The organism is Halocynthiibacter sp. SDUM655004, from assembly GCF_026015885.1.
Lineage (GTDB): Bacteria > Pseudomonadota > Alphaproteobacteria > Rhodobacterales > Rhodobacteraceae > Falsihalocynthiibacter > Falsihalocynthiibacter halioticoli.
Window position 1 is genome coordinate 1012342 of sequence record NZ_JAPDUG010000001.1, and the last position, 56460, is coordinate 1068801.

General features: G+C 54.8%; 54 protein-coding genes and 1 tRNA gene (2 of these 55 cut by a window edge). 34 read left to right on the plus strand and 21 right to left on the minus strand.

Going from position 1 to position 56460, the window contains the following annotated elements:
- The 5 genes from N9C89_RS05010 to N9C89_RS05030 all read left to right on the plus strand — a co-directional run.
- On the plus strand, positions 1-1086 hold the 3' portion of the coding sequence (locus N9C89_RS05010) for an ABC transporter substrate-binding protein (RefSeq protein WP_263952738.1). It extends 270 nt beyond the left edge of the window; only the last 1086 of its 1356 coding nucleotides appear in the window; its start codon lies beyond the left edge, outside the window; the stop codon is at positions 1084-1086.
- An 80-nt stretch (positions 1087-1166) separates the two neighbouring features.
- Positions 1167-2426, plus strand: a complete 1260-nt coding sequence (locus N9C89_RS05015) for a sugar ABC transporter permease (protein WP_263952739.1) — start codon at positions 1167-1169, stop codon at positions 2424-2426.
- Between the two features lie 52 nt (positions 2427-2478).
- Positions 2479-3690 carry a carbohydrate ABC transporter permease gene (locus N9C89_RS05020; RefSeq protein WP_263952740.1) on the plus strand — a complete coding sequence of 404 codons (1212 nt, stop codon included), beginning with the start codon at positions 2479-2481 and terminating at the stop codon, positions 3688-3690.
- Between the two features lie 4 nt (positions 3691-3694).
- Complete coding sequence (locus N9C89_RS05025; RefSeq protein WP_263952741.1) at positions 3695-4948, plus strand: MGH1-like glycoside hydrolase domain-containing protein; 1254 nt, start codon at positions 3695-3697, stop codon at positions 4946-4948.
- Positions 4948-5994, plus strand: a complete 1047-nt coding sequence (locus N9C89_RS05030) for an ABC transporter ATP-binding protein (RefSeq protein WP_263952742.1) — start codon at positions 4948-4950, stop codon at positions 5992-5994. Before N9C89_RS05025 ends, N9C89_RS05030 begins: the two co-directional genes overlap by 1 nt.
- Here the strand turns inward: N9C89_RS05030 and N9C89_RS05035 are convergent.
- Positions 5991-6539 (minus strand): rRNA large subunit pseudouridine synthase E, encoded by a 549-nt coding sequence (locus N9C89_RS05035; RefSeq protein WP_263952743.1) that lies wholly within the window; start codon positions 6537-6539, stop codon positions 5991-5993. The genes N9C89_RS05030 and N9C89_RS05035 overlap by 4 nt on opposite strands.
- 232 nt (positions 6540-6771) lie before the next feature.
- Between N9C89_RS05035 and N9C89_RS05040 the strand changes: the two genes are divergently transcribed.
- From N9C89_RS05040 to N9C89_RS05060, 5 genes are all read left to right on the plus strand, one after another.
- On the plus strand, positions 6772-7395 hold the full coding sequence (locus tag N9C89_RS05040) for an ATP-dependent Clp protease proteolytic subunit (RefSeq protein ID WP_263952744.1): 624 nt from the start codon (positions 6772-6774) through the stop codon (positions 7393-7395).
- Positions 7396-7538: 143 nt separating this feature from the next.
- Positions 7539-8804 (plus strand): ATP-dependent Clp protease ATP-binding subunit ClpX, encoded by a 1266-nt coding sequence (clpX, locus tag N9C89_RS05045; protein ID WP_263952745.1) that lies wholly within the window; start codon positions 7539-7541, stop codon positions 8802-8804.
- Positions 8805-8979: 175 nt separating this feature from the next.
- A complete protein-coding gene (locus tag N9C89_RS05050) occupies positions 8980-9354 on the plus strand; it encodes an NADH:ubiquinone oxidoreductase subunit NDUFA12 (RefSeq protein ID WP_263952746.1) in 375 nt (124 codons plus the stop codon).
- Between the two features lie 2 nt (positions 9355-9356).
- The gene (gene mlaD, locus N9C89_RS05055; protein ID WP_263952747.1) at positions 9357-9806 is read left to right on the plus strand and encodes an outer membrane lipid asymmetry maintenance protein MlaD; all 450 of its coding nucleotides are present in this window, start codon (positions 9357-9359) and stop codon (positions 9804-9806) included.
- Positions 9803-10378 carry a DUF2155 domain-containing protein gene (locus N9C89_RS05060; protein ID WP_263952748.1) on the plus strand — a complete coding sequence of 192 codons (576 nt, stop codon included), beginning with the start codon at positions 9803-9805 and terminating at the stop codon, positions 10376-10378. The genes mlaD and N9C89_RS05060 overlap by 4 nt, the downstream gene beginning before the upstream one ends.
- Here N9C89_RS05060 and aat read toward each other — a convergent pair.
- The 3 genes from aat to accB are packed head-to-tail and all read right to left on the minus strand — an operon-like array spanning position 10315 to position 12864.
- Positions 10315-10956, minus strand: a complete 642-nt coding sequence (aat, locus tag N9C89_RS05065; RefSeq protein ID WP_263952749.1) for a leucyl/phenylalanyl-tRNA--protein transferase — start codon at positions 10954-10956, stop codon at positions 10315-10317. The two genes, N9C89_RS05060 and aat, sit on opposite strands and share 64 nt — an antisense overlap.
- 52 nt (positions 10957-11008) lie before the next feature.
- Positions 11009-12358: an acetyl-CoA carboxylase biotin carboxylase subunit gene (gene accC / locus N9C89_RS05070; protein WP_263952750.1), complete on the minus strand. Its 1350-nt coding sequence runs from the start codon at positions 12356-12358 to the stop codon at positions 11009-11011.
- Between the two features lie 11 nt (positions 12359-12369).
- Positions 12370-12864 carry an acetyl-CoA carboxylase biotin carboxyl carrier protein gene (accB, locus tag N9C89_RS05075; RefSeq protein ID WP_263952751.1) on the minus strand — a complete coding sequence of 165 codons (495 nt, stop codon included), beginning with the start codon at positions 12862-12864 and terminating at the stop codon, positions 12370-12372.
- 292 nt (positions 12865-13156) lie between these two features.
- Between accB and N9C89_RS05080 the strand changes: the two genes are divergently transcribed.
- Together N9C89_RS05080 and preA are read left to right on the plus strand one after the other, a co-directional pair.
- Positions 13157-14497, plus strand: a complete 1341-nt coding sequence (locus N9C89_RS05080) for an NAD(P)-dependent oxidoreductase (protein ID WP_263952752.1) — start codon at positions 13157-13159, stop codon at positions 14495-14497.
- 3 nt (positions 14498-14500) lie between these two features.
- Complete coding sequence (preA, locus tag N9C89_RS05085) at positions 14501-15802, plus strand: NAD-dependent dihydropyrimidine dehydrogenase subunit PreA (protein WP_263952753.1); 1302 nt, start codon at positions 14501-14503, stop codon at positions 15800-15802.
- Between the two features lie 55 nt (positions 15803-15857).
- Here preA and N9C89_RS05090 read toward each other — a convergent pair whose 3' ends face one another.
- Positions 15858-16481: a TetR family transcriptional regulator C-terminal domain-containing protein gene (locus N9C89_RS05090; RefSeq protein WP_263952754.1), complete on the minus strand. Its 624-nt coding sequence runs from the start codon at positions 16479-16481 to the stop codon at positions 15858-15860.
- Positions 16482-16730: 249 nt separating this feature from the next.
- Between N9C89_RS05090 and N9C89_RS05095 the strand changes: the two genes are divergently transcribed.
- The 8 genes from N9C89_RS05095 (at position 16731) to N9C89_RS05130 (ending at position 25083) form a co-directional block, all read left to right on the plus strand.
- The gene (locus N9C89_RS05095) at positions 16731-18059 is read left to right on the plus strand and encodes an aspartate aminotransferase family protein (protein WP_263952755.1); all 1329 of its coding nucleotides are present in this window, start codon (positions 16731-16733) and stop codon (positions 18057-18059) included.
- A 34-nt stretch (positions 18060-18093) separates the two neighbouring features.
- Positions 18094-19344, plus strand: coding sequence for a Zn-dependent hydrolase (locus N9C89_RS05100; protein WP_263952756.1), 1251 nt, complete (start codon positions 18094-18096; stop codon positions 19342-19344).
- A 79-nt stretch (positions 19345-19423) separates the two neighbouring features.
- Complete coding sequence (gene hydA / locus N9C89_RS05105; RefSeq protein ID WP_263952757.1) at positions 19424-20884, plus strand: dihydropyrimidinase; 1461 nt, start codon at positions 19424-19426, stop codon at positions 20882-20884.
- Positions 20885-20964: 80 nt separating this feature from the next.
- Positions 20965-21750, plus strand: coding sequence for an ABC transporter ATP-binding protein (locus tag N9C89_RS05110; RefSeq protein ID WP_394358472.1), 786 nt, complete (start codon positions 20965-20967; stop codon positions 21748-21750).
- Positions 21751-21809: 59 nt separating this feature from the next.
- A complete protein-coding gene (locus tag N9C89_RS05115; protein ID WP_263952758.1) occupies positions 21810-22685 on the plus strand; it encodes an ABC transporter permease in 876 nt (291 codons plus the stop codon).
- Entirely contained in the window at positions 22682-23527 is an 846-nt protein-coding gene (locus tag N9C89_RS05120) for an ABC transporter permease (RefSeq protein ID WP_263952759.1), read from the plus strand. The genes N9C89_RS05115 and N9C89_RS05120 overlap by 4 nt, the downstream gene beginning before the upstream one ends.
- Positions 23528-23564: 37 nt before the next feature.
- A complete protein-coding gene (locus N9C89_RS05125; protein WP_263952760.1) occupies positions 23565-24548 on the plus strand; it encodes an ABC transporter substrate-binding protein in 984 nt (327 codons plus the stop codon).
- A gap of 154 nt (positions 24549-24702) precedes the next feature.
- Positions 24703-25083 carry a DUF6768 family protein gene (locus tag N9C89_RS05130; protein WP_263952761.1) on the plus strand — a complete coding sequence of 127 codons (381 nt, stop codon included), beginning with the start codon at positions 24703-24705 and terminating at the stop codon, positions 25081-25083.
- 60 nt (positions 25084-25143) lie between these two features.
- Here N9C89_RS05130 and acs read toward each other — a convergent pair whose 3' ends face one another.
- From acs to N9C89_RS05160, 6 genes are all read right to left on the minus strand, one after another.
- Complete coding sequence (acs, locus tag N9C89_RS05135; RefSeq protein WP_263952762.1) at positions 25144-27096, minus strand: acetate--CoA ligase; 1953 nt, start codon at positions 27094-27096, stop codon at positions 25144-25146.
- Positions 27097-27231: 135 nt separating this feature from the next.
- Complete coding sequence (locus N9C89_RS05140) at positions 27232-27990, minus strand: ABC transporter ATP-binding protein (RefSeq protein WP_263952763.1); 759 nt, start codon at positions 27988-27990, stop codon at positions 27232-27234.
- Between the two features lie 9 nt (positions 27991-27999).
- Positions 28000-28758 (minus strand): ABC transporter ATP-binding protein, encoded by a 759-nt coding sequence (locus N9C89_RS05145; protein WP_263952764.1) that lies wholly within the window; start codon positions 28756-28758, stop codon positions 28000-28002.
- Between the two features lie 15 nt (positions 28759-28773).
- Positions 28774-30000, minus strand: a complete 1227-nt coding sequence (locus tag N9C89_RS05150) for a branched-chain amino acid ABC transporter permease (protein WP_263952765.1) — start codon at positions 29998-30000, stop codon at positions 28774-28776.
- 2 nt (positions 30001-30002) lie between these two features.
- Entirely contained in the window at positions 30003-31034 is a 1032-nt protein-coding gene (locus tag N9C89_RS05155; RefSeq protein ID WP_263952766.1) for a branched-chain amino acid ABC transporter permease, read from the minus strand.
- A gap of 114 nt (positions 31035-31148) precedes the next feature.
- Complete coding sequence (locus N9C89_RS05160) at positions 31149-32495, minus strand: substrate-binding protein (RefSeq protein WP_263952767.1); 1347 nt, start codon at positions 32493-32495, stop codon at positions 31149-31151.
- A gap of 218 nt (positions 32496-32713) precedes the next feature.
- Here N9C89_RS05160 and N9C89_RS05165 point away from each other — a divergent pair, with 218 nt between their 5' ends.
- The 5 genes from N9C89_RS05165 (at position 32714) to N9C89_RS05185 (ending at position 38846) form a co-directional block, all read left to right on the plus strand.
- Positions 32714-33991 carry a helix-turn-helix domain-containing protein gene (locus N9C89_RS05165; protein ID WP_263952768.1) on the plus strand — a complete coding sequence of 426 codons (1278 nt, stop codon included), beginning with the start codon at positions 32714-32716 and terminating at the stop codon, positions 33989-33991.
- Positions 33992-34131: 140 nt separating this feature from the next.
- Complete coding sequence (locus N9C89_RS05170; RefSeq protein WP_263952769.1) at positions 34132-34500, plus strand: response regulator transcription factor; 369 nt, start codon at positions 34132-34134, stop codon at positions 34498-34500.
- Complete coding sequence (locus N9C89_RS05175) at positions 34497-34814, plus strand: hypothetical protein (protein ID WP_263952770.1); 318 nt, start codon at positions 34497-34499, stop codon at positions 34812-34814. The genes N9C89_RS05170 and N9C89_RS05175 overlap by 4 nt, the downstream gene beginning before the upstream one ends.
- 3 nt (positions 34815-34817) lie before the next feature.
- Positions 34818-37550, plus strand: coding sequence for an ATP-binding protein (locus N9C89_RS05180; protein WP_263952771.1), 2733 nt, complete (start codon positions 34818-34820; stop codon positions 37548-37550).
- Positions 37551-37640: 90 nt separating this feature from the next.
- A complete protein-coding gene (locus N9C89_RS05185; protein ID WP_263952772.1) occupies positions 37641-38846 on the plus strand; it encodes a FliM/FliN family flagellar motor switch protein in 1206 nt (401 codons plus the stop codon).
- 34 nt (positions 38847-38880) lie between these two features.
- On the opposite strand, the gene N9C89_RS05190 is transcribed toward N9C89_RS05185, so the two are convergent.
- The 3 genes from N9C89_RS05190 to N9C89_RS05200 are packed head-to-tail and all read right to left on the minus strand — an operon-like array spanning position 38881 to position 40172.
- A complete protein-coding gene (locus N9C89_RS05190; RefSeq protein ID WP_263952773.1) occupies positions 38881-39306 on the minus strand; it encodes a TIGR01244 family sulfur transferase in 426 nt (141 codons plus the stop codon).
- Between the two features lie 21 nt (positions 39307-39327).
- Positions 39328-39747, minus strand: coding sequence for a DUF6691 family protein (locus tag N9C89_RS05195; protein ID WP_263952774.1), 420 nt, complete (start codon positions 39745-39747; stop codon positions 39328-39330).
- On the minus strand, positions 39747-40172 hold the full coding sequence (locus tag N9C89_RS05200; RefSeq protein ID WP_263952775.1) for a YeeE/YedE family protein: 426 nt from the start codon (positions 40170-40172) through the stop codon (positions 39747-39749). Before N9C89_RS05200 ends, N9C89_RS05195 begins: the two co-directional genes overlap by 1 nt.
- Before the next feature lie 204 nt (positions 40173-40376).
- Between N9C89_RS05200 and N9C89_RS05205 the strand changes: the two genes are divergently transcribed.
- Positions 40377-40589 (plus strand): hypothetical protein, encoded by a 213-nt coding sequence (locus N9C89_RS05205; protein ID WP_263952776.1) that lies wholly within the window; start codon positions 40377-40379, stop codon positions 40587-40589.
- 8 nt (positions 40590-40597) lie between these two features.
- Here N9C89_RS05205 and N9C89_RS05210 read toward each other — a convergent pair whose 3' ends face one another.
- A complete protein-coding gene (locus N9C89_RS05210) occupies positions 40598-40813 on the minus strand; it encodes a hypothetical protein (RefSeq protein WP_263952777.1) in 216 nt (71 codons plus the stop codon).
- A gap of 120 nt (positions 40814-40933) precedes the next feature.
- Here N9C89_RS05210 and N9C89_RS05215 point away from each other — a divergent pair, with 120 nt between their 5' ends.
- On the plus strand, positions 40934-41191 hold the full coding sequence (locus tag N9C89_RS05215; protein ID WP_263952778.1) for a DUF2312 domain-containing protein: 258 nt from the start codon (positions 40934-40936) through the stop codon (positions 41189-41191).
- Between the two features lie 27 nt (positions 41192-41218).
- Here the strand turns inward: N9C89_RS05215 and N9C89_RS05220 are convergent, their stop codons facing one another.
- Positions 41219-42094 (minus strand): hypothetical protein, encoded by an 876-nt coding sequence (locus tag N9C89_RS05220; protein WP_263952779.1) that lies wholly within the window; start codon positions 42092-42094, stop codon positions 41219-41221.
- Positions 42095-42176: 82 nt separating this feature from the next.
- Between N9C89_RS05220 and N9C89_RS05225 the strand changes: the two genes are divergently transcribed.
- From N9C89_RS05225 to N9C89_RS05255, 7 genes are all read left to right on the plus strand, one after another.
- The gene (locus N9C89_RS05225) at positions 42177-43844 is read left to right on the plus strand and encodes an ABC transporter permease (RefSeq protein WP_263952780.1); all 1668 of its coding nucleotides are present in this window, start codon (positions 42177-42179) and stop codon (positions 43842-43844) included.
- Positions 43845-43989: 145 nt separating this feature from the next.
- Positions 43990-44065: transfer RNA gene (locus N9C89_RS05230), tRNA-Thr, on the plus strand.
- Positions 44066-44461: 396 nt separating this feature from the next.
- Entirely contained in the window at positions 44462-44962 is a 501-nt protein-coding gene (locus N9C89_RS05235) for a HEPN domain-containing protein (protein WP_263952781.1), read from the plus strand.
- 346 nt (positions 44963-45308) lie between these two features.
- Positions 45309-46460 carry a lytic murein transglycosylase gene (locus N9C89_RS05240; protein WP_263952782.1) on the plus strand — a complete coding sequence of 384 codons (1152 nt, stop codon included), beginning with the start codon at positions 45309-45311 and terminating at the stop codon, positions 46458-46460.
- Positions 46461-46783: 323 nt separating this feature from the next.
- Complete coding sequence (locus tag N9C89_RS05245) at positions 46784-47749, plus strand: MBL fold metallo-hydrolase (protein ID WP_263952783.1); 966 nt, start codon at positions 46784-46786, stop codon at positions 47747-47749.
- A gap of 101 nt (positions 47750-47850) precedes the next feature.
- Positions 47851-48831, plus strand: a complete 981-nt coding sequence (locus N9C89_RS05250) for a TAXI family TRAP transporter solute-binding subunit (RefSeq protein ID WP_263952784.1) — start codon at positions 47851-47853, stop codon at positions 48829-48831.
- A gap of 96 nt (positions 48832-48927) precedes the next feature.
- A complete protein-coding gene (locus N9C89_RS05255) occupies positions 48928-51168 on the plus strand; it encodes a TRAP transporter permease (RefSeq protein ID WP_263952785.1) in 2241 nt (746 codons plus the stop codon).
- 120 nt (positions 51169-51288) lie between these two features.
- Here N9C89_RS05255 and N9C89_RS05260 read toward each other — a convergent pair whose 3' ends face one another.
- From N9C89_RS05260 to N9C89_RS05280, 5 genes are all read right to left on the minus strand, one after another.
- Entirely contained in the window at positions 51289-52755 is a 1467-nt protein-coding gene (locus N9C89_RS05260; RefSeq protein ID WP_263952786.1) for a mannitol dehydrogenase family protein, read from the minus strand.
- Positions 52756-52838: 83 nt separating this feature from the next.
- The gene (locus N9C89_RS05265; protein WP_263952787.1) at positions 52839-53843 is read right to left on the minus strand and encodes an ABC transporter ATP-binding protein; all 1005 of its coding nucleotides are present in this window, start codon (positions 53841-53843) and stop codon (positions 52839-52841) included.
- Between the two features lie 11 nt (positions 53844-53854).
- Positions 53855-54688 carry a carbohydrate ABC transporter permease gene (locus N9C89_RS05270; protein WP_263952788.1) on the minus strand — a complete coding sequence of 278 codons (834 nt, stop codon included), beginning with the start codon at positions 54686-54688 and terminating at the stop codon, positions 53855-53857.
- Between the two features lie 5 nt (positions 54689-54693).
- Positions 54694-55632, minus strand: coding sequence for a carbohydrate ABC transporter permease (locus N9C89_RS05275; protein WP_263952789.1), 939 nt, complete (start codon positions 55630-55632; stop codon positions 54694-54696).
- 158 nt (positions 55633-55790) lie between these two features.
- Positions 55791-56460, minus strand: the 3' portion of a protein-coding gene (locus N9C89_RS05280) for an ABC transporter substrate-binding protein (RefSeq protein ID WP_394358473.1). The gene runs 614 nt beyond the window's last position; only the last 670 of its 1284 coding nucleotides appear in the window; the start codon falls outside the window, past its right edge; its stop codon occupies positions 55791-55793.

Here is a 56460-nt window from a genome sequence, read left to right on the forward strand (position 1 = left end):
CTGTCCTATGCATTGCCTTGGGTCGAGGCTGGTATTCTTGACGTTGACGCGGCCACAGATGTGATTGACGAGCTTGGCGCAGGAACATTTGCCGAAGGTCCGCTCTCGCTCGCTGCGGTCGAGGATGGCACCGCATCGGTTCCGGTTGATGGCTGGACGCAAATGGTCGTTTATCGCAAAGACCTCTTTGACGAAGCCGGCCTTGAAGCACCGACAACATACGCCAATGTGCTTGCCGCCGTAGAGGCGCTGCACAACCCGCCAGAGATGTATGGCTTTGTGGCAGCAACAAAAATCGACGAAGGCTTCATGAGTCAGGTGCTTGAGCATGTGTTCCTTGCCAATGGTGTGTCGCCTGTTGGAGCTGACGGGTTCCAACCGCTGGATGAAGCCGCGACGATTGAAGTTCTGGAATTCTACAAGGCCATCGCAGAGGCATCCCCTCCCGGTGAATTGTATTGGAAGCAGAGCCGCGAGCTCTATTTCGCGGGTCAGGCCGCGATGATTATCTGGTCGCCGTTCATTCTGGACGAGCTTGCTGGTCTGCGGGATTCCGCTCCGCCCACAATCAACGATGACCCAACCACCAAAGATCTTGCAGCAGCCACAGGTATCGTGACCAACTTTGCGGGTCCATCGAATGCCGATGGCGCGGCTTGGGCTGATGTGCGTTATTTCGGGATTACCTCGGATGCTGACACGGATGCTGCGATGGATTTCGTGAAGTTCTCGATGGACGACGGCTACATGTCGACGCTGTCGATTGCGCCTGAAGGTAAATTCCCTGTGCGTCGTGGCAATGCCGACAACGCCAGCGCCTTTGTAGATGGCTGGTCCAAGCTTGACGTGGGCGTTGATCGTAAAGCGCCGCTGAGCGAGCTTTATGCAGCAGAAATGATTGAGGAAATCGTTGGTGGACTTGACGTTGCTCAGCGTTGGGGTGTTGCCGAAGGGCAGCTTGGCCTCGCGTCCAAGATGATCAACAGCCAAGTCATCAACCGCCTCGTGCGCGAATATATCGACGGTGAGCGCGACGCTGCCGCGACGGTTGCTGCTCTGAATGAGGAACTGGCCAAGATCAACTAGGCCAATTCACTCAAGTCAACAAAAGAGCCGATGGCGCGCCTTTGCCCGCCATCGGCATACGTCCCCAAGGAGCCTCTGAAATGGAAACATCCGACACCGCAAACCACAGCGCACCGCCCGCCGCTGGCCCCTTGGCCAAGCGCGAGGCACGGTTGGCGTGGGGCTTATTGGCCCCGACGTTGATTAGCGTTGCGATGGTCGTGATCCTGCCGCTGTTGTCGATTTTCTGGATTAGTTTCAAGCCGGTGGGGCTTGCTGATTTGCGCCCTCCTGTTCCGATTGTGAACGAGAGCCTACGTGGACGCCCCAAGGTTGACGGAGACGAGGCGACATTGCGTTATCGGGTGCGAAATTCAAGCCAAGACAAGCCGATAACAGGGGTGAGCTTTACCGATGTTCTGCCAGAGGGGCTTGAGATCACATCTGTCGATCCGCGCTGCGAGATTTCAGGCAGCCTGCTGACCTGTACAGCTGGTGATATCGAAGGCGGTTTCCGCGATGATTTCACGTTGGATGTGGTTGTTTCCCAAGCCTTTATAGATGCCGACCCCGATCTTGATGAAACCGAGGCTGTGGTCACCGGGACCTCAAGCAATATTCTCACGAATTTCTCATTCACGCTAGAGAATTTCGCGCGTGTTTTCGATGGCTCCGAATTCTGGGGCGTGCTTGGCGTAACGATGTTTTACACGGTGTTCGGCACCATAGGCGCGCTCGTGTTCGGGCTTTTTGCGGCCATGTTGTTGAACAAGAGTTTCAAAGGGCAGGGAGTTTTGCGGGGGCTTTACCTTTTCCCTTATGTGTCGCCTGTTATCGCGGTGGCCTTTACGTGGGTGACGCTGTTTGATCCCTTTTCCGGAAGCGCCAACGCGCTTTTGATTCAGATGGGCGTAACCGAGGGGCCAATCAACTTTTTTGGTCAAAAACCCTTAGCGCTTGTGATGGTGACAGTGTTCGAAATCTGGCGCTATTTCCCGCTCTCATTCCTGTTTATTCTGGCGCGGATGCAATCCATTGACGAAGGCATGTTCGAGGCCGCCGATATGGATGGCGCGAGCCCATTCCAGAAATTCTGGTACCTGAGTTTGCCGCAGCTTCTGGGCATCTTGTCTGTGCTGTTTCTGCTGCGGTTCATTTGGACCTTCAATAAATTCGACGACATTTTCCTCCTGACGGGCGGCAATGCGGGCACCCGCACGCTGACGGTGAATGTCTATGAACAGGCCTTTGCGGTGGGCAATATCGGAGCGGGGGCGGCGGTTGCTGTTGTGGTGTTCTCTGTACTGCTGATTTTCTCAGTTCTGTTCTTCCGGTACATCAATCAGGAGGAAGGCGCATGATCCTCTCGCGAGTTCCAACTGAAATCTCTGCTGAAATACAAAAGGTTACGCCATGAGGTATATGCGCTTTGGATATGTTACGGCGCCTTTGCTTGGCGCGCTCTGGGCGGTGGTTATTGCGATCACTGTTACGGTTGCGATGAGCTTCATGACCGGCGCACCGTTTAAACCATCCGCGCTTTGGGCGCTGGTGTTTGGCGCGGCAAGCGGGGCAGCGGTACTCTACCTCGGGCGGTCTGTTGTGATCGGGGCGGCTGTTGTGGTCTTTGCTGCGGTGGCGGGCGTAGGTTTTGGGCCGATCGTCGTGGGCGAAGGGGTGCCGCTAGCGCCGACGCTCTTGGGTGGTGCGGCTTGCGGGCTGTTTGTGGCTTGGCCATTGGTGACGATCCTCAAGGGGTGTCCGGCCGGAGACCTAACCCGCCACGAGTTTGAAGAGGCAATTCTGCGTTTCTTGGTTGGTGTGGGCTATATCTTTTTCACGGTAATCGTTGTTGTCCCGTTTTACGTCATGGTTATGACCAGCATGAAAAGCCAGCAGGCGTTGTTGCAAAACCCGCTGGATTTCAGCCTTGATTGGAGCCAAGGCCTTGGCCTTTTCCGGAGCTATTTCGAGCTGTTTGCGGATTTCAACTTTGACCGCTACCTGCTTACGTCGCTGTTTGTCTCTGTGATGACCGTATTGATCACGCTCGCGTTTTCGGTCCCCGGTGCTTACGCCGTCGCGCGGTTGCGGTTTAAGGGGCAGAAGGCATTTTCGCGTTCAATTCTGCTGATTTATATGGTGCCGCTCATCGTTCTTGCGCTGCCAATCTATATTGGTTTCTCGATGATTGGCCTCCGAAACTCGATCTTTGGCATCCTGCTGATTTATCCGGTCACAACCATTCCCGTGGCGCTCTATATGCTTCAGGGGTATTTCCGTGGCCTCCCCGGCGAGGTCGAGGAAGCGGGGTTGATGGACGGCCTCAGCCGCCTTCAGGTGATCTGGAAAATCACGTTGCCGCTGTCGCTTCCGGCGCTGGCTTCTGTGTCTCTCTATGTGTTCATGATCGCGTGGAACGAGTTTCTGCTCGCTTTCATGCTGCTGGATGATCCCTCAAAATTCACGCTCACTCGCGGGGTGGCGATGCTCAACTCTTCCGAAATACCGAGGCAGCACCTCATGGCCGGTGCGGTTATCGCAACTGTGCCGATTATGGTGCTGTTCCTCGGGCTAGAACGTTTCATGACCAAGGGCCTCACCGCCGGGTCAGTCAAAGGATAAGACTATGAATTTCGACAAAATTGACCGTGAAGCGCGCAAGATTCTGCGCCGGAATGATCGCGGCGGCTATACGGTTCCAACGGCGGGGCTGTATCCATATCAATGGAACTGGGACAGCTGTTTTGCCGCGTGGGGGTTCTCGACCTTTGACGTGAAACGCGCATGGTTTGAAATCCATACACTGTTCACCGGACAGTGGGACAACGGCATGCTTCCGCACATCATTTTCCACAAGCGGGCAGACGGGTATTTCCCCGGGCCGGATGTTTGGGATGTGCCGCGGGTGCCGCATACGTCGGGCATCTCGCAACCGCCTGTGGCCGCTACGATGATCCGCTCGATCTATGAAGCGGACAAGCGCTATGGCCGCGTGCATATGGAGTTGATCTATGGCCGTTTGGTGTCTTGGCACCGCTGGTTCATCAAGAACCGCATGGAGCGGGGGATGATCGCCATTACCCACCCATGGGAAAGCGGCCGTGACAACGCGCGTGATTGGGACAAGGCAATGGCCAATATCGACCCAACCGGTGTTGGCGAATACCATCGGCGAGACACCGATCATGTTGATCCGGAAATGCGCCCCAAAAAGGAAGATTACGACCGTTACCTCAAGATCGTTTATCACAACCGAGATTGCGGTTGGAACGAAGAGAGGATCGCCAAGACGGGGCTGTTTCGTGTGGCGGATGTGGGCATTACCTTCATTTTCTTACGGGCGTGTCGCGACTTGTTGCACATTGCTCTAGAGCTTGATCACGAAACCGCAGAGATCGAAGGTTGGATCAAAGACCTCGAAGCGGGTGTCGAAAATCATTGGAACCCCAAGGGCTTCTATGACTCTGTTGATCTAAAAACGGGCGAGTTTACGGACTCACTCAGTTCCGCGTCTTTCTTTGAGTGGTACTCGGGGATGAGTGGTGATCGGATGCTTGGGCATCTTAACCGTATCCTTGACGAGGTTAAATTCGGCGTGCCGTCAAACGATCCAGAGGACGAGCATTTCAACCCCAAACGATATTGGCGCGGCCCTGTCTGGGGCATGGTTAATACGCTTATCGGTATCGGGTTAGACGAACAGGGCCACATCAAAACCGCTGAGCGCCTTCGAAAGGAGACGCAGGAGCTGATCGCCGAGCACGGCTTTTATGAGTATTTTAGCCCGCTCGATGGCGCTCCCGAAGGCGGTGATGTGTTCACTTGGACGGCGGCAATCTGGCTGACATGGGCCGGACCACATGCGAAAGGGAGGTTCTAATGGGAGCCATTACGCTTAAGGCCGTTGAGAAATATTACGGCGATCTGCAGGTGATCAAGGGCGTGGATCTTGAGATAACGGATGGAGAGTTCATCATTTTCGTTGGGCCGTCAGGGTGCGGTAAGTCCACGCTGTTGCGGATGATCGGCGGGCTTGAAGAAACATCGCGCGGTGCGATCCTGATTGATGGCAATGATGTAACCGCCGATCCGCCGAGCAAACGCGGCCTGTCGATGGTGTTCCAATCCTATGCGCTCTATCCGCATATGTCGGTGCGCGACAACATGGGTTTTTCGCTCAAGACAGCGGGCGCTCCCAAGGCCGAAATCGAGGAAAAAGTGAACGAGGCCGCGCGTATCCTTAAGCTTGAACCGCTCTTGGATCGACGCCCAAAGGATATGTCTGGCGGGCAGCGGCAGCGGGTGGCCATTGGCCGCTCTATTGTGCGTGCACCGACGGCTTTCCTCTTTGATGAGCCCTTGTCGAACCTTGATGCGAGCCTGCGTGTCGATATGCGTTACGAGATTGCAAAGCTGCATCAAAACCTTGCGGCAACAATGATTTACGTAACCCACGACCAGACCGAAGCCATGACTTTGGCCGATCGGATCGTGGTTCTGGACGGCGGCTATATCGCACAGGTTGGCACGCCGCGTGAGCTTTATGAAAATCCGGCAAACCTCTTCGTGGCGCAGTTTATCGGTTCGCCGAAAATGAACGTTATGCCCTGCGAAGTGTCGGGCAAAAGCTATACCATCGGTGGCACCGGCGGCGGCGCGTATGATCGCGCGGGGGCGGCTGTACAGGTCGGGTGCAGGCCCGAGCACATCAGCTTCACAAAGGCTGGCGAAGGCACGCTTGATGGCACTGTTGATGTTTTGGAGTACCTTGGCGCTGATACATTTGTGATTGTGGATGGAGGCGCAAGCGGCCAGATCACCGTACGCGTTGAGGGCGACACAAAGGTGAAATCAGGTGATCGCGTCGGGCTAGAGTTTGATCCAAAACGCCTGCATTTCTTTGATGCGGAGGGGCTCGCGGTTTAGGCTTCGCGCCAGTCGCCAGAGGCCAGCCCGTCAAGCGACCATTCGCCGATGGAATAGCGGATGAGCCGCAGTGTCGGCGCGCCGACTGCGGCCGTCATGCGCCGGACCTGCCGGTTGCGCCCCTCGCGAATTGTAAGCTCAAGCCAGCTGTCAGGCACGGTTTTTCGAAACCGGACAGGCGGCGTGCGGGGCCACAGAATGGGCGGTTCATCGATCCGTTTCACCTCGGCGGGGCGGGTCATCCCATCTTTGAGCTTTACGCCGCTGCGGAGTGCGTCAATCGCGGCGTCATCAGGCTCCCCTTCAACTTGTACCCAATAGGTCTTGGGCATTTTGAATTTCGGATTTGCGATCTTGGCCTGAAGCCGCCCGTTGTCCGTCAGTAACAGCAGCCCTTCGCTGTCCTTATCAAGCCGTCCCGCCGCATAGACATTCGGCACGTCGATATAATCCGAAAGCGTTTGCCGCGCGCTGCCTTCGGTGCCTTTGTCTGTAAACTGCGACAAAACATTAAAGGGTTTGTTAAAGAGGATCAGTTTGCTCATGCCTCTTTCCTGCCCGAGGCGAATTGGCGCGGCAAGGGCGTATTTCGGAAAACCTCGGCGGCGTTTCCAATTTGATAAGAATTGGCTGATATCAGGGCAATAATGCGTGATGGCAGGGAAAGTCGCCGTGAAAGTCGGGGGCAGGTCTTGCAGCCCGTGTGATGCGGGCATAAGACTCATGAGGATATTTATGCGCGTTTGATTGAAACGCTTAACAGCAGGCAGGCGGAATATGAACGATCCAGTAGAGACATATATGAACCTCGTCCCCATGGTGGTCGAGCAAACGAGCCGTGGCGAGCGGGCCTATGATATTTTCTCCCGCCTCCTGAAGGAGCGGATCATCTTTGTAAACGGCCCTGTGCATGACGGCATGAGCCAGCTTGTCGTTGCGCAGCTTCTACACCTTGAGGCGGAGAACCCTGAAAAGGAAATCTCCATGTATATCAACAGCCCCGGTGGCGTTGTAACCTCGGGTTTGTCGATCTATGACACGATGCAATACATCAAACCCAAGGTAAGCACGCTTTGCGTTGGTCAAGCCGCTTCTATGGGCAGCTTGTTGCTTGCCGCGGGCGCACCAGGCATGCGTTTCTCCCTCCCGAACAGCCGGATCATGGTTCACCAGCCATCCGGCGGGTATCAGGGGCAAGCGACGGATATCATGATCCACGCGCAGGAAACCCAGAAGCTCAAGGATCGTTTGAACAACATCTATGTGAAGCACACAGGGCAGAAGCTCAAAGCTGTTGTTGACGGGCTGGAGCGCGATAACTTCATGTCTGCCGAAGAGGCAAAAGACTGGGGCTTGATCGACGAAATCGTCGAAAACCGCGTGAAACCGGAAGACTCCTAATCGATTTGGCAATACGGCAGGGTGATTTTGCCGTTGTACAAGAAAATTGGCTGCCCTAAGCTACGGGCAAGGGCAGCCGCACAATAGCTTACTAAAGCTTGGTTCGGCGCGAATGGCCACACAGGATCAAGCAGAGGATCAAAATGGCGAATACGACGAGCGGCGACAGCAAAAACACCCTCTATTGCTCTTTTTGCGGAAAGAGCCAGCATGAGGTGCGAAAACTGATTGCCGGACCAACCGTTTTCATTTGCGACGAATGTGTCGAGCTGTGTATGGACATCATCCGCGAGGAGACAAAGTCCAGCGGGCTGAAAGCGACGGATGGCGTTCCAACACCAAAAGAAATCTGCGAAGTTCTGGATGATTATGTGATCGGGCAGGGGCATGCGAAACGGGTGCTCTCTGTTGCTGTCCACAACCATTACAAGCGCCTGAATAACTCTGGAAAATCCGGCGATATTGAGCTTGCGAAGTCCAATATCATGCTGATCGGTCCAACGGGTTGCGGTAAAACCTTGTTGGCGCAAACGTTGGCGCGGATTTTGGATGTACCTTTCACAATGGCCGATGCCACAACCCTCACCGAAGCGGGCTACGTGGGTGAGGACGTTGAAAACATCATCCTCAAGCTGCTTCAGGCGAGTGAATATAACGTCGAACGCGCGCAACGCGGCATCGTTTATATTGACGAGGTGGATAAGATCACGCGCAAGTCTGACAACCCTTCGATCACCCGAGATGTATCGGGCGAGGGGGTGCAACAGGCGCTGCTGAAGATCATGGAAGGCACGGTTGCCTCTGTGCCGCCACAAGGTGGCCGCAAGCATCCGCAGCAAGAATTCCTGCAGGTCGATACGACCAACATCCTCTTTATTTGTGGTGGTGCATTCGCGGGTCTGGACAAGATCATCGCGCAGCGCGGCAAGGGCTCCGCAATGGGCTTTGGCGCCGATGTGAAGAGCAATGATGATCGTGGCGTTGGCGAGATTTTCCAAGAACTTGAGCCTGAAGATTTGCTCAAATTCGGTCTTATTCCTGAATTTGTTGGCCGCCTTCCAGTGATTGCAACGCTTGAAGATCTGGATGCGGACGCACTTGTTACAATTCTGACCAAGCCGAAAAACGCATTGGTGAAGCAATACCAGCTTCTGTTCGAACTCGAGGACGCCAAGCTGACCTTTACGGATGACGCGCTCAAATCCATAGCCGCACGGGCGATTGAGCGCAAAACCGGGGCGCGTGGTTTGCGCTCAATCCTCGAAGACATCCTGCTCGACACTATGTTTGACCTTCCCGGTTTGACCGAAGTGAAAGAGGTCGTGGTGAACGAAGAGGCCGTCAAAGGCGAAGCTGCACCGCTTCTCGTTTACGAGGACGCCAAGGAAGAGCCTGTAAGCGCAGGATAATTCCAGCTCGTCACAGCGAATATGCGGCTCCGATTTCGGGGCCGTTTTTCGTTTATCCGCCGATCTTTGCCAGAAGTGCGCGAAAAACAGCGGCAAATTGCCCGCATGGGCCCGCAACAGGCTGGACCTCGGCGCACAAACACGGCATATCTACCCTGTAATTTCGGAGGGCATTATGCGCTTTATTCTCAGCCTGTTGACTTGGTGGAACAACGAAACTCTCGGCATGCGCTTTTTCACATGGCGCAAAGGGGAGCAAGTTGGCGAAGACGAACAGGGCAACCGCTATTACCAGAACAAAGACGGAAGCCGTCGTTGGGTGATTTACAACGGCAACGTCGAAGCGAGCCGCATTTCGCCGGATTGGCATGGCTGGCTGCATTTTACATGGAACGAAACACCAAAGGATGCGCCGCTTGCCCATAAAGATTGGGAAAAGCCGCTTGAGGAGAACGCAACCGGTACGCTGGCGGCCTATGCGCCGGCTGGGTCCATGCGCCGTCCCGAGCCTGCTGTGCGTTCCGATTACGAAGCCTGGCAGCCTGAATAGAGATGAGTGATTCCCCGACCGAAGTGGTTGTTGGGGGCGTGGTGTTGGCCGTTGCCCTTGGTTTTTTGGCCTACGCAAGTCAGGCCACAGGCTTTGGTGCGCGCTCCTCTGGGTATCCGCTTACTGCCAGTTTTCGCTCCGCTGAGGGCGTCTCGGTTGGTACAGATGTTCGGCTTGGCGGCGTCAAAATTGGTACCGTCACGGGAATGGAACTTAATCCAACAACATTCCGCGCTGATACAGAGATTTCGATCTTGAATGGTCTTGAGTTGCCTGACGACAGCGCGATTACCATCGCAAGCGAAGGGCTGCTTGGCGGTAGCTTTGTTGAAATCGTTCCGGGGGGATCTCCGTTCAATTATGAACCCGGCTCAGAGATCGAGGATACACAAAGCGCCGTGAGCCTTGTGTCCTTGCTGCTCAAGTTTGTGTCAGGGTCTTCCGAGCAATGATACTACGCCCCTTTTACATTGCCCTTGCGGGCGTGGCCGGATTTTCGTTGGCTTCGGCAGCTTATGCCCAAGAAATCGACGAATCTGTTCTGCCTTCCTTCGAAGAGGGCATGGGGCTCACAGATGATGAGCCCGTCACCGAAGAAGAAATCGGCCGAATCTTTACGATTGATCCAGAGGGTCGCGAGATACTTGATGGTCGAGCCAATGCCAGTTTCGGCGACATTGATCGCGAAGTGGTGGAGCAGGTTGAAACGGCGAATGGCGCTGTTTTGCGTGGCTTGGATCGCGTGTCCACAGGGTTTGACGACTATGAGGTAAAGAATGGCGCCTCAACAAAGGTTGGTCCGCTTCTGGTGACACTCGGCGAGTGCCGCTATCCGGCTGACAACCCGTCAGGCGAGGCCTATGCCTATCTGACGATCAAGGATGAACTTGTCGGGCAGATGGTATTTGAGGGCTGGATGATGGCATCTGCGCCGGCACTCAATGCGCTCGATCATTCGCGTTACGACGTTTGGGTGTTGCGCTGCACGATTGATGCGCCTGAAGGCACCGACGCATCCGAATAGAAATTCGCATCCACGCGTAAGGCATCGGCCAATTGGGCGCGGTAAGTTGCGCGCGGAATTTCGATAGCACCGAGGCTCGCCAAATGCGGGGTCAGGAACTGCGTATCAAACAGCACGTAGCCACATCGACGAAGTCGATCAACCAGATAGGCCAACGCGATTTTTGAGGCATCACGCTTTCGAGAAAACATACTTTCCCCAAAAAATGCACCGCCAAGAGTGACGCCGTAAACGCCACCGACAAGCGCATCTTGGTCCCAAACTTCGAGGGAGTGGGCAAAGCCGTGTTCGTTTAAGGCGTTATAAAGGCTGAATATTTCATCGTTAATCCATGTTTCTTCTCGATCCGCGCAGGCACTCACGCAGGCGGCGAAATCACGGTTAACGTGGATTTGATAGCTTTCCTTGCGCAAGCTGCGCGCGAGGCTTCGAGAGATATGAAAACCGTCGAGGGGAAAGATGCCACGATGTTGCGGATCAACCCAGAAAATCTCGGGGTTGTCGCGGCTTTCGGCCATCGGAAACACGCCCGCGGCATAGGCATTGAGCAGGATTTCGGGAGTAAGCTCTGTGGTCATAAACCGTCGCGGAAAGTAAAAACGCCCGCCTCAAATATGGGCGGGCGTTGGATTAGGCTGCTAGGTTGGTTTCGAGCCATTTCTCTAGCCAGTGGATGTCATAATCACCCGTCAGGATTTCCGGCTCTTCGAGTAGGGCGTCAAACAGCGGCAGCGTTGTCGCCACGCCATCAACGATCAACTCGCCCAATGCACGTTTGAGGCGCGCAAGGGCTTCGGGCCGGTTGCGGCCATGAACGATGAGCTTACCGATAAGCGAATCGTAGTAGGGCGGAATCGAATAGCCGTCATACAGCGCGCTATCCATCCGCACACCAAGCCCACCTGGCGCGTGGTATTGCGTGATTTTGCCGGGGCAAGGCGCAAAGTTTGGCAAGCGCTCCGCGTTAATGCGAACTTCGATCGCATGGCCATTGATCACGAGGTCATTCTGACCGAAGGACATATCCATGCCAGCGGCAACGCGGATTTGCTCGCGCACGAGGTCCACGCCGAAAATTGCTTCGGTTACAGGGTGTTCCACCTGAAGGCGGGTGTTCATCTCGATGAAATAAAACTCGCCGTCTTCATAGAGGAATTCGATCGTGCCAGCGCCGATATAGTTGATTTTGGCAACCGCTTCGGCACAAGTTTTGCCGATTTGGGCGCGCAGCTCAGGCGTGATGACGGGGCCGGGGGCCTCTTCGAATACCTTTTGGTGACGACGCTGGAGCGAACAATCCCGCTCGCCAAGGTGAACAGCGTTGCCTTTACCATCACCGAAGACTTGAATCTCGATATGGCGCGGCTTGCCGAGATACTTCTCGATATAGACTTCGTCGTTACCGAAGGCTGATTTGCCCTCTGCGCGTGCTGTGCGGAACGCCACTTCGAGCTCGTCGATGGATTTGGCAAGCTTCATGCCGCGCCCACCGCCACCAGCGGTTGCTTTGATAATGACCGGGAAGCCAACTTCTTCGGCAACTTTCACAGCAGTTTCGTAATCAGGAACGCCGCCCGCGCTTCCGGGAACACAGGGCACACCAAGGTTGATCATGGTGTCTTTGGCGGTGATCTTGTCGCCCATCGTGCGGATGTGCTCGGCCGTTGGGCCGATAAACGCGATGTCGTGATCTTCGAGCGCCTGAACAAAGGCCGCGTTTTCCGACAGGAAGCCATAACCGGGGTGGATCGCTTGCGCACCGGTGACTTCACAGGCCGCAATGATCGACGCCACGTTCAAATAGCTGTCGGTTGAGGAGGGGGGGCCGATACAAATGGCTTCATCGGCCATCCGCACATGCATTGCGTCTGAATCCGCGGTGGAATGAACGGCCACCGATTTGATGCCCATTTCCCGACACGCGCGGATCACACGCAGGGCAATTTCGCCCCGGTTTGCGATCAAAATTTTCTCAAACATTGCCACTGGCCTTATTCGATGATCATCAGGGGTTGGCCGAATTCAACGGCGTCGCCGTCAGCCACCAGAATACGTTTCACAGTGCCCGAGCTTGGTGACGGGATGTGGTTCATTGTTTTCATCGCTTCGACGATCATCAATGTGTCGCCTTCGGATACTTTGTCGCCGACGGAAACGAAGGCTGCCGCGCCTGGCTCTGCGGCCATATAGGCGGTGCCAACAACTGGCGATGGTACTGCGCCCGGATGATCGGAAGGATCGTCGCTCGCTGCAGCAGGTGCAGGGGTCGCTGCTGGTGATGCAGGGGCGGCAGCGGGTGCGGCCGCGACAGGTGCTGGCGCCGCGGCAGCAACGGAGACCACCTCGTTTTTCCGGCTCACCCGGACATTGAGGCTGTCGTCTGCGCCATATTCGCGCTTTACCTGAAGCTCTGTCAGATCGTTTTCGTTAAGCAGTTCTGCGAGTGCTTTGATAAAAGCCACGTCTGATTCATGTTTTTTGGTCATGCCGTCCTCGATGGTTTCCGTCGCACGTTATTATCGCCTTTGCTCGGCCGCGCGGTTTCGCACGCTTATAGACCGTTGCACCGTGATAGAAAAGCATTCCTGCGCCAATTAATAGGGGCAACTTCACGAATTTTCGCCTGAGCAACGCTTATCGGCAAAGCATCTATGCGTAAAAAATGCTGAAAAATCAGGCATGCATAAGAAAAATGCAATCTGGCAAAATTTACCATTTGATAAAAAAATGGACCTATGCCACGCTTTACCTAATAAAAATGCCAGCAGGGAGGCTCAAATGCCGAACAGCCAGTTCACCCCCGGAATCGCATCGGGACGGTTGTCAGATACCGAATTGAAGGAAAACTTTGCCGATTTGCACGCGCCGCTTGAGGCGCACGAGGCCTTGGTTGCCGCAGATCGGTGTTACTTTTGCCATGACGCGCCGTGCATGACGGCCTGTCCGAGCAGCATCGATATTCCGCTGTTCATCCGCCAGATTGCTACGGGAACCCCCGAAGCAGCGGCGCAGACGATTTTTGATCAGAATATTCTTGGTGGTATGTGCGCACGCGTTTGCCCGACAGAGACGCTTTGTGAAGAAGTCTGCGTGCGGGAAACTGCAGAGGGAAAGCCGGTCGAGATTGGCCGTCTTCAGCGCTACGCAACCGATACGGTGATGGAGTCGGGCAAGCATCCTTATACGCGTGCGGATGCCACGGGCAAAAAGGTTGCCGTTGTGGGCGCGGGGCCAGCAGGGCTTTCTGCGGCGCACCGATTGGCCATGAAAGGGCACGACGTAACTGTTTATGACGCGCGCAAGAAAGCGGGCGGTCTGAATGAGTTTGGCATCGCGGCCTATAAGTCTGTCGATTCATTTGCAGAGCGCGAAGTTGAATGGCTGCTGAAAATCGGTGGCATCACCCTTGAAACGGGTAAGGCTCTTGGCAAAGATTTCACGCTTGCCAGCCTGCAAGATGAGTTTGACGCTGTTTTCCTCGGGATGGGGCTTGGCGGTGTCAATGCGCTTCGGGCCGAGGGCGAAGACAAAAGCGGCGTTGCAGATGCCGTTGATTTCATTTCAGAATTGCGCCAGTCAAACGATCTGTCCTCCCTGTCAGTCGGGCGCAATGTCGTGGTGATCGGCGGCGGCATGACCGCCGTTGACGCCGCGGTTCAAAGCAAGCTCCTTGGTGCGCAGAACGTGACCATTGCCTATCGCCGCGATAAGGGCGCGATGGGAGCGAGCCAGTATGAACAAGAACTGGCCACAGCCAAGGGTGTTCGCATTCTCTATAATGCCGCACCCAAAAAGGTGATTGGGAATGGCGCGGTTGAAGGTGTAGAATTCGAATACACCACCACCGAGGGCGGCAAGCTCAAGGGAACGGGTGAAACCGTAACGCTTGAGGCCGATCAGGTGTTCAAAGCTATCGGCCAAACACTCTCGGGCGCGCCCGAAGAACTGGCGATGGACGGTGGCAAGATTGCCGTGTCCGAGGTTGGCGCAACAAGCGTCACCGGTATTTGGGCGGGTGGCGATTGCGCAAGCGGCGGCGATGATCTGACCGTGACTGCGGTTGCCGAAGGGCGCGACGCTGCCGAGGACATACACAGCTATTTGATGGGAGGAGCCTAAGCCATGGCTGATCTAACAAGCACATTCGTAGGCATTAAATCACCCAACCCGTTCTGGCTCGCGTCGGCCCCGCCAACTGATAAGGAATACAACGTCCGCCGCGCCTTTGAGGCCGGATGGGGTGGTGTGGTCTGGAAAACTCTTGGCTCTGAAGGGCCGCCCGTTGTGAACGTCAATGGCCCGCGGTATGGCGCAATTTTTGGCGCAGACCGTCGCTTGCTGGGCCTGAACAACATCGAGTTGATCACAGACCGTCCGCTGCAAACCAACCTGCGCGAAATCAAAGCGGTGAAGCGCGATTATCCGGACCGCGCGGTAGTCGTTTCGCTGATGGTGCCGTGTGAAGAAGACGCGTGGAAAGCAATCTTGCCCGTTGTTGAAGAGACCGGCGCGGATGGCGTTGAGTTGAACTTCGGTTGCCCGCACGGCATGGCAGAGCGCGGCATGGGCTCGGCTGTGGGTCAGGTGCCGGAATACATAGAGATGGTCACCCGTTGGTGTAAGCAAAACACACGGATGCCCGTCATCGTGAAGCTTACGCCAAACATCACTGATATTCGCAAGCCCGCCGAAGCGGCGAAACGTGGTGGCGCGGATGCTGTCAGCCTGATTAACACAATCAACTCAATCACTTCGGTTGATCTGGATGCAATGAGTCCAGAGCCGATGATTGATGGTAAGGGCACGCACGGCGGCTATTGCGGCCCTGCGGTGAAGCCGATTGCGATGAATATGGTCGCAGAAATCGCGCGCAATGCCGAAACAGCGGATGTTCCGATTTCCGGCATTGGCGGCATTACAACATGGCGCGATGCGGCAGAGTTCATGGCGCTTGGTGCTGGTAATGTGCAGGTGTGTACAGCGGCGATGACCTATGGGTTCAAAGTTGTGCAGGAAATGATTTCCGGTCTTAGCCAGTGGATGGATGAGAAAGGATACGAAAGCACAGCTGATTTCGTTGGCAAAGCGACGCCGAATGTCACCGATTGGCAGTATCTTAACCTCAATCACGTCACCAAAGCTGTCATCAACCAAGACGATTGCATCAAATGTGGTCGCTGCTATGCCGCTTGCGAAGACACCAGCCATCAGGCGATTTTGATGTCTGAGGATCGGGTGTTCACCGTGGACGACAGCGAATGCGTGGCCTGTAACCTCTGTGTGAATGTGTGCCCCGTCGAGAATTGCATCACCATGAAAACGCTTGAAAAAGGCGAAGTGGATGAGCGGACAGGCGAAAAGGTTGGCGATTATTCCAACTGGACAGAGCACCCCAACAACCCAGCGGTTGTTGCTGCGGAATAGTCTCCGGCAAATCTACAATGAAAAGGCCCGGCGATCGCGTCGGGCCTTTTTCTGTTCACGCCGTATGCGCGTCGAGCAATCGGGTAAACAGGGTATCAAGAAAAGCTTCGGCATCAGGGAAGGGATCAACATGTTCGCCGCCCAGAACCATCCGCACTTGAACGTCGAAATCGGCGTAATGCTGCGTTAGAGACCAGATTGAAAACAACAGGTGCCGCGGATTAACGCGCGCGATTTTGCCTTCTTCGATCCAACCTTCGATCACCTTTGATTTCTCGTCCACGAGGTCCTTCAATTCCCCTTGGATCGCGCCACCGATCCGCGGTGCACCTTGAAGAATTTCATTTGCGAACAGTCGGCTTTCGCGCGGAAAATCGCGGCTCATTTGAAGCTTGCGGCGCACATAATCAAGGATTTCTGCGCGGGGTTCGCCATCGGCGTTTAGTTTGTGAAGCGGATCAAGCCATGTCTCCATAAGCTCTTCCAAAAGGGTTGCGTGGATGGCCTCTTTGGACGGGAAATAATAGAGCAAATTGGGCTTGCTCATGCCGGCGGCTTCGGAAATCTGGTCCAGTGTCGAGCCGCGAAACCCGAACTGGGAAAACACTTCAAGCGCAGCCTCGAGAATCGTTGCCGTGTTCTTTTGCTGGATGCGCGTGTTTGGTTTTTTCCTGTTCATAACCGGCCTTTCCTGCCTGAGTATCCGCTTGCGCGATACCGTATTGCCACGGCTTTTAACCTCTCGCGTAAAAAAGTACCATTCCCCCCGTGGAGGTGGTGGAATCCTGTGCAAATGCGCAGTTTTTACGCAAAAAGCCGAGTCGAAAAACTTGACTGACTTACCTTCTCTGCTAGCGTGAGATTGACCGAATGGTCAAATAATTTCGAAATGCGCCAAGAACAGGCATTTCATGTGGAGGACCGCCCTATGGCAAACGATCACACAAATATCCCTAATGACCTTTCGGCATTCTGGATGCCGTTTACGGCGAACCGCCAGTATAAGAAGGCACCGCGCCTTTTTACGGCGGCGAAGGATATGCACTACACAACGGCCGATGGGCGGCAGGTTTTGGATGGCACCGCAGGATTGTGGTGTTGTAACGCGGGACATGCGCGCCCCAAGATTACCGAGGCAGTCCAAAAACAAGTAGCCGAACTTGATTATGCGCCAGCGTTTCAAATGGGCCACCCGAAAGCCTTCGAACTGGCAAGCACCATTCGCGATATTGCGCCGAAGGGCATGGAGCATGTGTTCTTCACCAACTCGGGGTCAGAGTCGGTTGAAACGGCGCTCAAGATCGCGCTCGCCTATCAGCGCGCCATTGGGCAGGGCACCCGCACACGGCTTGTTGGACGCGAAAAGGGCTATCACGGTGTGAACTTTGGCGGAATCTCCGTCGGCGGTCTTGTGAACAATCGCCGGATGTTTGGCCAGCACCTCAACGGGACGCTGCATCTTCCGCATACGCATCTGATCGACAAGAACGCCTATACTAAGGGCCAGCCAGAGCATGGTTGGGAGCTTGCCGATGATCTTGAACGGATGGTCGCGCTGCACGGCGAGGAAACGATCGCCGCCGTGATCGTCGAGCCGATGGCGGGGTCTGCGGGGGTTATTATGCCGCCGAAAGGGTATCTTGAGCGGCTTCGTGCGTTGACCAAGAAATATGGTATTTTGCTTATTTTTGATGAGGTTATCACGGGGTTTGGCCGTTTGGGATCCAGCTTTGCAGCGGAGCATTTCGACGTTCAGCCTGATCTTATCACCACGGCCAAAGGGCTGACCAACGGGGTAATTCCAATGGGGGCCGTGCTTGCCACAAGCGAAATTCACGATGCCTTTATGACAGGCCCCGAACATATGATCGAGCTGTTCCACGGCTACACATATTCGGGCAATCCTGTTGCCTGTGCGGCAGGTTTGGCAACGCTTGAAACTTATCGCGAAGAAGATTTGTTCAACCGCGCGGACAGCATGGCTGAATACTGGCAGGAGGCGCTTCACAGCCTTAAGGGGCTGCCGCATGTCATTGATATTCGTAACATGGGTCTTATCGGCGCGGTCGAACTTGAGCCGATTGCCGGTGAGCCAACCAAGCGTGCGTTTAATGCCTTCCTAGAGGCTTATGACAAGGGCGTATTGATCCGCACCACGGGTGACATCATCGCCATGAGCCCGCCACTAATCATCGAAAAAGAACATATAGACCAGCTTATCGGGACCTTAGCCGACGTTCTTAAATCGTTAGACTAAGCAATACCGAGGCCAGCAGCAGGAGAGAACCCACATGCCAGCACCAGGAGAGAACCTGAAAATCAACGGCGACCGTCTTTGGGACAGCCTTATGGAGATGGCCCAGATCGGGCCAGGTGTCGCAGGAGGCAACAACCGCCAGACAGTGACCGATGAAGACGCCGAAGGCCGCGCTTTGTTTCAGGAATGGTGCGAAGAGGCTGGCTGCACGATGGGGCTGGACCAGATGGGCAACATGTTTGCCCATCGCGAAGGGACAGACCCGGACGCGCTTCCAGTTTATGTGGGGAGCCACCTAGATACCCAACCCACCGGCGGGAAATACGATGGTGTGTTGGGGGTTCTTGGCGGATTGGAACTGCTACGAACAATGAATGACCTTGGCATAAAGACCAAGCATCCCATTGTCGTCACCAACTGGACCAACGAAGAGGGCACGCGCTTTGCCCCCGCGATGCTGGCGTCTGGTGTTTTTGCGGGCATGCACACGCAAGAGTGGGCCTATGACTGCGAAGATGCCGAGGGCAAAAAGTTCGGTGATGAACTGGCGCGGATCGGGTGGCGCGGTGAAGAAGAAGTCGGCGCGCGCAAGATGCACGCCTTTTTTGAGCTGCACATCGAACAAGGGCCGATCCTTGAGGCCGAGGGCAAAGACATTGGCGTTGTCACCCACGGGCAGGGGCTGTCATGGACCGAAGTCACAATCACCGGCAAAGACGCGCACACAGGCTCGACTCCGATGCCGATGCGCCGCGATGCGGGTCTTGGGCTTGCGCATTGCCTTGAGCTTGTGAACCAGATTGCGCTGTCGCACGCGCCTCATGCCGTTGGTGCAGCGGGGCATATTGATGTATACCCCAATTCGCGCAACGTGATCCCTGGAAAGGTCGTGTTCACCGTTGATTTCCGTAGCCCAGAGCTTGAGGTGATCGAAGATATGGAAAGCCGTTTTAAGGACGGCGCCAAAAAGATCTGCGATGAAATGGGGCTCGAGGTTTCGTTCAAAAAGACTGGCGGGTTTGATCCGGTGGCCTTTGATGAAAACTGCGTAACGGCCGTGCGCAATGCGGCTGAACGCCTTGGCTACAGCCATATGAACATAATCTCGGGTGCAGGGCATGATGCATGCTGGATCAACCGTGTTGCTCCCACGGCCATGGTAATGTGCCCCTGCGTTGACGGGCTGTCGCATAATGAGGCCGAGGAGATTTCCAAGGAATGGGCCGCCGCAGGCGCGGATGTGCTGCTCCATGCTGTTTTGGAAACAGCGGAAATTGTGGAATAACAAGGATATGCGGCGGGGAACGGCCCGCCGCGTTCGTCCTGTTCGAAGATAGAGGGCGCACCCCTCAGGGAGAAAGCTAATGACCAAAGTAATCAAAAACGGCACTGTTTGTACCGCTGACCGGACGTGGAAAGCCGATGTTCTGATTGAAGGGGAAACCATCAAGCAGATCGGCGAGAACCTCACTGGCGATGAATATATTGATGCCGAAGGTGCCTATGTCATCCCGGGCGGGATTGATCCGCACACCCACCTCGAGATGCCCTTTATGGGGACTACCGCCGCTGAAACTTTCGAGAGCGGTACATGGGCCGCGGCTGCTGGCGGTACCACGATGCTGGTTGATTTCTGTCTTCCGGGCGAGGACGGGTCAATCAAAAACGCGATCAACGAATGGCATCGCAAATCAGCACCCCAGATTTGTGCCGACATCGGCTATCACATGGCGATCACCGGCTGGAACGAACAGATCCACGCCGAAATGAAAGACGCCGTTGATATGGGCGTTAACTCTTTCAAACATTTTATGGCCTACAAAGGCGCCTTAATGGTTGAAGATGATGAAATGTTTGCCTCCTTCCAGCGCTGCAAAGAGCTCGGCGCGCTTCCGATGGTGCATGCGGAAAATGGGGATATCGTTGATATCCTTCAGAAAAAATACCTCGCCGAAGGGATCACTGGCCCTGAAGGCCACGCCTATTCGCGCCCCGCTGAAGTTGAAGGAGAGGCGGCAAACCGTGCGATCACAATCGCCGACGCCGCCGGAACGCCGCTCTATATTGTGCATGTTTCCTGTGAACAGGCCCACGAAGCGATCCGCCGCGCCCGTCAGAAGGGCATGCGCATTTACGGCGAGCCGTTGATCCAGTTCCTGACGCTTGATGAAAGCGAGTATTTCAAAGGGGATTGGATGCATTCCGCCCGCCGCGTGATGAGCCCACCGTTCCGCGACAAAAGCCATCAAGCGAGCCTCTGGGCAGGTCTACAAAGCGGCTCTTTGCAGGTTGTCGCAACGGACCACGCCGCCTTTACCAGCGAGCAAAAGCTGATGGGTAAGGATAACTTCTGTTTGATTCCAAACGGTTCGAACGGCCTTGAGGAGCGCCTCGCAGTGCTTTGGACTGAGGGTGTTGAAACTGGCCGCCTGACGCCGAACGAATTCGTCGCCGCGACAAGTTCCAATGTGGCTAAAATTCTCAATATCTATCCAAAGAAAGGTGCGATTGTTGAGGGGGCAGACGCTGATATCGTGGTTTGGGATCCGAAAATCAGCAAAACTATCAGCCAAGCAAACCATCACTCGGTGCTTGATTATAACGTGTTCGAAGGTTTCGAGGTTACGGCGCAGAGCCGCTATACGCTAAGCCGTGGCGAAGTGATCTGGGCATGGGGGCAAAACAGTCAGCCACAGCCGGGCCGTGGCCGCTTCGTGCCGCGCCCTGCGTTCTCTAGCGCCAGCAAAGCCCTGAGCAAGTGGAAAGAACTGAACAGCCCGCGCACCATCAAACGCGATCCAATGAACATCCCAGCAGGCATCTGATCGGGAAATAAACCTTGGCGCATCCACTCGGGTGCGTCACATCAACGACCGGAAAACCGGCACTACCCATGGGGGGCGGCGTGAGCCAAGCAACTGTAATAGAAGCCAAAAATCTTGATCTTACATTCCAGACAAACGACGGGCCGGTTCACGCGCTCAAGGATGTGAATTTACAGATCAATAAGGGCGATTTCGTGAGTTTCATCGGCCCGTCAGGCTGTGGCAAAACAACGTTTCTCCGCACAATCGCGGCCCTCGAAACGCCGACAAGCGGCACGTTGACCGTAAACGGCATGAGCGCCGAAGAGGCCCGCAAGAACCGCGCTTACGGCTATGTTTTTCAGGCCGCAGGGCTTTATCCGTGGCGCACGATTGCGGGCAATATCAAGCTGCCTCTGGAGATCATGGGCTTTGACAAAGCGGAGCAGAACCAGCGCGTGGAGCGGGTTTTGGAACTGGTGGATCTGGCCGGTTTCGGCAACAAATACCCATGGCAGCTTTCTGGCGGGATGCAGCAGCGGGCGAGCATCGCGCGGGCGCTGGCGTTTGACGCGGACATCTTGTTGATGGACGAACCCTTTGGCGCACTTGACGAGATTGTTCGCGATCACCTTAACGAACAACTCTTGAAGCTTTGGGATCGTACCAACAAGACCATCGGATTTGTGACCCACTCCATTCCCGAGGCGGTTTACCTCAGCACGAAAATCGTCGTTATGAGCCCGCGTCCGGGGCGAATTACCGATGTGATCGAAAGCACATTGCCACGCGAACGGCCGCTGGAAATTCGCGACAGCGCCGAGTTTATAGAGATCGCCCACCGTGTTCGTGACGGGTTGAGAGCAGGGCATGACGACAATGCGTAGCCCTGTGATGATTGAACATATCGAACATTATTTTGCTTGTTTCGCGGGGAGCGCCGCGTATGCGTAGCATAATTCCAATATTAACCGTTGTTGCGGCCATTTTCGCGATTTGGTTCGTCGGCAGCTTCTTCATGAACAAACAATGGACGCTCGATCAGGCAGAGCGCGCCGGAACAACCCTCTCATTTAGCGAAGTTCTGGCTGATACGATGACTCAGGAGCGGCCAAAACTCCCGACACCAATTCAGGTTTTTGACGAACTCTGGGAAACGACGGGCGCCAAGGTTCTTGATGGTAAGGCTATGTCAAAACGCAGCTTGATTTATCACGGCTGGATTACCCTCAGTTCAACGCTCGTCGGTTTTGTTATCGGGACACTTGCAGGCATCCTTCTGGCCGTTGGTATCGTGCACAACAAGGCAATGGACATGAGCGTGATGCCATGGGCGATTGCCAGCCAAACCATTCCGATCCTCGCGATTGCGCCGATGATCGTTGTGGTTATGAACTCAATTGGCGTGCAGGGGCTGCTGCCCAAGGCGATTATTGCGGCCTATCTGTCGTTCTTCCCTGTGGTTGTCGGCATGGTCAAGGGCCTACGCTCGCCGAACGCGATGCAGCTTGATCTGATGAAAACCTACAACGCGGGGCAGTTCGAGACATTCTGGAAACTGCGCCTACCTAGCTCGATGCCGTTCCTGTTTACGTCGCTCAAAGTGGGTATCGCCGCCTCGCTCGTCGGTGCCATTGTTGCCGAGCTTTCCTCCAGTCCGCTGGCCGGATTTGGTGGGCGGATGCTTTCAGGGAGCTACTACGGGCAGACCATCCAGATTTGGAGCGCTCTATTCGCCGCTGCGATTGTGGCCGCTTGCCTTGTTGGCATTGTCGGTGTGATTCAGCAACTCACGCTTAAGAAAATGGGTATGGCACAATGATTTGGGTGATTGCTGTTACTATTTTTTGGATCGCCGCACTTGGTGTGAACATCCGCATTGCGAACTCTGCGTGGGGGAATACGCGGGCGGGCCGGATATTTGTTCCTGTACTCTTCGGGCTGACAATCCTGATCGTTTGGGAGGGGCTTGTGCGCGGTTTGCAAATCCCCGCTGTAATCTTGCCACCACCAAGTGCAATCGCGGTTCGGTTTTCAGAGAGTCTCGATATTCTCTGGATGGATTTTGTGCAGACCTTCCTAAAAGGCGCTTTGTCTGGGTTTGCGATTGGCTGCGGGGCGGCGTTCCTGACGGCAATCTTGATTGATCGTTCGCCTTTCCTTCAGCGCGGCTTGCTTCCTGTGGGGAACTTTATTGCGGCCCTGCCGATCATAGGGACCGCGCCCATCCTTGTGATGTGGTTCGGTTTTGATTGGCAAAGCAAGGCTGCTGTCGTTGTTGCGATGGTGTTTTTCCCGATGCTCGTGAATACCGTTCAGGGCCTTAAGGAAACCGAAGCCATGCAGCGGGATTTGATGCACACGTATGCGGCAAGTTACTGGCAAAGCTTGTTTAAATTGCGCCTTCCGGCTGCGATGCCATTTGTTTTCAACGGGCTTAAAATTTCAACAACACTGGCGCTTATCGGTGCAATTGTTGCGGAATTCTTTGGATCGCCTACACGAGGCATGGGGTTTCGCATTTCTATCGAGGTCGGGCGGCTTGGGCTTGATATGGTCTGGGCGGAAATTACAGTAGCGGCCATTGCAGGTACGCTATTTTACGGAATCGTGACGCTTGTGGAGAAGAAGGTAACATTTTGGCACCCCTCACAACGTAAATGATGATAACCTAACAAAAAAACCAACATGGGAGATTAAAATGAAAAGATTAATGACAAGCGCATTGGCGCTGAGTTTTGCGGCCGGAATGGCGCAGGCTGCAGACGATCTGACTTTGCAACTTAAGTGGGTGACACAGGCACAATTTGCCGGATATTACGCCGCGCTTGAGCAAGGTTTTTACGAAGAAGAAGATCTAAACGTGACTATCAAGCCCGGTGGTCCTGATGTGGCGCCAGCGCAGGTGATCGCGGGTGGCGGCGCTGATGTCGTTGTAGATTGGCTTCCTTCGGCTTTGGCCGCTCGCGAGGCGGGTCTTCCGCTTGTGAACATCGCGCAACCATTCGTGAAATCGGGTATGATGCTCACCTGTCGCAAGGATACGGGGATCACATCACCTGACGACTTCCCTGGTAAGACACTTGGTGTTTGGTTCGGCGGCAACGAATATCCCTTCCTAAGCTGGATGAGCACGCTTGGCATTCCAACCGATGGCTCCGATGGCGGCGTTACTGTTCTCAAGCAGGGCTTCAACGTTGATCCGATCCTTCAGGGGCAGGCCGATTGCGTTTCGACCATGACGTACAACGAATACTGGCAGATCATTGACGCTGGCCTGACGGATGACGATTTGATCACTTTCAAATACGAAGATGGCGGTGTCGCGACGCTTGAGGATGGTCTTTATGTGCTAGAAGACAAGCTCGAAGATCCAGCAGAAGTCGACAAGCTCGCACGGTTTGTACGCGCATCGATGAAAGGTTGGAAGTGGGCCGAAGAAAACCAGCAGGAAGCTGCTGAAATCGTTCTGGAAAATGACGACACGGGCGCACAGACAGAGAAACACCAAGTGCGCATGATGGGCGAAATCGCCAAGCTGACTGCTGGAAGCAGCGGTGAGCTTGATGAACTGGCGTTTGAGCGCACTGTCGCGACACTTATGGCTGGTGGTTCTGACCCTGTTATCACCAAGGTTCCAGAAGGTGCATACACCAAAGCGGTTACGGATATCGCACTAAAATAATTCGGAAATTTTCCGAGTGAATTTGGTGGGCGTGCGGGAAACCGCGCGCCCATTTCGCCTGTGACGCAAGGTCACGGGACCTTATTCGGCAGTTATTTGAGCTTATATATTGAGTGCAACAAAGGATGTTGCGCCCGCAATAAGGAGATTTGCTATGATGCGGTCTGAAAATATGTTGGAGGCGCGGATTCAAAGCGTGTTGCGAGAGCAAGCGCCTGAGCTATTGGAAGCAACAGAGGAGCAGGGCTATTTCACCCTTGCCGCTTCAATTTTCAAAGGCAAGCTCGGCTGGGTCGCGATGGTTATTCTCGTTGTGCAGATCATCATGTTCGCCGTTGCGATCTATTCCGCTGTGATGTTTTTTGGTGCGGCTGATGCGTTGACCGCGCTGAAGTGGGGGCTGCCATCTGCGGTTCTGCTCATTTTTGCGGTGCAAATAAAGCTATCGCTGATGCCGTGGCTCCAGACACAACGCGTCCTGCGCGCGCTCAATCGCGTAGAGCTTCTTTTGATCGCGAAAACAGAACGCAAGTAACGGACAACAATAAGGGCCCGCGCAGATTTGCACGGGCCCAAATTCGTAATTTTCGCGTATCTAGCTGCGGTTCATCCGGTTTTCGATCAGCTCATCCACAACGCTTGGATCTGCGAGGGTAGAGGTGTCGCCTAGTGCGCCGAAATCATCTTCTGCGATTTTGCGTAGAATGCGGCGCATGATTTTACCAGAGCGTGTTTTCGGCAAGCCCGGTGCCCATTGGATCAGGTCAGGCTTGGCGATCGGGCCGATTTCCGTACGGACCCATTTTTCAAGATCTTTACGCAGCTCGTCGCTCGGTTCTACGCCATTCATCAGAGTGACATAGGCATAGATACCTTGGCCTTTGATGTCGTGCGGATAGCCAACAACAGCAGCCTCGGCGACCTGTGCGTGAGCAACCAGCGCACTTTCGACTTCGGCCGTGCCCATACGGTGACCGGACACGTTGATCACGTCATCAACGCGGCCTGTGATCCAGTAGTAGCCGTCTTCGTCACGCCGACAACCATCGCCTGCGAAGTAGTAGCCTTTGTAGTCTGCGAAATAGGTTTTCTCGAACCGTTCGTGATCGCCGTAAACCGTGCGCATCTGGCCCGGCCAGCTTTTCTTGAAGCAAAGCACGCCTTCGGCTTCGGTTGTGGTGATTTCCTCGCCGGATTGCGCATCAAGAACGACCGGCTCTACACCAAAGAACGGCAGCGTTGCAGAGCCAGGCTTGGTTGCTGTTGCGCCGGGGAGGGGGGTGAGGAGGTGCCCGCCTGTTTCGGTTTGCCACCATGTATCGACGATGGGGCAAGTGCCCTTGCCGACAACATCATTGTACCAGTTCCAAGCTTCGGGGTTGATCGGCTCGCCGACGGTGCCGAGGAGCTTCAGGCTGGACAGGTCATATTTCTCAACCGGTTCGCTGCCGTGTGCCATGAGGGCGCGGATGGCGGTTGGCGCGGTGTAAAATTGGTTAACCTTGTGCTTCTCGCAAACGGCCCAGAAGCGCCCAGCGTCAGGATAGGTTGGCACCCCTTCGAACATTACGGTTGTGGCGCCGTTGGCCAGCGGGCCATAGACGATATAGCTGTGCCCTGTGACCCAGCCCACATCGGCGGTGCACCAGAAGACGTCTCCGTCGTGATAATCAAAGGTGTATTGATGTGTCATCGCGGCATAGACGATATAGCCGCCCGTGCTGTGCACAACGCCTTTGGGCTTGCCGGTTGAGCCGGAGGTGTAGAGGATAAAGAGCGGATCTTCGGCGTTCATTTCCGAAGGCACACAGCGGTCGGCGGCCTTGGCCATTTCGGCTTTCACGTCGACATCGCGATCTTCAATCCAAGTTGTCTGACCGCCAGTGTGTTTTACGACGAGGCATTTCACCTTATCGCTACAGTGGAGGAGGGCGGCGTCGGCGTTGGATTTCAATGGCGTTTTACGGCCGCCGCGTGGCGCTTCATCGGCTGTGATCAGGACGCGGGCGTTGCAATCGTTGATACGGTTGGCCAGGGCATCTGGGGAAAATCCTGCAAAAACAATAGAGTGAACCGCGCCAATGCGCGCACAGGCCAGCATGGCATATGCTGCTTCGGGGATCATCGGGAGGTAAAGCACAACGCGGTCGCCGCGCCCGACGCCCTGAAATTTCAACACATTGGCAAAGCGGCAGACATTTTCGTGCAGCTCTTTATAGGTAATGTGCTGCGCGGGCGTGTCGGGTGAATCCGGCTCCCAAATGATCGCGGTTTGGTCTCCGCGTGTTTCGAGATGACGGTCGATGCAGTTGGCGGCAACGTTTAGGGTGCCGTCTTCGAACCAGTTGATCGAAACATCGCCGAATGTGTAATCGCAGTTCGAAACCTTGGTAAAAGGCTTGATCCAGTCGATCCGCTTGCCGTGTTCGGCCCAGAAGGCGTCTGGGTCGGCGATGGAGTCAGCATACATCTTTTCATATGTGGCTTTGTCCGCATGGGCGTTTGCGGCGAATTCTTTGGTGGGGGGATAGGTGTTCTGATCCGTCATGTCTTTGTCCTCCAATGTGCCTGCCTGCAACAGCCTCGGTAGAAATACCGGCGTGGCGGGCAAACCATGGTCTTATTTTGTTTGTGTTCGAGGCCACGCGTCGCGCAGCCCCGATGTGACGCAAGCGAATTGCGTTTAGATCGCGAGATATTCTGCGCGTAGCTCTTCGTTTGCGAGTACCTCCTCGGCAAGCCCGTCAAATACGACTTGTCCTGTGTCGAGGATAACCGCGCGGTCAGCGAGTTCAAGCGCACGAATGGCGTTTTGTTCGACGATCACAGTTGTGATGCCCTGCGCTTTGATGATGTTGAGCGTCTTTTCGATCTCGTCAACGATCACAGGGGCCAAACCCTCGTAAGGTTCATCTAGCAAAAGTACTTTGATGTCACGGGCGAGGGCGCGGGCAATGGCCAGCATTTGCTGCTCACCACCAGAAAGCGTTACGCCCTCCTGTTTGCGACGTTCGCCAAGGCGCGGGAACAGCTCATAGATGCGATCAAGCGACCAACCTACAGGCTCTGCGATCTGGGCAAGTTGCAGGTTTTCTTCAACGGTGAGGCCCGGGATGATCGAGCGATCTTCGGGCACGAGGGCCATCCCGGCTTGGCTCGCCTCATAAGACTTCATCTTATGCAGGTTCTGGTGGTCGAGCCAAATTTCACCATGGGTGAGCATGGGTTCATCAAGCCGCGCAATGGCACGTAGGGTTGATGTTTTACCCGCACCGTTCCGTCCAAGAAGCGCAAGGATTTCGCCTTCATGCACGTTTAGGCTCACGCCCTGAACGATGTAGCTTTCGCCATAATAGGCGTGCAAATCCCACACCGAAAAGTAAGCAGGGGCGGTGGCCGCATGGTTGGCGTTGATGTTGGTGGATGTGTTTACGGCGTTCATAGCGGCTTCCTATCCGTGTGCCTGACCGAGGTACGCTTCTTGTACCTTGGGGTGGCCTTTGATGTTTTCCGGTGTGTCCTCGACCAGCGGCGTTCCCTGCGCCAGAACGGTGATCCGCTCGGCCAGAGAGAACACAACATGCATGTCGTGCTCGATGATCGCCATGGTGATGTCGCGGCTGTCCTTGATCTCTTTGAGGAGATCAATGGTGTTGTTGGTATCAGCCCGCGCCATGCCCGCTGTTGGTTCGTCAAGCAGCAGCAGCCGTGGTTCCTGCACAAGGCACATCGCCATTTCAAGGCGGCGTTTGTCCCCACGCGAGAGCGAGCTTGCCGTCATACGGAGCTTGTCCTGCATGTTGACGTCCAGAAGCATTTGCTCGGCCTTCTGGACGATATCCACCTCGTCCTCGACGGTTTCGAATGCGTGCATCCGATACGCGCCGTCCCGTTTGGCAAAGCAGGGGATCATCACGTTTTCCAGCACAGTAAGATCAGAGAAAATCTCTGGCGTTTGGAATACGCGTGAAATGCCCATCTGGTTAATTTCATGCGGCTTTCGCCCAAGGACGGATTGGCCATCAAACATCACCGATCCAGTGTCGGGGATGAGCTTGCCCACCAGAACGTTGAGGAGGGTGGATTTACCGGCCCCGTTCGGGCCGATAATGGCATGCACCGTGTTTTCCGCAACCGAGAGGTTCACATCTCCGAGCGCCTGAAGGCCACCAAAGCGTTTGCCGACATTTTTAACTTCGAGAATACCCATGTTTTGTATCCTTTCTTATTCGGCCACGTGGGGAGTGGATTTCGGGGCGTGAGGTGTTCCCTCGTCGGTGTCGGTGCCTTTGTTGCGGCGGTTTTTGTACCAACGGGAGATGCGGTTACCGCCTTCCATCAGACCACCGGGGAGGAATGTCACCACCAGCATGAAGAGAAGGCCGAGTGTGAGGTGCCAGCCTTTGCCGACGAAGGGGTGGATGAGGAAGACAACGAAGTCTTCGAGACCATCAGGGAGGAAGGCAAACCAGCCGTGCAGAACCCCGTCGTTGATCTTGGAGAAGATGTTTTCGAAGTACTTGATGAAACCCGCGCCCAGCACAGGGCCCATCAGGGTTCCCGCACCGCCAAGGATTGTCATGATTACGACTTCACCCGAAGCTGTCCATTGCATCCGTTCTGCACCCGCAAGAGGGTCCATTGAGGCGAGGAGACCACCGGCAAGGCCGGCATACATGCCCGAGATAACGAAGGCCGCGAGCGTATAGGGCCGCGCATTGAGGCCGGTATAGCTCATGCGGGTCTGGTTGGTCTTGACCGCGCGGAGCATCATGCCGAAGGGCGAGCGGAAAATCCGCAAGCTCAGGTAGAAGGCGATGATCGCCATAACTGCGCAGAAATAGTAGCCGACGTTGAAGGTGAACAGATGTCCGAACACTTCCCACTGGGCTGAAGATTTCATTTCCAGCCCGAAGAGGTGGGTTGCGGGGATCGAGCCATCCGGTGTTGCGGTGACGCCAAGGATGCGCGGATCATTCAGGGTCAGCTGCAAGCCGGTTTCGCCGTTTGTGATTGGTGTAAGCACCGAATAGGCGAGGTTGAAGCTCATCTGGGCGAGCGCAAGTGTCAGGATCGAGAAGTAGATCCCCGAGCGGCGCAGCGATACATAGCCGATCAACAGGGCAAAGAGGCCCGATACGACAATCGCAAGGATGATGCCCGGAATGACGTTTGTTGTCAGCAGCTTCATCATCCAGACCGCGGAGTAGGACCCCACACCGAGGAACGCCGCGTGGCCAAAGGAGAGATATCCTGTCAGGCCAAATAGGATGTTAAAGCCGATGGCGAAAATGCCATATATTGCAAAGCGTTGCATAAGGTCGGGATAGCCAGCGTTGAACTGTGCAAGGCCCGAGCTTTCGGCAAAGGGTTGGGTTAGGAACGGCGTGAGCAACGTCAGCGCCACTACGATGAGCAAGAATTTGGTGTCTTTTTGATTCAGACCGAGCATGATTATTCCTCCATCACACCTTTGCGGCCCATGAGCCCGCGAGGACGGGTGAGCAAGATTATAATCGCAACCAGATAGATGATGATCTGGTCAATGCCTGGAAGGATGTCTTTGATCCAGTTCATCGAGGCAAAACTTTCAAGGATGCCGAGCAGGAAGCCCGCGAGCACAGCGCCCGGAAGGCTACCCATGCCGCCGACAACCACAACAACAAAGGACAGCACGAGGAAGTCCATGCCCATGTGGTAGTTGGGCGAGTTGATCGGCGTGTACATCACACCCGCAAGGCCGGCCACAGCGGCGGCGATGCCGAACATGATAGTGAAGCGTTTGTCGATGTTGATGCCCAGCAGCCCAACGGTTTCACGGTCTGCCATACCGGCGCGGACAACCATGCCGAAAGTGGTGAACTGGAGGAAGCTGAATACAGCGCCGATTACGACAAGTGAGAAGGTGAAGTAGATCATCCGCCAGTAAGGGTAGATGATGACGTTAGGGTCCATCCCGAGCAGCACCCCGAAATCGAACGAGCCTTTGAAGGCCGATGGGGCAGGGGTTGGGATCGGGTTTGCACCGTAGAAATACTTGATGACTTCCTGAAGCACGATCGCAAGGCCGAAGGTCACGAGGATCTGGTCGGCGTGAGGGCGCTTGTAGAAGTGTTTGATGAGGCCGCGCTCCATCACATAGCCGATAAGCAGCATGATCGGGATCGCGAATAGAATGCCAAGTGGCACAGCCCAGTCGATGATCCATGCGCCCGCCTCGGGGCCGAACCAGCTTTCGACATAGGTGGTTTTGACCACGGCAGGGTTGCCGAGAAAGTCTTTCTTTTCGGGATCAATGGTTTCATAGGACAGATTGAGAATGCGGCTCAGGGTTACGGCGCAAAACGCACCGATCATGAACAGCGCCCCATGCGCAAAGTTAACCACGCCAAGCGTGCCGAAGATAAGGGTTAGGCCAAGGGCGATCAGCGCATAAGCGGAGCCTTTGTCCAAACCGTTTAGAATTTGAAGAAGGAACGTGTCCATTTTCCCCACCCGATAAGATTTCGTGATTGGAAGCATTCTGCGGGCGTGGTGCCACTGCAGAGAATGTAAGGTGTTGGGCGCATCACCTGCGCCCAACGAAAGGTGTAAGCGGTATTAGGCGCCTGGGTTACAGTTGCCCAATGCACCGCCTGCAAACATCGGATGATCCGGTGCGTAAGTAACCTGAGCGGCCGGAGTAACTTCGACGACTTCGAGAAGGTCGAATTCGTTTTCCGGATTCTCTTTACCACGCACAACCAGCACGTCTTTGAAGCACTGGTGATCGTCAGCACGATAGAGTGTCGGGCCGTTGCCAAGACCGTCGAACTCGAAGCCTTCGAGGGCTTCTGCGATGGCGCATGGGTTGAACGAACCGGCGCGTGCCGCTGCATCTGCATAGAGCAGAGTCTGACAATACACTGTGTGTGCAGCCTGGCTTGGCGGGAAGCCGTATTTGGTGCCGAAGGACTGAACGAATGCTTTCGACGCATCGTCCTGAAGCGACCAGTGCCAGTTTGTGGAGCCAAGAATACCCTTAACGTTGGCGCCAGCACCCTTCGCCATCAGGCGGGAGTAGAGCGGAACAACGATTTCGAAGTTCTTGCCGTTCACTTGCTTTTCACGCAGACCGAACTGAACAGCGTTGGTCAGCGAGTTCACCATGTTACCGCCGTAGTGGTTCAGAACCAGAACGTCAGCGCCGGAGTTCAGCACAGGCGAGATATAGGACGAGAAGTCAGTGGAGGCGAGCGGTGTGCGCACCTTGTTGACAGTTTCCCAGCCCATGGCTTCGGTTGCTGCGGCGATGGACTCTTCTTGTGTCCAGCCCCATGTGTAGTCAGCAGTCAGGTGGTATGCTTTACGGTCGGAGCCATAAAGCTTTTCAAGCACAGGTGCCAGCGCAGCGGCAGACATGTATGCGTTGAAGAAGTGGCGGAAACCGTTGGCTTTTTTGTCTTTACCGGTGGTGTCGTTCGAGTGGGTCAGACCCGCCATGAAGATCACGCCAGCTTCCTGACAGAGACCTTGCACCGCAATCGCCACACCAGAAGAAGAACCGCCAGTGATCATGATGGCGCCATCTTTTTCGATCATGGATTTCGCAGAGGCGCGCGCCGCATCCGATTTGGTTTGCGTGTCGCCAGTTACGAATTCTACTTTTTTGCCGAGGATGCCGTTACCTTCCAGCACTTTCGAGCTGAAGGTATTGAGCATTCCGCCGTCGCCGCCACCGTTAAGGTGCTCGACCGCAAGCTCATAAGCGCGCAGTTCGTCTGCACCCTCGTCAGCATAAGCGCCTGTTTGCGGCACGTTGAAACCGAGCGTTACGGTGCTGCCAGTCGGCTCGTTCGTAAATGCCGAAGCAGAAGACGCAGTGAAAATCGTGGGAACAGCAAGACCAGCGCCTGCAACAGCACTGGTTTTCAACAGACCACGACGAGTAAGTTTAGAGTTGGACATTCATATCCTCCCGATTGAATTATTGCGACACAAGCCTCCTCCGCTTACGCCGCCCGTCCTTTACAGAACACTAATAGTATTGTTGGGAGACCGAAAATTTCGCAACAACAGCTTTTAAACACACAATATTTTTGTAAAAATATCGACAGGTCATTTTAAATTGTTGTAAAGATATTTGCACGCAAGTGCAGAAACGCTTGCAAAAACAGGAGGTTTTTATGGCTGCGCGCGAATTGACAGGCCACCGTATTCGGGACCGGAGGGTGGCGCTCGGCCGTAAACAGGGGGAATTGGCGGCGCAGGTCGGAATTTCTCCGTCGTATTTGAATCTTATCGAGCATAACCGCCGCAGAATCGGCGGAAAACTCTTGGTCGATATTGCGCGCGCGCTTGGAGTAGAGCCTTCGATCCTCTCAGAAGGAACAGAAGCCACGCTTCTTGCGCAGCTTTTGACGGCCGCGACGGAACGGATGGAGCTTGATCCGGAAGTCGTTGAAATCGAGGCTTTTGCTGCACGCTATCCGGGGTGGGCGGCGCTACTGGCGGACCAGACCTCGCGGATAGCGACGTTGGAGCGGCAGGTTGAGGCTCTGACAGATCGGCTCGCCCATGATCCTGTGCTGTCTGGCGCGATGCACGAGGTTCTTTCAACGGTGACGGCCATTCGTTCGACCGCCGCGATCCTTGCCGACCCGCAAGAGATGGAGCAGGCGTGGCGCGACCGTTTCCAGCGCAACCTATATGAAGATTCTGTGCGACTTGCGGAGAGTTCACAGGCGCTAGTGACTTACCTTGATCGCGATCAGGGGCCGGTAAGCGGGATGAACACGCCACTTGAGGCGTTGGAGGCATTTCTGCGTGAACGTCAATATCATGTTGCGGCCTTGGAAGCAGGGCAGGAAGGCGTGGCGGCGCGCGAGGAAATCGAAGCCATTCTTGATATGTCGAGCCTTCCGAATGATGCGGCGCGCGAAACTGTCCGCGCCTATCTTAAGCGGTATGCCGAGGATGCCGCTCAAATGCCGCTTGCGCAATTCGCTGAAGCGGTTGTCGAGCATGCCTATAACCCTGCGCGGCTGGCAGAGAAGTTTTCTTGCGATCTTGCGGCCGTCATGAGGCGAATGGTCAGTTTACCCGCCGAAGACGACAGCACGCGTATTGGCATTGCGGTTTGTGATGGCACCGGCGCGCTCACACTGCGGCGGCCGATTGATGGCTTCCCTTTGCCGCGGTTTTCTGGGGCGCATGAGGATTGGCCTCTTTATCAGGCACTTGCACGCCCCATGATGCCATTGCGCCAAGTGGTGCAGCAAGGGCAGGGCAGCGCGTCGCGCCGGTTTCTAACCTATGCGATTTGCCTTCCAGCATCGCCGTTGAGTTTTGATGCGCCGCCTGTTCACGAAGCGTCGATGCTCATTCTGCCGCCTGCGCTGGTGCCCGAGATTGCCAACGAGCCTTCGCCGCTTGTTCTGAGCGGGGCGAAAACTTTGACATAGTTCATGGTGCGCCAATCTATTTTTTGACATGGTAACATTGTTTCGCGATAGTATCGCGAGCTACTCGAACATTGCGACGGACCCATAGGGGACGCGCGATGATTGAAATGGCTGACTACGCTGTCAAAGGGGAGTGACAGATGGGCAAACATGTCCTGCTCATTGAGGATGAGCCAAATATTGTTGAAGCGATACGTTTTATCCTGTCCCGCGATGGGTGGCGGGTGGATACGCACGCTGATGGCAAAACGGCGGTGGAGGCTGTGCGCAACGTTTCGCCTGATGTGGTGGTTTTGGATGTGATGCTGCCCAATCGAAGCGGTTTTGACATCTTGCAAGAGCTGCGCAACGATCCAGCCACAGAGGCGCTACCGGTGTTGATGTTGACGGCACGTGGGCAAACAAAGGATCGCGAAGCCGCAGAGCGGATCGGAGCGAGCCGGTTTATGACCAAGCCATTTTCCAACGCCGAAGTTCTTGAAAGCATGAGAGAATTGGCGGGCGTATGAGCAAACGGCCCGCACCGTTGTTCCTTGCGCGCGAGACTTATCGCGAACGCCGAACAATGGATGCTGCGCGGCTTTTGCCGATTATGGGCGCTGTGTTGCTTGTCTTTCTGCTTCCTTTGATCCGGTCGGATACCGTTTCTGGAAGCGAGGCTCTGCAACGGGCCAATTCTTCGGGGACGGTACTGTTTCTCTTTGCGGCGTGGATCATTTTGATCGCCATCGCCGCAGGGCTTTCTGTGAGGTTGCGGCGGATTGATGAAGCAGCGATGGATGCGCAAGAGGCTTCAGCAGAAAACAGGACTGGCGCGGAATAAGATATGGTTTCGTTCAATGTTCTCGTTACCGTTTGTCTTGCTTATGTGGCGGCGCTGTTTCTGATTGCATGGTTTGCCGAGCGGCGGGCAGCAGCAGGGCGCATTGGTTGGTTACAATCGCCCATTGTCTATACGCTCTCGCTGTCGATCTATTGTACAGCCTGGACCTTCTATGGGGCGGTCGGATACGCGGCCCGATCTGGCCTTGAGTTTGCAACGATCTACCTCGGCCCGACCATTGTGATGATCGGGTGGTGGTGGATTTTGCGCAAGCTTGTGCGGATCGGCAAGATGCAACGTATCACCTCGGTGGCCGACCTCATTTCGTCGCGCTTTGGAAAATCCACGTCTCTCGGTGTGATCGTTACGCTTTTGGCTGTGATCGGCACGACGCCTTATATTGCGTTGCAACTTCAATCAGTTACGCTTTCGCTGGCCGTATTTGCGGACCCGCAATCCGAAGCTGCGCGTGATCTCAATTCCACGGCCATCTGGATTGCGGCTGGGCTGGCGGTGTTTACGGTTCTGTTCGGAACCCGCAACCTTGATGCCAACGAGCGACACCACGGGGTAGTGACCGCCATCGCTGTTGAAGCTGTGGTCAAGTTGGTCGCTCTGATCGCCGTTGGTGTGTTCGTTGTTTGGGGGGTCGCCGGAGGGATTGGCGACACGCTCGCCCGCATCGATGCCTCCGAAATTTCACAGATCAAACCCGACGCAAGCCGTTGGATCAGCCTGACCTTCCTGTCAGCGGCGGCGTTCATCTGTTTGCCGCGTATGTTTCAGGTCATGGTGGTTGAAAACGCAAAGGAAAGCCATGTTGCCACCGCGAGTTGGGCATTTCCGCTCTATTTGCTCGCGATGTGTATCTTTGTGTTGCCCATCGCAGTTGTCGGCCTTGATCTCCTGCCCGAGGGCACCAACCCCGACCTTTTCGTGCTAACCGTGCCGCTTTCGCAGCAGCAAAACGGGCTGGCTATGCTCTCTTTCCTCGGCGGGTTTTCCTCGGCGACGTCGATGGTGATTGTTGCGGCCATTGCACTTTCAACGATGGTGTCGAACCATATCGTCATGCCCATCTGGCTCAGCAAAAACAAAAGCGGGGCGATGGTTTCGGGCGATGTTCGGCAGGTCGTGTTGATTGCGCGGCGTTGCTCGATCGCGGGCGTTTTGGCGCTGGGCTATCTCTATTTCCGCTTTTCTGGCGGCGGGGAAGCACTGGCTGCAATCGGTCTGATCAGTTTTGCCGGGGTTGCGCAGGTTCTGCCCGCGCTTCTGGGCGGTATTTTCTGGCGTGGCGCCACGCGCACGGGCGCGATTATTGGCGTCGTTATTGGCTTCTCAATTTGGTCTTATACGATGTTTCTACCGAGCCTTGGCGCCAACGGCTTGATGAGCGCGGCTTTCCTCGCCGAAGGGCCTTTCGGGATAACGTGGTTGCGTCCGCAAGCGTTGTTCGGAATTGAAGGTCTTGATCCGGTGGTTCATGCGATTGTCTGGTCTATCTCGCTGAATACGCTCGGGTTTTGTATCGGGTCTCTGCTGAGCTTCCCTTCCCCGATGGAACGGCTACAGGGCGCGCAGATCGTCAACGTATTCGAACATTCTCAAGCTGCGAAGGGCTGGGCTGGGCACGTGGGCGAGGCAGAGGACTTGCTCGTCATGGCGCAGCGGATTATGGGCCCTGAACAGGCGCAGCGGCTCTTTCAGACTGTGGCCGTGGCGCAGGGGAAGGGCGGCTTTCTTCCTGACCCTTCACCGCAATTTCTTGAGCAATTGGAGCGGGAGCTGGCGGGTTCCGTTGGGGCCGCGACCGCACACGCTATGATCGGGCAAATTGTTGGTGGGGCAACAGTTTCGGTTGAGGATTTGATGGCGGTGGCCGATGAAACTGCGCAGATGATGGAGTATTCCAACCAGCTTGAGGCCAAAACCGCGGAACTTGGGCGCGCCGCGAGGCAATTGCGCGAGGTGAACGAAAAACTCACCGAACTGTCCATCCAGAAAGATGCGTTCCTCAGCCAGATCAGCCACGAATTACGCACACCGATGACCTCTATCCGCGCCTTCTCTGAAATCCTGCGCGATGGGGGGCGGATGCCTTCGGCTGATCGGTCTCGATATTCGGGTATCATCCACGACGAAGCGCAGCGTCTAACGCGACTGTTGGATGATCTTCTGGACATTTCGGTGTTGGAGAATGGCCAAGTCTCGCTCAACATTCAGGAAGAAAACCTGAAAACGCTACTGGACCGCGCGCTCGCCGCAAGCCTTTCAAACGAGGGCACAGCGCTAGAAATCGAGCGTAACCCATCTCGCGAAGATATCCCGCTCAAAACCGATACAGATCGCCTGACACAGGTGTTTATCAACCTCATTACCAACGCGCGCAAATACTGTACTGCTGATAATCCGACCCTGCGAATTCACGTCCGAAATTCGCGGGTGAACGGAATGGTCGAGATCATATTTACCGACAATGGGGCGGGAATATCGGAGAAAAATCAGAGCCTTATATTCGAGAAGTTCTCACGCCTCGGCGATCAGGCCGCTGCGGGCGGGGCTGGTCTTGGGTTGGCGATTTGTCGTGAGATTATGATCAATCTGGGTGGCGAAGTCGTGTATCTGCCCGGGCAGGGCGGCGCGGCATTCAGGGTGCGCTTTCCTGCGGAGTTTGTTGCGAAGGCTGCGGAAGAGGATACTGATCTCACTTTCGGCAGTCAGGTTGCGGAATAGGGGCACTTTCGGTCTGGGACCTGCGCGTCGCGTAACCATTTATAAACCATGTGTCGTAATGATGGGCCGAAGCAGAGGTGAATTCGGGCTATGTCGTCACGCGAACTTTTAGGAGCAGAGGGGGAATCCGTCATCCGGCGGATGCTGCGGACTTTTGAACCGCAGGAAGACCCGCGCGGCAGCGAAACAATTCGTGCGCTGCGGTCTGCTCTACCCAAGGCGGCGGATTCCGCTTTTGATTTGCCGCTCGAAGTGACGGGTCTTGTTGCTGAGGATGTACAGCGCGAGCCGCTGATCGAGAAGATCGAGGATGGGCAACTGATGCTGCTCTTGCAAGCTCGAGACAGCAGGCTTGCTATCGCTGTTCCGGACGCAAATATGCTCGCAGCGCTCATCGAAATTCAAACCATGGGGTGCGTCAGCAAAACCGAGGGCGCTGATCGCAAACCAACCCGAACGGATGCCGCGCTCGCCGAGCCGTTTTTCGAGGTGTTGCTTGCGGAATTCCTTCACCAACTTGAAGGCTCTGAGGACATGGAGCGCTTCGCGGGGTTTGGCGTTTATCGCTCAGTAGATGAGCGGCGGCACCTGCCTTTGCTCTTGGCCGAAGCGGAATATCATGTGTTTACCGTAGACGTTGATTTAGGGCAGGGGGCAAAACAGGGTCGTATCCTTCTTGGGTTCCCGGAGCTGCAACGGCCAGAGGAGCGGCCTTCGGAAGAAACCGAAAAAGCTGCGTGGACGGAGGCAATGCACAAGAACGTTATGCAGGGCGAAGCGGTACTAGATGCGCAATTGTTCCGGCTTTCGTTGAATGTCGAGGCGCTGGAATCGCTGCAGGTTGGACAGGAACTGGAGATTCCGCGCCAAGCGCTGACTCATGTTGAGCTTGTCGGGTTGGATGGCAAAACTGCGCTAACTGGGAAGCTTGGCCAGAGCGATGGGCGGCGGGCGGTCATGATCACTGATGGTGAGAAACCGTCGTTGCCGGTTGTAGACTCACAGGAACCACAAATTTCTGACAATCCGCTTTCAGCGCTCGGTGCCGACTACGCGCCGCCGCCGATGACAAGCCTGCTCGCAAGTCAGCCAGAGGGAACAGGCGTTCCGGACGATCTATCGGAGCTTTCTCCCCCTCCAGAAGAAGAGCTGCCTTCCTTGCCTATGGCGGATTTGCCTCAGGCTGGGCTTGAGGAAAATGAGCAAAACGGCGGATTAGATGCCTTGCCGGATTTAGGAGAGTTGCCGCCGATGGATATGAGCGCACTTGATGATCTTCCCCTCACCATAGATTGAGAGGAGAAGTGATCTTTCGTGTGAAAATAATGGGTTAACCGCCCGCGAGTATCTCGAGCTGATCGCGCATTTTTTCGATCTGATAGCCCGCAGCTTCGCCGGCGGCGATAATCTGTTCCGTGGGAATACGGCCAGCGTTCGCCAGCGCCCAGACAACTGTTGATCGGTTGCCAGATGCGCAATAGGCAAAACACTTCCCCGAAGCCTCGTCGATTGCGGCGCCTTGAACATCAAGGATATCTTGGGTCAATTGTCCGTGCACAACCGGATTAAGCACAAAGTGCAATCCGGCGGCCTCTACAGCGGCTTGGATCGCAGCGGCCTGTAGCTCGACAGGCACCTCCGGATCAGGGCGGTTGCAAATCACCGTGGTAAACCCGGCATCTTTAAGCTCGGCAACGTCGCCCGGCTCAATCTGCGGGGAAACGGCGTAGCGGTCAGTAATCACACGAATATCCATGAACGCCTCATAGCATGCGACCTACGCCAGAGCCAGTTGTGACTTAAGGCGCGGCGTTAAAATCATTCCGGCAAGCATAAAAGCCACAAATACCATGCCGCCAGTGCCGCCAAACGAAAGTGAAGCGATGGAAGGTCCGGGGCAGAGGCCTGCAAGCCCCCAGCCTGCGCCAAAGAGGGTTGAGCCAATCACTAGGTTTCGGCCAACTTTTGGCTCGGGCGGGGTTGGGAATGTTCCGCCAAGTTTGGGGGAGCGCCCACGGGAATAGGCCCATGCGGCGGCCATCGGAAGGATCGCGCCACCCATAACAAAGGCCAATGTTGGATCCCAGTTGCCGAATACATCAAGCCACCCGATCACCTTCTGTGTGTTGGTCATACCCGAAATGAGGAGGCCCGTGCCGAAGAGGCTTCCGGCAATAAATGCAAAGAGCGCGCGCATCAGATAACTCCTAGAATGTGTCGGAACAGAACGACGGTCAGTCCGCCCGCGAGGATATAGAATATGGTTGCAACGATTCCACGCAGCGAAAGTCGGCTGATGCCACAGACTCCATGTCCGGAGGTGCAGCCGTTTGCGATCCGTGTGCCGACCCCAACGAGAACGCCCGCGATTGCCACCACAATGAGGTTGGGGGTGAGGTTGGTCTGGCTAGGCAAAACCGTTGCCGCCAGCAGCGCGGGTAGGGCGAACAGTCCGAGCAAGAAAGCTCCCCGCTCTTTCCACATCGCTCGCGCGCTTCCATCCACGAGGCCGCCAATAATTCCGCTTGCGCCCATGATCCGGCCATTCACCAAGAGGTAAATCGCTCCGGCACAGCCAATCAGCACCCCGCCGATCAGCCCGTTAATCCAGCTTGCGTCCATGTCATTTCCCCGAAATCTGTTACTCCGGCGCCTGATTTGCCAATGTGGCAAGGGGCCGGAGGGTCAGGCTAAGGGCTGATCACTTGAAGTCAATAGCTTGACATACCGCAATGCAATTGTCCGTGGGATGGGCTAAGCTAGCCTGAGAGAGCTTGAGAACCACGTGTGGCCAAATGCGTGGAAACAGAACGAAAGGAGGAGCAAATGGCCTTTGAAGACCTGAAAGCCGCAATTCTTACCCTGTTGGACGAGATAGAGAAAAAGCCGGAAGACCGGCATGTTCTGCAAGAGGAATTGCGTGAGAAACTGTCAGAGTTAAAGGCGCTAGGTTTGCCTGTGCCGCAGGATCTTGTGGATTTCGAACTGGCGCTTGAGGATGACGACGCGGACGATTTCTTTGACAATATGCCCGTGTAAAAGCGCGTTTAGCCAAACATGATGCCGACAACGACGATCATCAGACCGAGGATCGACGTAAACAGTGCGCCCATGTTCCATGCCACAAGTCCACGAAGATGAACGCGCATGGCTTCGTCATCGAGGTTGGATTTGCGCGCTTTCATTGCGGAAACGATGCAATACACCAATCCGCATAGTCCCAAAAAGGAAACCACCGCGCCTGTGATAATCAACCAATCCATGCAAACCTCCTGTGGAATGTGCCCCAGCCGCCTAAAGGAACTCTCTTCCAAGAGCAAGCCCCTTGCGGGGGAGGCGCGGCTTGGGTAGCAAGGGCCAAACCGAGCAATGAGGGCCAAGAGATGAATGATATTTCAAGCGATGCGAGCTACCGGGTAACAGCGGATGAGCTTCGCCAGTTTGTCGAGCGGATCGAGCGGCTGGACGCCGAGAAGAAAGACATCGCAGAGCAACAAAAAGAAGTGATGGCCGAAGCCAAGGGGCGCGGTTATGACACCAAAGTCATGAGAAAAATCATAGCGTTGCGCAAGCGTGATGCAAATGATCTGGCCGAGGAAGAAGCGGTTCTGGAAATGTACAAAGAAGCGCTGGGCATGTAATTCCCCAAGCGAAACAGCGGGCGTGAATTAGGGTTCGATGAACCGCACGCCCGGAATTCGTTTTATTTCAAGGATGTCGTCTTCATATATCGCTGTCAGCGCAGCGACATAATCGTCGTCCCAACCGGGGAGGTCGATTTCGATATCCAAGACCTCTTCCCGCACAAATTTATCGAGAAACGCCGCGATGATTCTGCGCTGTTGCAGTGCGGATTGCGGCGGGTGGGTCTTGAGATAGGCATAAAACCGCTCCAGCCCCTCTTTGGTCATGATCTCGTCAAGTAGGTCGTATTCGCCGCGAAATGCGAAGCTTGTATCAAGACCGACGAGCGAATGTAGCACCTCGGACCAGATTACAGGCGCGTCTTCGTTGCACCAGCAAGTGATCTTGGATTGCGGGCTGGCCTCGCGGATTTGATTGATCACAGAAGACCACCGCAGGCTCATCGGGTCCGTTCCCGACAGGTATTCCTCATAGCTGATGTCGTTCATACGGTTGAACAACGTGGGGATCAGGACCGCTGGGTTGTTGATCGCGATTTGGAATTCAACATCATGCCCGTAGAACAGGTTGCAATAACTCACAACCTTTTCAATGGTTTGGGGGTAGAATCCAATTCCGTCAAACACCCTAGGCGTCACGCAGATAAAGTTCTCGTTTGTCAGAACAACGCGCTCGATTGTGTTGTCCTGTAGCATTGAGTCAAACAGCTTTTGGCGGGTTTCCTGGTTTGAACGCGCGCCTTCTAGGTCGGCGATGGTTGTACGGATCAGGGCGCGATATTTTCCGGGGCCGGGAACCGCAACACCATGAAGCGCCAGTTTCCCTTTGTCCTTGAGCAAGCTTTTGAGCAGCTTGTCGCTATCTGTGGAATGTACGCCAAGATGGAATACGACCTGCATATCGGTGCCCCTGTTTGCCCATTCCCAAGTAATATACTTGGTTTTCTGGACAGTTAAACAGCTTTCCGTTAGCACCACAGAAATGACGACCAAAGATACAAACATCCACGCAGACGGCGCGAAAACGCGCCTGCGGCCAGACCTCTGGTCAATCGGCGCTTTGCTGATCGCCCTGACCGTTGCGGCGCCGATTGTCGCCGTTGTGTGGATTGCATTCCACCCGACCGAAAACATCTGGCCGCATCTGATGGCAACGACCCTGCCGCGTTACCTGACCAACACTTTGGTGCTGATGATCTCAGTCGGCACGTTGAGTGCAGCGGTTGGTACAGGGGCGGCATGGCTTACGACGATGTATCTCTTCCCCGGCGTGCGCTGGTTCCAGTGGCTGTTGCTGTTGCCGCTGGCAGTTCCGGCCTATCTCGGGGCCTATGGGATCGTTGATTTTCTTGAATACGCGGGCCCCGTCCAAACTCTGTTGCGCGATGTTATGGGGTACACCAATGGCCGCGATTACTGGTTCCCGCAGGTGCGCTCCATGGGCAGCGCGATTGTGGTGCTTACGGCGGCGCTGTCTCCCTATGTGTTCCTCTTGGCGCGTGCTGCGTTTCGCGAACATTCGGGCGGTAGCTATGAAGTGGCTCGTGCGCTTGGGGCAGGGCCGTTCAAGCGGTTTTGGAAAGTTGGCGTTCCACTCGCGCGTCCTGCGATCGCGGCGGGCGTTGCTATCGTGATGATGGAGACCGCGAGCGATTTTGGCGCCGTGGATTTCTTTGCGGTTCAAACGCTTACGACAGGGATTTTCACCACATGGCTTGAGAGCAGCAATGCGGGCGGGGCAGCCCAGATCGCTGGTGTAGTTCTGATTCTGGTACTGTTGCTTGTATCTTTCGAGAAAATCCTGCGGCGTAAGAATCGCTACCACAACGCCGCGCGCCAAACGCGCCAGATCGTACCAATTCCTTTGCGTGGGTATCAGGGGTGGCTCGCAAGTTTCTTCTGTTTCGTGCCGTTTGCCGTTGGCTTCCTGCTACCCGCTGGTGTGCTGACTTATCACGCATTCACAACCCCTGGCGCATGGCAGGATAGGGGGCTGACCGACGCATTGCTAACAACACTCGCGGTTGGCGCATCCGCGGCGGTCATCACAGTCATAGCAGCTTGTTTTCTTGTGTATGGCGTGCGCCTTGCACGAAGCCGGTTGCCGCGAATGTTGCTGCCCGTTACGACGCTTGGGTATGCCGCTCCCGGAGCCGTTCTGGGGGTCGGTATCCTTATCCCTATGGCTGCCGCCGACCACGCTATCGCCGATTTCGTCGAGGCCACTACCGGCTTGAACATCGGTCTTTTAATGACAGGCACAGGCTTTGCCATCGTCTTTGCATATAGCGTGCGATTCTTCGCAATTGCGCAGGGTGCGGTAGATAGTGCAATGGGCCGCGTCGCACCGAGCCTGCCGCTTGCAGCGCGCTCCCTCGGTCAAACTGCTGGCGGTGCTCTGCGCCGAGTCTATTTGCCGCTCATTCGCGGATCAATTGGTACAGCGCTTCTGTTGGTTTTCGTGGATTGCGTTAAAGAACTTCCGGCGACTCTTTTGCTAAGACCTTTTAATTTCAACACCTTGGCAACCCGCGTCTACGAGCAAGCCGCGCTCGAAAACCTCGAGATGGCCTCGCCAGCTGCCGTTCTTGTGATGTTGGTAAGCCTTTGCGCTGTCCTTCTTATGGCGCGGACGAGCGCGTCCAAATAAAGCTAACCATCGCTGGAACAAGCCAAATTCGTACGCGCGTCAAAGTGCCATTCCTGCCTGCCCCAAGGGCAATCGAAAAAAAATTGAAAAAGGCGATAATTTTGGCTTGAACCCACCGAAGCTTCGGTTTAATCACCCCTCCAGTGCCCCTATAGCTCAGCTGGTAGAGCAACTGATTTGTAATCAGTAGGTCCGCGGTTCGAGTCCGTGTGGGGGCACCATTTCACTAGCAAAAACAAATAGTCAGCTCATCGCGGAGCAGATGATTGAGTTGACAGATTGGGTTAGTGGTTTATCATTGAAAAACAAAGCGTTAACAAGTAATTAGACGGATATTACGTCTCCCAGGGAAGCAAGGTTGGAGAGACAAAATTGAGTCACAAGAACATGCTATTCATCCAAAACCAGAAGACAAAATAAATGTGATTAGAGGCAAAATGCTAGTAGGTCATGCATCTGTCGAAGAGCTTCAAGATTTTCTGACGTATACTTCAGCTTTAGAAAGTCTTCTTCTCGAGGCAGATAACAGTGACTTCTTTGGAACCGAAGGCCACCGCCACCGTTATGGTTGGGACTAGAAGATAAGTGGATACCACGGACAATAGGGGGGGTAACAATTGGCCAACGAAGATAAGTACTCAGCAGTAGGTCTGTTCAACTACGCTCATTCGTATGCTGCTTCTGCAATCGAACTAGAAGGCAGTAGTATTGATGCTACCCACCCAGATGCTGTGGTGTATTATTTGTACTTCCATGCAATAGAGCTGTACTTGAAGTCATACTTGTTGGCCTACGGTAATACTGCTGAACAACTACGACAGAAATACGGTCACAATGTACGCAAGCTGGCTAATGCCTGTGCTGCGCTAGGTTTGACACTCGAAGATGGTGATGTGCAGGTCATCGACCTAATGAAAGAAACGGACAACGTGATTTCATCGCGTTATCTGCGCACCGGCCATCATACAAGGTTGCCGTTCATTGCGTTCCAGGAAACGTGTTATCGGCTGCACGAGCAAATTTGCACGAAAGCTTACGAAAAAGTTGGAGGGCAACGCCGCCCAGTCCTGCGGATTTCGAAAAAGAATACGCTCATACGTCCTCATGCTGACCATTGATTTTCATAGGTTTATGGGGAGACAAAATGGAGACAATGCCTCGTAAGTCATTGATGTATTAGGGGTACGTTCTATTTTGTAATCAGTAGGTCCGCGGTTCGAGTCCGTGTGGGGGCACCATTTTCCAGAGCATCGTTATCCGTACTCGTCCGTATTCACTCGGATGATCGGTCGCGCGCATTTCGTTTCTTTTCTGAACATTTTCTGCTCTTCTATGCTGTCCGATTGAAAAGTTTTGACCGAGTTATGAAGGGTTAAGGCATGTGCTCTCGCGTCAGTTCGTAAGTCTGCTTTTCTCTGTTTGCCGCGTAGGCTACGCTGGAGGAAAGATTTAAGGACCGAGCAGATGAACCTTACACGAAGAACAACACTTTTGGGGCTCATGGGGCTGAGTCTGACCGCTTGTGGTGGTGGAGTCGGAACAGTTGGGCCAAGTATCGCTGGGGGCGGTGGTGAATTGCCAGCCGACTTACGGCCCACACCGAATTCCTCTTATGACGCGTGGGTTTCACGTTTTCGCAGCCGAGCCAGCGGGCAAGGAATATCGCCTGCGACTCTAAATGCCGCGTTCCGTAACACGGGCTATTTACCAGGTGTCGTTGAGCGAGACAGAAACCAAACCGAATTCACCCGCACCTTAGAAGATTACCTTGCCATTGCGGCCTCGGACGAGCGGGTTTCGAAGGGGCGCGCGGCGTTTCAACGGCATCAAAGCACGCTTTCGGCTGTAGAGGCTCGCTATGGCGTTCCGGCAGAGATTGTAACCGCCATTTGGGGTTTGGAGAGTTTCTATGGGGAAAGGCGCGGTGATGTGCCGGTTATTTCCTCGACATCCACACTCGCTTTCGACGGGCGCCGCGGCGCGTTCTTTGAAAAACAGCTGATCGCTGCCCTTAAGATACTTCAGAGCGGCGATACTACGCCTGCAAATCTAAAGGGGTCTTGGGCAGGAGCAATGGGACATACCCAGTTTATTCCGACCAGCTATCAGGCCTTTGCGGTTGATTTCACTGGGGACGGTCGCCGCGATATCTGGTCTGATGATCCAGCGGATTCACTGGCGTCGACGGCGGCCTATCTTGCGCGCAATGGTTGGGTGTCCGGCGTTCGCTGGGGCGGAGAAGTTGGCAACAATGCCCCGCAAGGGCGTATCATTCAGCCGCAGCCTGGCGGCCCAAGTTTCTCGGTCACACGTAATTTCGACGTCATAAAACGCTATAACAATTCAGATAGTTACGCGATTGGCGTTGGCCATTTGGCCGACCGGATTGCCGGAGGCGGGCCGCTGAAGGGGAGCTTTCCACCTGATGAGTATGGCCTCACCAAGGACGATCGCGAGCTCCTGCAACAACGCCTCACCTTGAGGGGATTTGACACAGGTGGCACCGATGGCGTGATTGGTCCGAACAGCCGCAAGGCGATCAGTTCATACCAGTCGAGCATCGGCGTTCCAGCTACGGGCGATCCATCGCAAGCGTTGCTGGCATCGCTCCGATAACACATTCTGCCGAGGTTTTAATGTACAAGAACTCTGCGACCGCACAGCGCGTTCTGAGCCTCGGCATTTTCGCATACTCCTAAATCACGACGCATCCCATTGTGGCCAAACCTTCCTGCGAAGAGCCGGATGGCTGGTGGGAAATTACGTCGTTGATTTATGTGATGGTGGTTTCACCTGTTAATTGACTTAAGGCCATTGGTCGTCGCGCGCGAACGATAGCGTGGCGTTCCGGTGGCAACCGTTCTTGATTTTGCCAACTGTCGAATCGATAAAATTATGTATAGTGTTAAATAATCGATTTTTTATGGGAGGATTGAGAAATGAAAAAGTCTGCTATTTATTCCTTTGTTGCCGTTTGCGGCATGGCTGTTTCTACGGCGTCTTATGCGCAAAATGTAAAAGTTACGCCGCTTGGCGGGATTACGGGCGAATTCTGTCGGCTGGATCGTGCGATGATTTTCGAGGACCCAAACGGCACACGTATTCTTTATGATGCGGGTATGACGGTGGCGGGGGCCGATGATCCAAGGTTGGGATCGTTGGATGCGCTTTTGGTGACTCATATGCATGGTGACCATATCGGAGCACGACACACCAGTGCGGTCGACACAGGTGAGTGTGGCATGCCCAACCTTTCTGTTGATGCGTCTCCGGAAACGAATGTGGCCAAGATTGCGCATGCAAAAGGTGCAGCAATTGTAACTGGTAGTGAAATGCCTGCGTTCTTTGCGGCGAAGCTTGAATCACTGGGCGGGGACCCCAAAAAATCGATGCTTGCGCGGTTTGGCGCAACCCAGACCGTTGGAGATGTGAAGATTTCTACGGTTCCGGCTGTTCATAGTAATGGTGTTTCGCCCGGCCTTATTGGCGGAGAGATGGGGGAGGCGATGCAGGCCGCAGGCATCGCGGGTTATGTCGGGCCGCCAACTGGCTATGTCTTGGAGTTCTCCAACGGATTGGTCGCCTATCTTTCGGGTGATACCGGAATGACAGCAGAGCAAGAAGACGTGGTGCGCGGCTTCTATGGTGCTGGTCTGGTTGTTATCAATATCGGCGATACATTTACGACGGGCCCTGTTGAAGCGGCTTATGTGATAAACGAACTGGTGCAGCCCAAGTCGGTAATTCCGTCACACGCAAACGAAGTTGCAACCAAGGGTGGCGAGGTTGTCGAGGGCAGCAAGACAGCCACTTTTCGGGATCTCGTGACAGTTCCGGTGCATATTCCTTTGAGCGGGAGAACAATGGAATTTGACTCAGAGGGCACTTGTGTTGCCAACTGCTGATCAAGATTAACAACTTAATAATGATGGACTAATTTTAACAGGTGTTAACAAAACGCCCTAAATTGGTCCAAACTACAGCGAATCAACAAAGGAGAGGAATTATGAAATTTACCGCAATTCTAGCAGCGACAACCGTACTGGCTGGCGCAGCTTTTGCTCAGGACGTCGATAAATCAGATTGGCCAAGCAGCTTTACCGTAGGCACAGCGAGCCAAGGCGGAACATATTTCGCGTATGGTTCTGGTTGGGCCAACCTTGTTGCCGAAGAGCTTGGCCTTACTGGTGGCGGCGAAGTCACTGGTGGACCAATGCAGAACATGGCGCTCGTACATACGGGTGATGCTGCGTTTGGCATGACGACAATGGGCCCAGCAGCGGAGTCCCTTGCAGGTACGAACCCAATCGCGCCAGGTCTTGAAATGACACAGGCTTGCGCAATGTTCCCAATGTACCAGACACCGTTCTCGGTAACCGCTCTTGCGTCTTCCGGTATTGCAAGCGTGAGCGACATTCCAGCGGGTGCAAAAATCGGTTTTGGCCCAGCAGGTTCGACATCGGATACTTATTTCCCACGCATGATGGAAACACTGGGCGTAGATTTTGAGCGTCGTAACGGTGGTTGGACGGACCTTGGCGGTCAGCTTCAGGATGGTCTTCTTGACGTGATTGCCTTTGCGGCGGGTGTACCTGTTCCTGCGGTGAGCCAGCTCGAAGTTCAGACAGATGTGAACATCATCGAGTTTACAGAAGAAGAACAGGCCAAGTTGCTTGAAGCGTTCCCCGTTTCCGAATTTGCAATCAACGCAGATACCTACACAACACTCGAAGCGGATGCGCGTTCGGTTTCTATGTGGAACTTCGCAATTGCAAACTGTGATCTTCCGGAATCCTTCGTGAATGCTGTTGTTGATATTGTCATGTCAGACAACGAGCGCATGGTGGGTATCCACAAGGCAGCGGCATCTACATTGCCTGAAAACTGGACAAAGAACACAGTTCTCAAGTGGCATCCAGGTGCGGCATCTTGGTTCATCGAGAACGCAGGTGCGGACATTTCTGCTGATATGATCTACGGTAACTAATCGTATAGAAACAAAAAAATATGCCGCCCCTTTTTGGGGGCGGCATGACTTTGAACAGGTGCGGTACGTAAACTGGACTCGTAAGGGGCAACAAAAATGACAGAACAAACCAGTGCAGATCAGCAGGAACGCGTTATTGCCGAAGGCGTTGATGAGGAACCCGTTGAAAATAATCGACGTCTCTTTAGCGGAAACGCCTATTACGTTGTTGCGTTTCTCTCTGCATTCTATGCGTTTTTTCATGTCGCCGCGTTAAACGGATTATCAATTTCGGAATGGACGGGCATTGATATCCCGTTTCTGCCAAGGTTCCCGATGGAGACTTGGAATTTCCGCATTGTCCATATTGCTGGCGCTCTCATCCTTGGGTTTACGCTCTATTCCGCGCGATCTTTTGTGGCAGACGGGGAGGGCAAAAAGAGCCCTGCGCTTGATCTGCTTGCTTGGGCGGCGATGCTTCCTGCGCTTTATGCGATCTGGACTGTGTTTGGGATCGCCAACCAGATTGCGAGTGGTGTGCAGTGGAACGGCATGAGCCCAGAATTCAAGAACACCGAAATTTACCATTTCGGGTTGCCCTTGCTTGTGGCGACCACCGTGGGGATCATCACAGGGTGGCTACGCGGACGTGAGCGCGGGCAGGTTTCGGTTCCCGACGTTCTTTTGTCGATCTGCGGTGTAGCCGTAGCGTTCTATCTCATCACGATCTACGACACATTGATGCGCAATTCGACAGGAACGCCTTTCGCGCCGATTGGGATCAGCTTGGCGGCGGTTGTCGGTACAGTCCTGATCATGGAGCTCACGCGTCGTGTTGCGGGCCTTGCGCTGATTATCATTTCGGCAGTGTTTTTGGTTTACGTCTTTACGGGTGATTTGCTTCCGGGCTTCCTGAATGCGCCGAATATCGAATGGACACGCTTCTTTAGCCAAGTTTACACCGATGCAGGTATTCTCGGGCCAACAACAGCGGTTTCCTCGACTTATATCATTCTATTTATCGTGTTCGCCGCGTTTCTACAGGCATCCAAAGTTGGCGATTATTTCGTAAACTTTGCATTTGCCGCAGCGGGGAAATCACGCGGTGGTCCCGCGAAAGTTGCCATCTTTGCTTCCGGCTTGATGGGTATGATCAACGGGACATCTGCGGGGAACGTGGTTGCGACGGGCTCGCTTACAATTCCATTGATGAAGAAGGTGGGTTACCCCAAACGAACTGCTGGTGCGGTTGAGGCCGCAGCCTCGACAGGCGGGCAGATCATGCCGCCGATCATGGGGGCTGGTGCCTTCATTATGGCCGAGATTACGGGTATTCCATACACCGACATCGCCATAGCTGCGATCATTCCTGCAACGCTCTATTTCGTATCGATCTACTTTATGGTCGATTTCGAGGCGGCCAAATTGGGCATGCGCGGGATGCGCGCTGATGAACTGCCCAAGCTGGGCCAGATGATGCGCCAGATTTTCTTGTTCATCCCGATTATCATTCTGATCTATGCGCTGTTCATGGGCTATTCGGTTATTCGAGCAGGTACCTTGGCCACAGTCGCCGCGGCGGTGGTGTCGTGGCTGACGCCTGCGCGTATGGGCGTGCGAAGCACCGTCAAAGCGTTCGAAATCGCTGGGATCATGTCTATTCAGATTATCGCGGTCTGTGCCTGTGCGGGGATTATCGTTGGTGTGATTAGCCTTACTGGTGTGGGCGCGCGGTTCTCATCTGTTCTGCTCGGTCTCGCCGAAGCGAACCAATTCATCGCGCTCTTTTTCGCCATGTGTATTTCTATTCTGTTGGGAATGGGGATGCCGACAACCGCCGCCTATGCGGTTGCGGCGTCGGTGGTTGCGCCGGGGCTGGTTCAGTTGGGGATCCCTCAATTGACCGCGCATTTCTTTGTGTTCTATTTCGCCGTTGTTTCCGCGATTACGCCTCCTGTGGCCTTGGCCAGTTATGCAGCGGCGGGGATTTCGGGCGCCAACCCGATGGAAACGTCTGTTGCGTCATTCAAGATCGGGATTTCTGCGTTCATCGTGCCGTTCATGTTCTTCTATAACGGTGCGATCTTGATGGATGGGACATGGCTCGAAATTATCCGCGCGGGTGCAACTGCGATCTTCGGGGTGTTCCTTCTGTCGTCCGGGATGCAAGGCTGGTTCGCGGGCGCTCGCGTGGCATGGTTCATGCGCCTTGGTTTGGTGATCGGTGCGCTTTGTATGATCGCGGGCGGTTTGGTAACCGATTTGATCGGGGTAGCAATCGCAGGCGCGCTGTTTGTGGTGCAGTATAAGTTCCACCCAGCCCCTGATAGCCAGATTTCGGTGAAGGGCAGCGACTGATAGAACCAAGAGGGGCGCTTTTCGCCTCTGTCAAACTGAAATGGCCCTTCACGCGCAATCCGTGAAGGGCCATTTTCGCTTTCAGAAAGTTGTGTTGGTAAAGCGCAGATGGTTTCCTGCTCAGGTGTTCAAGTAGGTAACAATCGTGGCTTCAACGCCTTCCAAGTGAAGCTGCTTGAGCCATAAGGCGAACTTCGCACTGAAGTTTGGATCATCAGCCAAGGAACCATAGAACTCTCGTTGCTCCAGCCATGCCTGCGGGTTTTGTCGCGCTTCGTTTGCAACGGCCATTAACTGCTCCCAAACAGGGTCGTTTGGCTCAATGCTACTGCCGTTCTCGCGAGTGCCGGTGCACATCCGCGCCCAGAGTGCCTGAGAAAGCGCGAGCCCGTCGATGGGGGCATTCTGTGATGCCGCCAGCCGTATGAGGGGGAGAAGCGCTCCCGTGTGTCGGCTGGACCCGTCGAACGCAACGCGCCGAACGGTATCGACAATCGCGGGGTTGGAAAACCGAACATCAACCAGATCGACATATTGTTCTGGCGTACAGCCGGGAACGGTTTCGATATGCGGTGCGATTTCGGCCAAAGCAATTTTGCGGAACAGCCGTTTGATCAGCCGGTGCTCCATTGCTTCAGAAATGGTTGAAATGCCGACAATCTCCGCAGGATTAGCAACGATCTGATGCCCTCCGTTCAGGAGTTGCAGTTTCATGGCCTCAAAATCGTGAACGCGGTCTGAGATCGTTGCGCCGACATCTTCCCAAGCGGGGCGGCCCGCGCAGAACGCGTCTTCAATTACCCATTGGCGGAAGTTCTCGTGGGTGACGGGAACCATGTCGTCGACGCCGAGTTGCTGAACCAGTTCCAGTTCATTTGGCCCTGTGGCGGGTACAATGCAATCAACCATGGAATTGGGGAAGCTGACATTGCTTTCGATCCAGCGCGCAAGGTCTGGGTCACTTAGGTTTGCGAGGCCGATCACCACCTCTTTTAGAATGCGGCCATTGCCCGGCAAGTTGTCACAACTCATGCAGGTGAAAGGGCCGCTGCCAGCATCCCGGCGGGCTTTTAAGGCCGCTACGATTGCACCAAAGGCCGTTTTGGGCGTGGTTGGGTTTTGAGCGTCAAAGGCAATATCCGGATGGGTCGGTGCAAAACGTTTGTCGGCGGGGTCAAGATAATAACCGCCCTCTGTGACCGTCAAAGAGACGATACGAATCCGTGGGTCGGTCATTTGCTGGATCAAGGGCTGGTTGCCGTCTTCGATCGGCACATAATCGATCATGGAACCGACAACTTCCGCCGAGGTGCCTGATGGGTCCAACTCGATAAGAGTTGTTAAGTAATCCTGCGCCTCCAGCTTGGAGCGTTGGGCGCTGTCGTAATCTCGGACGCCAGCGCCGATGATAGCCCAGTCTTGCGCCTTTCCCTCTTGCATCAGCCGATGAAGATACCACGCCTGATGTGCACGATGAAAATTCCCAACCCCGATGTGAACAATCCCGGGTGTGAGCGCACTGCGATCATAGGTTGGCACCAAAACACTGTCGGGCAAGTTTTGAATTGTCGTGTTTCTGAGTTTCATCGTCACCGATCTCCTCGCGAAATGTCCCATCAGCTCTTCTTTCTTTTCGGCCGGATGTCAGGGAAAGGGGCAGGGGGTAAACATCACTCGATGCGCAATCCGTCGGCCCCGAATTTGTGAATTTGGTCAGGCTGCGGTGTTAGATAAACCGTGTCGCCATGACGGACGGCAATGTCGCCAGAGATCCGCACCGTGAAGGTTTCAGCCAATCCAGTATCGTGGACGTGGATGAAGGTATCCGAGCCAAGGTGTTCGGCGACGCCAACAGTGCCTTTCCACATCCCCTCGGTCGTGCTGACTTCGGTGTGTTCTGGGCGAATTCCGATGGTGTCTGCTCCGCGTTTGGTTGCTTCTTCGCCAGTGATGAAATTCATGGTGGGCGAGCCGATAAACCCGGCGACAAACTTGTTGCGTGGCCTGTGATAAAGATCGAGCGGGGATCCCACTTGTTCGATCACACCGGCTTGAAGCACAACGATTTTGTCGGCCATTGTCATCGCTTCAACCTGATCATGCGTCACATAGATCATTGTTGTCGCCATGCGATTGTGCATCTCGCTGATCTCGATCCGCATGCCGACACGCAAAGCCGCATCAAGGTTGGAGAGGGGCTCGTCAAACAGGAAGGCAGAAGGATCGCGCACAATCGCGCGGCCAATAGCAACCCGCTGGCGTTGTCCGCCTGAAAGCTGCCCCGGTTTGCGCTCGAGGTAATCCGTCAGGTTCAGCGCCGCCGCTGCTGCGTTGATCCGCTTTTCTTGCTCGGCTTCGTCAATGCCCGCCATGCGCATCGGAAAGGCAATGTTCTTGCGAACAGTCATATGCGGATAGAGCGCATAGGATTGAAACACCATCGCCAATCCGCGTTTGGAGGGGGGCACCTCTGTCATGTCCTGATCGTCGATCAGAATTCGGCCAGAGGTGGTTTCTTCCAGTCCGGCGATCAGCCGTAGCAGGGTGGACTTCCCGCAACCTGATGGTCCGACGAAAACCGCGAACTCGCCGTCTTCGATTGTCAGGTTTAGTGGCGGAATGACCTCAACGGTACCGAAGGTTTTTGTAACGTTTTCTAGTGAAATGCGTCCCATGTTGATTTTCCTTACTTCACGGCGCCAAAGGTCAAGCCTTGGACCAATTGTTTCTGACAGAACCAGCCCAACACGACGATCGGTCCGACGGCAGCGGTAGAGACAGCCGAGAGGCGTCCGAAGAACAGGCCTTCTGGTGCGCGGTTGCCTTCGATGAGTTTGGACAGGGTTGCGGCTTCTGTGGTGGTGAGACGCACGGTCCAGTAGGCTTCGTTCCAGCAAAAGATGAAGCAAAGCAGGGCTGTTGATGCGATGCCGCCCCATGCCAGCGGAACCAGGATCTCTTTGATCTCGCCAAGAGTATCCACGCCGTCCATCTTGCCGGCCTCGATAATGTCTTTGGGGATTTCCTTGAAGTAGGTGAAGAGCATCCAGACAACGATTGGCAAGTTGATCAGGCTGAGCACCATGATGATCAGGAAATGGGTGTCAAACAGACCGAGACTCTTGGTTAGGAAAGTCATCGGATAGAGAACCGCCGCCGCCGGAAGCATCTTGGTCGAGAGCATCCACATCAGCACATCTTTGGTTGCGCGGCTTGGGTTGAACGCCATCGCGTAAGCTGCTGGGATACCGACGAAAAGGGTAAACACCGTTGCGAAAACCGAGGTGATGACCGAGTTGCGCGCAAAGCGCCAGTAGTCGTAGTTTTCGGTCATGTTCAGATAGTTATCGAGCGTTGGCTTGAACCAGAACAGATATTCAGGTTTCACCGCATCTGCATCTGTTTTGAAGCTGGTCAGAACCATCCAAAAGATAGGAAAGAAGAACAGCAGGCCAACCATCCAGGCCAGCACAGGCCAAGCGATCTTTGAGAACTTTGTTGTTTGAGCGACAATGGCCATGGTGATTACTCCATCAATGTCTTGCCGATCATACGCAGCAAGAAGATTGCGACGATGTTGGCAAGGATGACTGCGAAGATGCCGGTTGCGCTGGCAGCCCCGATGTTGTTGTTGGCGAATTCACCAATCAGATACGGTAGGTTCTTGTTTCCGTTACCACGGCTGACGATCTCGATTTCGGCGTAGAGCGACAGGTGGAAGATTGCCTGGATCATCACAACGATCGCAATCGGGCGTCCGAGGTGTGGCAAGGTTAGGAACCGGAACTGGGACCATGCACTTGCGCCATCTAGAACAGCGGCTTCTTTCTGCTGTTGGTCCTCCGACTGAAGCGAAGTCATGAAAATCAGGATCGCGAAGGGTGTCCACTGCCATGTCACCATGATGATAACAGCCAGAGCCGATGTCTGTGTGGCGCGGAAGGAGATCGGCTCCAGTTCTGGCCACAACGAAAAGAACCACCCGATCAGGGGCGCATTGCGCAACCCATCGACCAGATCATTGATCCCGCCCACGGCGATGCCTTGCAGGCCAAGAACCGGATCAAGGATCATGTTGATCCACAGCACAGCGTTCACCGCTGGCATCACGAAAAACGGTGAAATCAACAGCACGCGTACAAAGCCACGGCCAGGGAAGGCGCGGTTGATCAGTACGGCAATCAGCACGCCAAGAATGACGGTAAGGAACAGAATGCTGCAAACGATCAGCAGGCTGTTCTGGATTGCCAGAATAAAATCTTTGGATTTCAGGACGAATTCGTAGTTTCCGAAGCCGCGCCAGTTGCTCAGGCTCGGTGTTGTCCATTCGGGGCGTCTTAGGCTGTTAAGCACATAGCGAATGAACGAAAAATACAGGGTCATCCCAAGGGGAACCAGCATCCAAACCAAAAGCAATAGTACCGCTGGTGTTTGCAGGAGCCTTGGAAGCGTTCTCTTAGACATGAAGCTATCCTCCCGGCAAAACGACGATCTGTCGTTAAGCGCGATATTCTAGGTTGCAATTACATTGGACGTTACGTGTCGTGCGTGCGTGAAAGCAAGTCAGCGACGTCGAAGGGTGGAGGGCCATACGGGCATATGGCCCTCCAGGGGAGTGGAGACTAGTAGTATCCAGCCTCCTGCATGATAGCATCTGCGGCCGCTTGCGAGGCTTCAAGCGCCTCATCTACGGTCTTGGCACCGGACAGTGCTGCAGCCATTTCCTGAGCTACGGCAGAGCCGACCTCAGGGAATTCCGGAATAGACGCGAACTGAACGCCAACGTATGGCTTCAGATCTGTGGCTTGTGGAGCTGCGCTCTCAATTGCCGCCATTTCCGCTTTTGCAAAGTCTGCAACAGCTTGGAATTCAGGCAAAGCATAGGTTGAAGCACGCTGACCAGTTGGAACGGAGCCCCAACCAAATTCAGGATGGTTGCCTACGGCCTGAACATACTCTTTGGACGTTGCCCATTCGATGAAGTCAGCCGCTGCTTCTGCATTTGGCGAACCGGCAGGGATAGCCATTGCCCATGCCCAGAGCCAGTTGGCTCCAACCGGGTTGCCGGCGTTTGGCGATTGAGCGTATGCAACGCCGTCCACTTCGAGGAACGATGCCGCGATTGTCGCGTCGATCCACATGCCGCACTTGCCTTCGTTGTAAAGCGCGAGGATCTCGTTGAACGAGTTACCTTCAGAGCCTGGAGGGCCATAGTTGCCCAGCAGATCTACGTAGAAGTTGATTGCCGCACGCCACTCGTCGCTGTCGATGGTTGGGCGATAGTCTTTGTCA

What these genes read in the sequence shown, in the direction of transcription:
- N9C89_RS05205 (WP_263952776.1), top strand. Translation starts at nt 40,377, where the DNA reads ATGGCCTTTGAAGACCTGAAAGCCGCAATTCTTACCCTGTTGGACGAG.
- N9C89_RS05275 (WP_263952789.1), bottom strand. Translation starts at nt 55,632, where the DNA reads ATGTCTAAGAGAACGCTTCCAAGGCTCCTGCAAACACCAGCGGTACTA.
- N9C89_RS05210 (WP_263952777.1), bottom strand. Translation starts at nt 40,813, where the DNA reads ATGGATTGGTTGATTATCACAGGCGCGGTGGTTTCCTTTTTGGGACTA.
- N9C89_RS05095 (WP_263952755.1), top strand. Translation starts at nt 16,731, where the DNA reads ATGGCAAACGATCACACAAATATCCCTAATGACCTTTCGGCATTCTGG.
- mlaD (WP_263952747.1), top strand. Translation starts at nt 9,357, where the DNA reads ATGAGTGATTCCCCGACCGAAGTGGTTGTTGGGGGCGTGGTGTTGGCC.
- N9C89_RS05200 (WP_263952775.1), bottom strand. Translation starts at nt 40,172, where the DNA reads ATGGACGCAAGCTGGATTAACGGGCTGATCGGCGGGGTGCTGATTGGC.
- N9C89_RS05195 (WP_263952774.1), bottom strand. Translation starts at nt 39,747, where the DNA reads ATGCGCGCGCTCTTTGCATTTATTGCCGGAAGCCTCTTCGGCACGGGC.
- N9C89_RS05175 (WP_263952770.1), top strand. Translation starts at nt 34,497, where the DNA reads ATGAGCAAACGGCCCGCACCGTTGTTCCTTGCGCGCGAGACTTATCGC.
- N9C89_RS05245 (WP_263952783.1), top strand. Translation starts at nt 46,784, where the DNA reads ATGAAAAAGTCTGCTATTTATTCCTTTGTTGCCGTTTGCGGCATGGCT.
- clpX (WP_263952745.1), top strand. Translation starts at nt 7,539, where the DNA reads ATGGCGAATACGACGAGCGGCGACAGCAAAAACACCCTCTATTGCTCT.
- N9C89_RS05190 (WP_263952773.1), bottom strand. Translation starts at nt 39,306, where the DNA reads ATGGATATTCGTGTGATTACTGACCGCTACGCCGTTTCCCCGCAGATT.
- N9C89_RS05255 (WP_263952785.1), top strand. Translation starts at nt 48,928, where the DNA reads ATGACAGAACAAACCAGTGCAGATCAGCAGGAACGCGTTATTGCCGAA.
- N9C89_RS05015 (WP_263952739.1), top strand. Translation starts at nt 1,167, where the DNA reads ATGGAAACATCCGACACCGCAAACCACAGCGCACCGCCCGCCGCTGGC.
- N9C89_RS05215 (WP_263952778.1), top strand. Translation starts at nt 40,934, where the DNA reads ATGAATGATATTTCAAGCGATGCGAGCTACCGGGTAACAGCGGATGAG.
- acs (WP_263952762.1), bottom strand. Translation starts at nt 27,096, where the DNA reads ATGACGGATCAGAACACCTATCCCCCCACCAAAGAATTCGCCGCAAAC.
- aat (WP_263952749.1), bottom strand. Translation starts at nt 10,956, where the DNA reads ATGACCACAGAGCTTACTCCCGAAATCCTGCTCAATGCCTATGCCGCG.
- N9C89_RS05140 (WP_263952763.1), bottom strand. Translation starts at nt 27,990, where the DNA reads ATGAACGCCGTAAACACATCCACCAACATCAACGCCAACCATGCGGCC.
- N9C89_RS05265 (WP_263952787.1), bottom strand. Translation starts at nt 53,843, where the DNA reads ATGGGACGCATTTCACTAGAAAACGTTACAAAAACCTTCGGTACCGTT.
- N9C89_RS05030 (WP_263952742.1), top strand. Translation starts at nt 4,948, where the DNA reads ATGGGAGCCATTACGCTTAAGGCCGTTGAGAAATATTACGGCGATCTG.
- N9C89_RS05150 (WP_263952765.1), bottom strand. Translation starts at nt 30,000, where the DNA reads ATGCTCGGTCTGAATCAAAAAGACACCAAATTCTTGCTCATCGTAGTG.
- N9C89_RS05130 (WP_263952761.1), top strand. Translation starts at nt 24,703, where the DNA reads ATGATGCGGTCTGAAAATATGTTGGAGGCGCGGATTCAAAGCGTGTTG.
- N9C89_RS05115 (WP_263952758.1), top strand. Translation starts at nt 21,810, where the DNA reads ATGCGTAGCATAATTCCAATATTAACCGTTGTTGCGGCCATTTTCGCG.
- N9C89_RS05225 (WP_263952780.1), top strand. Translation starts at nt 42,177, where the DNA reads ATGACGACCAAAGATACAAACATCCACGCAGACGGCGCGAAAACGCGC.
- N9C89_RS05270 (WP_263952788.1), bottom strand. Translation starts at nt 54,688, where the DNA reads ATGGCCATTGTCGCTCAAACAACAAAGTTCTCAAAGATCGCTTGGCCT.
- hydA (WP_263952757.1), top strand. Translation starts at nt 19,424, where the DNA reads ATGACCAAAGTAATCAAAAACGGCACTGTTTGTACCGCTGACCGGACG.
- N9C89_RS05060 (WP_263952748.1), top strand. Translation starts at nt 9,803, where the DNA reads ATGATACTACGCCCCTTTTACATTGCCCTTGCGGGCGTGGCCGGATTT.
- N9C89_RS05165 (WP_263952768.1), top strand. Translation starts at nt 32,714, where the DNA reads ATGGCTGCGCGCGAATTGACAGGCCACCGTATTCGGGACCGGAGGGTG.
- N9C89_RS05160 (WP_263952767.1), bottom strand. Translation starts at nt 32,495, where the DNA reads ATGTCCAACTCTAAACTTACTCGTCGTGGTCTGTTGAAAACCAGTGCT.
- N9C89_RS05145 (WP_263952764.1), bottom strand. Translation starts at nt 28,758, where the DNA reads ATGGGTATTCTCGAAGTTAAAAATGTCGGCAAACGCTTTGGTGGCCTT.
- N9C89_RS05050 (WP_263952746.1), top strand. Translation starts at nt 8,980, where the DNA reads ATGCGCTTTATTCTCAGCCTGTTGACTTGGTGGAACAACGAAACTCTC.
- N9C89_RS05125 (WP_263952760.1), top strand. Translation starts at nt 23,565, where the DNA reads ATGAAAAGATTAATGACAAGCGCATTGGCGCTGAGTTTTGCGGCCGGA.
- N9C89_RS05220 (WP_263952779.1), bottom strand. Translation starts at nt 42,094, where the DNA reads ATGCAGGTCGTATTCCATCTTGGCGTACATTCCACAGATAGCGACAAG.
- accC (WP_263952750.1), bottom strand. Translation starts at nt 12,358, where the DNA reads ATGTTTGAGAAAATTTTGATCGCAAACCGGGGCGAAATTGCCCTGCGT.
- N9C89_RS05260 (WP_263952786.1), bottom strand. Translation starts at nt 52,755, where the DNA reads ATGAAACTCAGAAACACGACAATTCAAAACTTGCCCGACAGTGTTTTG.
- N9C89_RS05185 (WP_263952772.1), top strand. Translation starts at nt 37,641, where the DNA reads ATGTCGTCACGCGAACTTTTAGGAGCAGAGGGGGAATCCGTCATCCGG.
- N9C89_RS05090 (WP_263952754.1), bottom strand. Translation starts at nt 16,481, where the DNA reads ATGAACAGGAAAAAACCAAACACGCGCATCCAGCAAAAGAACACGGCA.
- N9C89_RS05155 (WP_263952766.1), bottom strand. Translation starts at nt 31,034, where the DNA reads ATGGACACGTTCCTTCTTCAAATTCTAAACGGTTTGGACAAAGGCTCC.
- N9C89_RS05100 (WP_263952756.1), top strand. Translation starts at nt 18,094, where the DNA reads ATGCCAGCACCAGGAGAGAACCTGAAAATCAACGGCGACCGTCTTTGG.
- N9C89_RS05020 (WP_263952740.1), top strand. Translation starts at nt 2,479, where the DNA reads ATGAGGTATATGCGCTTTGGATATGTTACGGCGCCTTTGCTTGGCGCG.
- N9C89_RS05240 (WP_263952782.1), top strand. Translation starts at nt 45,309, where the DNA reads ATGAACCTTACACGAAGAACAACACTTTTGGGGCTCATGGGGCTGAGT.
- N9C89_RS05035 (WP_263952743.1), bottom strand. Translation starts at nt 6,539, where the DNA reads ATGAGCAAACTGATCCTCTTTAACAAACCCTTTAATGTTTTGTCGCAG.
- N9C89_RS05250 (WP_263952784.1), top strand. Translation starts at nt 47,851, where the DNA reads ATGAAATTTACCGCAATTCTAGCAGCGACAACCGTACTGGCTGGCGCA.
- N9C89_RS05120 (WP_263952759.1), top strand. Translation starts at nt 22,682, where the DNA reads ATGATTTGGGTGATTGCTGTTACTATTTTTTGGATCGCCGCACTTGGT.
- N9C89_RS05080 (WP_263952752.1), top strand. Translation starts at nt 13,157, where the DNA reads ATGCCGAACAGCCAGTTCACCCCCGGAATCGCATCGGGACGGTTGTCA.
- accB (WP_263952751.1), bottom strand. Translation starts at nt 12,864, where the DNA reads ATGACCAAAAAACATGAATCAGACGTGGCTTTTATCAAAGCACTCGCA.
- preA (WP_263952753.1), top strand. Translation starts at nt 14,501, where the DNA reads ATGGCTGATCTAACAAGCACATTCGTAGGCATTAAATCACCCAACCCG.
- N9C89_RS05040 (WP_263952744.1), top strand. Translation starts at nt 6,772, where the DNA reads ATGAACGATCCAGTAGAGACATATATGAACCTCGTCCCCATGGTGGTC.
- N9C89_RS05180 (WP_263952771.1), top strand. Translation starts at nt 34,818, where the DNA reads ATGGTTTCGTTCAATGTTCTCGTTACCGTTTGTCTTGCTTATGTGGCG.
- N9C89_RS05170 (WP_263952769.1), top strand. Translation starts at nt 34,132, where the DNA reads ATGGGCAAACATGTCCTGCTCATTGAGGATGAGCCAAATATTGTTGAA.
- N9C89_RS05025 (WP_263952741.1), top strand. Translation starts at nt 3,695, where the DNA reads ATGAATTTCGACAAAATTGACCGTGAAGCGCGCAAGATTCTGCGCCGG.